At 40.0% G+C, this 57671-nt stretch carries 47 protein-coding genes and 1 tRNA gene (1 of these 48 running past the window's edge); 15 read left to right on the top strand and 33 right to left on the bottom strand.

Going from position 1 to position 57671, the window contains the following annotated elements; all coding sequences use genetic code 11:
* Nucleotides 1-175: 175 nt before the first annotated feature.
* The 7 genes from mutL (at nt 176) to lpdA (ending at nt 8116) form a co-directional block, all read left to right on the top strand.
* Complete coding sequence (gene mutL / locus RCZ04_RS09605; RefSeq protein WP_460485821.1) at nt 176-2014, top strand: DNA mismatch repair endonuclease MutL; 1839 nt, start codon at nt 176-178, stop codon at nt 2012-2014.
* Between the two features lie 26 nt (nt 2015-2040).
* A complete protein-coding gene (locus RCZ04_RS09610) occupies nt 2041-2811 on the top strand; it encodes a rhomboid family intramembrane serine protease (protein WP_460485822.1) in 771 nt (256 codons plus the stop codon).
* A gap of 47 nt (nt 2812-2858) precedes the next feature.
* Nucleotides 2859-3632: a DUF695 domain-containing protein gene (locus tag RCZ04_RS09615; protein WP_460485823.1), complete on the top strand. Its 774-nt coding sequence runs from the start codon at nt 2859-2861 to the stop codon at nt 3630-3632.
* A 41-nt stretch (nt 3633-3673) separates the two neighbouring features.
* Nucleotides 3674-4066: an SRPBCC family protein gene (locus RCZ04_RS09620; RefSeq protein WP_460485824.1), complete on the top strand. Its 393-nt coding sequence runs from the start codon at nt 3674-3676 to the stop codon at nt 4064-4066.
* Entirely contained in the window at nt 4066-5127 is a 1062-nt protein-coding gene (gene aroC / locus RCZ04_RS09625) for a chorismate synthase (RefSeq protein WP_460485825.1), read from the top strand. The genes RCZ04_RS09620 and aroC overlap by 1 nt, the downstream gene beginning before the upstream one ends.
* A 6-nt stretch (nt 5128-5133) precedes the next feature.
* The gene (locus RCZ04_RS09630; RefSeq protein WP_460485826.1) at nt 5134-6210 is read left to right on the top strand and encodes an AI-2E family transporter; all 1077 of its coding nucleotides are present in this window, start codon (nt 5134-5136) and stop codon (nt 6208-6210) included.
* A 508-nt stretch (nt 6211-6718) separates the two neighbouring features.
* Nucleotides 6719-8116: a dihydrolipoyl dehydrogenase gene (gene lpdA / locus RCZ04_RS09635; RefSeq protein ID WP_460485827.1), complete on the top strand. Its 1398-nt coding sequence runs from the start codon at nt 6719-6721 to the stop codon at nt 8114-8116.
* A gap of 189 nt (nt 8117-8305) precedes the next feature.
* Here lpdA and recO read toward each other — a convergent pair whose 3' ends face one another.
* A complete protein-coding gene (gene recO, locus RCZ04_RS09640; RefSeq protein WP_460485828.1) occupies nt 8306-9022 on the bottom strand; it encodes a DNA repair protein RecO in 717 nt (238 codons plus the stop codon).
* A 764-nt stretch (nt 9023-9786) separates the two neighbouring features.
* Between recO and ffh the strand changes: the two genes are divergently transcribed.
* Genes ffh through RCZ04_RS09665 form a run of 5 tightly spaced genes read left to right on the top strand, consistent with a single transcriptional unit; the run spans nt 9787 to nt 14722 of the window.
* A complete protein-coding gene (gene ffh, locus RCZ04_RS09645; protein ID WP_460485829.1) occupies nt 9787-11118 on the top strand; it encodes a signal recognition particle protein in 1332 nt (443 codons plus the stop codon).
* A gap of 23 nt (nt 11119-11141) precedes the next feature.
* Nucleotides 11142-11600, top strand: coding sequence for a DUF2750 domain-containing protein (locus RCZ04_RS09650; protein WP_460485830.1), 459 nt, complete (start codon nt 11142-11144; stop codon nt 11598-11600).
* A gap of 21 nt (nt 11601-11621) precedes the next feature.
* A complete protein-coding gene (folD, locus tag RCZ04_RS09655) occupies nt 11622-12497 on the top strand; it encodes a bifunctional 5,10-methylenetetrahydrofolate dehydrogenase/5,10-methenyltetrahydrofolate cyclohydrolase (RefSeq protein ID WP_460485831.1) in 876 nt (291 codons plus the stop codon).
* Complete coding sequence (locus RCZ04_RS09660; RefSeq protein WP_460485832.1) at nt 12494-13633, top strand: P-loop NTPase family protein; 1140 nt, start codon at nt 12494-12496, stop codon at nt 13631-13633. The genes folD and RCZ04_RS09660 overlap by 4 nt, the downstream gene beginning before the upstream one ends.
* Entirely contained in the window at nt 13634-14722 is a 1089-nt protein-coding gene (locus tag RCZ04_RS09665) for a CapA family protein (protein WP_460485833.1), read from the top strand.
* 32 nt (nt 14723-14754) lie between these two features.
* On the opposite strand, the gene prmC is transcribed toward RCZ04_RS09665, so the two are convergent.
* The 7 genes from prmC to rho form a co-directional block, all read right to left on the bottom strand.
* Nucleotides 14755-15627, bottom strand: coding sequence for a N5-glutamine methyltransferase family protein (prmC, locus tag RCZ04_RS09670; RefSeq protein WP_460485834.1), 873 nt, complete (start codon nt 15625-15627; stop codon nt 14755-14757).
* Nucleotides 15627-16682: a glucosaminidase domain-containing protein gene (locus RCZ04_RS09675; protein WP_460485835.1), complete on the bottom strand. Its 1056-nt coding sequence runs from the start codon at nt 16680-16682 to the stop codon at nt 15627-15629. The genes prmC and RCZ04_RS09675 overlap by 1 nt, the downstream gene beginning before the upstream one ends.
* Entirely contained in the window at nt 16666-17604 is a 939-nt protein-coding gene (locus tag RCZ04_RS09680) for a 1-aminocyclopropane-1-carboxylate deaminase/D-cysteine desulfhydrase (RefSeq protein WP_460485836.1), read from the bottom strand. Before RCZ04_RS09680 ends, RCZ04_RS09675 begins: the two co-directional genes overlap by 17 nt.
* 2 nt (nt 17605-17606) lie before the next feature.
* Complete coding sequence (locus RCZ04_RS09685; RefSeq protein WP_460485837.1) at nt 17607-18848, bottom strand: ABC transporter permease; 1242 nt, start codon at nt 18846-18848, stop codon at nt 17607-17609.
* A 3-nt stretch (nt 18849-18851) separates the two neighbouring features.
* Nucleotides 18852-19751: a lipoyl synthase gene (gene lipA, locus RCZ04_RS09690; RefSeq protein WP_460485838.1), complete on the bottom strand. Its 900-nt coding sequence runs from the start codon at nt 19749-19751 to the stop codon at nt 18852-18854.
* Nucleotides 19752-20008: 257 nt separating this feature from the next.
* A tRNA-Ser gene (locus RCZ04_RS09695) sits at nt 20009-20093 on the bottom strand.
* Nucleotides 20094-20251: 158 nt separating this feature from the next.
* Nucleotides 20252-21892: a transcription termination factor Rho gene (gene rho, locus RCZ04_RS09700; protein ID WP_460485839.1), complete on the bottom strand. Its 1641-nt coding sequence runs from the start codon at nt 21890-21892 to the stop codon at nt 20252-20254.
* A gap of 631 nt (nt 21893-22523) precedes the next feature.
* Between rho and RCZ04_RS09705 the strand changes: the two genes are divergently transcribed.
* Nucleotides 22524-23480 (top strand): acyltransferase family protein, encoded by a 957-nt coding sequence (locus tag RCZ04_RS09705; protein ID WP_460485840.1) that lies wholly within the window; start codon nt 22524-22526, stop codon nt 23478-23480.
* Nucleotides 23481-23554: 74 nt separating this feature from the next.
* On the opposite strand, the gene RCZ04_RS09710 is transcribed toward RCZ04_RS09705, so the two are convergent.
* The 7 genes from RCZ04_RS09710 to RCZ04_RS09740 all read right to left on the bottom strand — a co-directional run bounded on the left by RCZ04_RS09710 (nt 23555) and on the right by RCZ04_RS09740 (nt 30802).
* Nucleotides 23555-24292, bottom strand: coding sequence for a DUF4369 domain-containing protein (locus RCZ04_RS09710; protein ID WP_460485841.1), 738 nt, complete (start codon nt 24290-24292; stop codon nt 23555-23557).
* A gap of 576 nt (nt 24293-24868) precedes the next feature.
* Nucleotides 24869-25924, bottom strand: a complete 1056-nt coding sequence (locus RCZ04_RS09715; protein WP_460485842.1) for a chorismate-binding protein — start codon at nt 25922-25924, stop codon at nt 24869-24871.
* Nucleotides 25925-25934: 10 nt separating this feature from the next.
* Nucleotides 25935-27680, bottom strand: coding sequence for an ABC transporter ATP-binding protein (locus RCZ04_RS09720; protein WP_460485843.1), 1746 nt, complete (start codon nt 27678-27680; stop codon nt 25935-25937).
* 68 nt (nt 27681-27748) lie between these two features.
* Entirely contained in the window at nt 27749-28378 is a 630-nt protein-coding gene (locus RCZ04_RS09725; RefSeq protein WP_460485844.1) for a trimeric intracellular cation channel family protein, read from the bottom strand.
* Nucleotides 28379-28398: 20 nt separating this feature from the next.
* Nucleotides 28399-29052: a hypothetical protein gene (locus tag RCZ04_RS09730; RefSeq protein WP_460485845.1), complete on the bottom strand. Its 654-nt coding sequence runs from the start codon at nt 29050-29052 to the stop codon at nt 28399-28401.
* Between the two features lie 52 nt (nt 29053-29104).
* A complete protein-coding gene (mtaB, locus tag RCZ04_RS09735; RefSeq protein WP_460485846.1) occupies nt 29105-30412 on the bottom strand; it encodes a MiaB/RimO family radical SAM methylthiotransferase in 1308 nt (435 codons plus the stop codon).
* Between the two features lie 30 nt (nt 30413-30442).
* On the bottom strand, nt 30443-30802 hold the full coding sequence (locus RCZ04_RS09740; protein ID WP_460485847.1) for a hypothetical protein: 360 nt from the start codon (nt 30800-30802) through the stop codon (nt 30443-30445).
* A gap of 652 nt (nt 30803-31454) precedes the next feature.
* Here RCZ04_RS09740 and RCZ04_RS09745 point away from each other — a divergent pair.
* Both RCZ04_RS09745 and RCZ04_RS09750 read left to right on the top strand, forming a co-directional pair.
* A complete protein-coding gene (locus RCZ04_RS09745) occupies nt 31455-33590 on the top strand; it encodes a S46 family peptidase (protein WP_460485848.1) in 2136 nt (711 codons plus the stop codon).
* Between the two features lie 52 nt (nt 33591-33642).
* A complete protein-coding gene (locus RCZ04_RS09750) occupies nt 33643-35031 on the top strand; it encodes an MATE family efflux transporter (protein ID WP_460485849.1) in 1389 nt (462 codons plus the stop codon).
* 88 nt (nt 35032-35119) lie between these two features.
* Here the strand turns inward: RCZ04_RS09750 and RCZ04_RS09755 are convergent, their stop codons facing one another.
* From RCZ04_RS09755 to RCZ04_RS09840, 18 genes are all read right to left on the bottom strand, one after another.
* On the bottom strand, nt 35120-35728 hold the full coding sequence (locus tag RCZ04_RS09755) for a hypothetical protein (protein ID WP_460485850.1): 609 nt from the start codon (nt 35726-35728) through the stop codon (nt 35120-35122).
* 138 nt (nt 35729-35866) lie between these two features.
* Nucleotides 35867-36235, bottom strand: coding sequence for a 3-hydroxyacyl-ACP dehydratase (locus tag RCZ04_RS09760; protein WP_460485911.1), 369 nt, complete (start codon nt 36233-36235; stop codon nt 35867-35869).
* Nucleotides 36236-36251: 16 nt separating this feature from the next.
* The gene (locus RCZ04_RS09765) at nt 36252-36896 is read right to left on the bottom strand and encodes a hypothetical protein (protein WP_460485851.1); all 645 of its coding nucleotides are present in this window, start codon (nt 36894-36896) and stop codon (nt 36252-36254) included.
* A complete protein-coding gene (locus RCZ04_RS09770) occupies nt 36874-37488 on the bottom strand; it encodes a LolA family protein (protein ID WP_460485852.1) in 615 nt (204 codons plus the stop codon). The genes RCZ04_RS09765 and RCZ04_RS09770 overlap by 23 nt, the downstream gene beginning before the upstream one ends.
* Complete coding sequence (locus RCZ04_RS09775; RefSeq protein ID WP_460485853.1) at nt 37485-38216, bottom strand: polysaccharide deacetylase family protein; 732 nt, start codon at nt 38214-38216, stop codon at nt 37485-37487. Before RCZ04_RS09775 ends, RCZ04_RS09770 begins: the two co-directional genes overlap by 4 nt.
* A 482-nt stretch (nt 38217-38698) precedes the next feature.
* Nucleotides 38699-39661, bottom strand: coding sequence for a beta-ketoacyl synthase N-terminal-like domain-containing protein (locus RCZ04_RS09780; RefSeq protein ID WP_460485854.1), 963 nt, complete (start codon nt 39659-39661; stop codon nt 38699-38701).
* Nucleotides 39662-39812: 151 nt separating this feature from the next.
* Nucleotides 39813-42500 carry a cytochrome c biogenesis protein gene (locus RCZ04_RS09785; RefSeq protein ID WP_460485912.1) on the bottom strand — a complete coding sequence of 896 codons (2688 nt, stop codon included), beginning with the start codon at nt 42498-42500 and terminating at the stop codon, nt 39813-39815.
* A 562-nt stretch (nt 42501-43062) separates the two neighbouring features.
* Nucleotides 43063-43977 carry a UDP-3-O-(3-hydroxymyristoyl)glucosamine N-acyltransferase gene (locus tag RCZ04_RS09790; RefSeq protein WP_460485855.1) on the bottom strand — a complete coding sequence of 305 codons (915 nt, stop codon included), beginning with the start codon at nt 43975-43977 and terminating at the stop codon, nt 43063-43065.
* A 2-nt stretch (nt 43978-43979) separates the two neighbouring features.
* A complete protein-coding gene (efp, locus tag RCZ04_RS09795; protein ID WP_015782806.1) occupies nt 43980-44546 on the bottom strand; it encodes an elongation factor P in 567 nt (188 codons plus the stop codon).
* A 30-nt stretch (nt 44547-44576) separates the two neighbouring features.
* On the bottom strand, nt 44577-45371 hold the full coding sequence (lpxA, locus tag RCZ04_RS09800) for an acyl-ACP--UDP-N-acetylglucosamine O-acyltransferase (protein ID WP_460485856.1): 795 nt from the start codon (nt 45369-45371) through the stop codon (nt 44577-44579).
* Nucleotides 45372-45377: 6 nt separating this feature from the next.
* The gene (locus RCZ04_RS09805; RefSeq protein ID WP_460485857.1) at nt 45378-46766 is read right to left on the bottom strand and encodes a bifunctional UDP-3-O-[3-hydroxymyristoyl] N-acetylglucosamine deacetylase/3-hydroxyacyl-ACP dehydratase; all 1389 of its coding nucleotides are present in this window, start codon (nt 46764-46766) and stop codon (nt 45378-45380) included.
* Nucleotides 46767-46775: 9 nt separating this feature from the next.
* Entirely contained in the window at nt 46776-47795 is a 1020-nt protein-coding gene (gene lpxD / locus RCZ04_RS09810; protein WP_460485858.1) for a UDP-3-O-(3-hydroxymyristoyl)glucosamine N-acyltransferase, read from the bottom strand.
* A 159-nt stretch (nt 47796-47954) separates the two neighbouring features.
* Nucleotides 47955-49172: an HD domain-containing protein gene (locus RCZ04_RS09815; protein WP_460485859.1), complete on the bottom strand. Its 1218-nt coding sequence runs from the start codon at nt 49170-49172 to the stop codon at nt 47955-47957.
* Entirely contained in the window at nt 49156-51246 is a 2091-nt protein-coding gene (locus RCZ04_RS09820; protein WP_460485860.1) for an LTA synthase family protein, read from the bottom strand. The genes RCZ04_RS09815 and RCZ04_RS09820 overlap by 17 nt, the downstream gene beginning before the upstream one ends.
* An 85-nt stretch (nt 51247-51331) precedes the next feature.
* Complete coding sequence (gene dnaN / locus RCZ04_RS09825; RefSeq protein WP_460485861.1) at nt 51332-52456, bottom strand: DNA polymerase III subunit beta; 1125 nt, start codon at nt 52454-52456, stop codon at nt 51332-51334.
* A 308-nt stretch (nt 52457-52764) separates the two neighbouring features.
* A complete protein-coding gene (gene folE / locus RCZ04_RS09830; protein WP_460485862.1) occupies nt 52765-53436 on the bottom strand; it encodes a GTP cyclohydrolase I in 672 nt (223 codons plus the stop codon).
* Nucleotides 53437-53504: 68 nt separating this feature from the next.
* Nucleotides 53505-55958, bottom strand: a complete 2454-nt coding sequence (gene lon, locus RCZ04_RS09835) for an endopeptidase La (protein WP_460485863.1) — start codon at nt 55956-55958, stop codon at nt 53505-53507.
* A gap of 538 nt (nt 55959-56496) precedes the next feature.
* Nucleotides 56497-57671 carry the 3' portion of an acetyl-CoA hydrolase/transferase family protein gene (locus RCZ04_RS09840; protein WP_460485864.1) on the bottom strand. 91 nt of this gene lie beyond the right edge of the window, so the window shows 1175 of its 1266 coding nt (coding positions 92-1266); its start codon lies beyond the right edge, outside the window — the gene reads right to left on this strand; it ends in the stop codon at nt 56497-56499.

Below are 57671 nucleotides of genomic sequence, written 5' to 3' on the forward strand. Positions count from 1 at the left end.
CGTTCTTTGTTCGTTCTTTGTTTGTTCGTTCTTTGTTCGTTCTTTGTTCGTCTTATCTTTATTTAAACTTTATTATTTGCCTGTGCGGCTCGCACCTGCCCGTGCGACTCGCGCCTGCCTGTGTGGCTCACACTGCCTGTCGTGCTACGACTTACCTTTTACCTAAATAAATAGAATGTCAGATATTATAAGATTATTACCCGATCACGTAGCCAACCAAATAGCCGCTGGCGAAGTAATTCAGCGTCCCGCTTCAGCAGTAAAAGAGCTGATGGAGAACGCCATTGATGCTGGTGCTACCGAAATAAAACTGCTCATTAAGGACGCAGGCAAAACCCTCGTGCAGGTAATCGACAACGGTATCGGTATGAGTACTACCGATGCGCGTATGGCTTTTGAGCGCCACGCCACCTCCAAGATACAAAAGGCGGAAGACCTTTTTCACTTGCAAACCAAAGGTTTCCGTGGGGAAGCATTAGCGTCAATAGTAGCCATTGCGCACGTCGAGATGCAAACCAAACGCCCTGAAGACGAGTTGGGTACTGAAATACACATCGAAGGAAGCAAGATTACTAAACAAGAGCCCTGCGTATGCCCTACCGGTACGAGCATTGCAATGAAAAATTTGTTTTTCAACATTCCGGCACGTCGTAACTTCTTAAAATCGGATACGGTAGAATTCCGCCATATCCTCGATGAGTTTCATCGTGTAGCGTTGGCACACCCTGCTATTCATTTCTATTTATACAACAACGGCAATGAGCTGTTCAACCTACCAGCTACCAATTTCCGTCAGCGCATTGTGCATCTCTTTGGCGGCAAGACCAATGAGAAGTTGGTACCAATTATCGCCGAAGATACACCTGTAGTGCAAATCAGTGGTTTTATTGTAAAACCTGAGTATTTGGCAAAGACTAAAAACTTACAATTCTTGATGGTCAATCATAGGTTTGTGAAAAATCAATACTTGAACCACGCCATTACCGCCGCTTATGAAGGTCTCATTCACACCGACCAGAAGCCCGAGTATTTCATCAGTTTGGAGGTAGACCCCGCAACTATTGATATCAACATTCACCCTACGAAAACCGAGATTAAGTTTGAAGAAGAGCATAGTATTTACGCTTTGCTAAAATCAGCAGTAAAGCACAGTTTAGGTCAGTTTAACATTGCTCCCACCCTTGATTTTAGTAAAGACCCTACTTTCGATATTCCGTACGATTACAAAGATAAAACGCCAGAGTTTCCAAAAATTGAAATCGACTCTAATTTCAATCCGTTTAAAGAAGAGTATGTGAGCCGAAGCAGTAGCGGAAGTAGCCATAGTAATTTTGGCTCTTACACCAAAAAAGCTCCTTCTTGGGAAAGTTTGTACACCGGTATTGAATCAGCAATAAATACGCCCCCTGCTGAAACTATTGTAAGTTCCCTTTTTGAAGCTACACCGGAGCGCAGTCAAGGCAAGAAAATTATCGCTTTAGCTAAAAAGTACTTAGTCACTACCTTAGGCGGAGAGCTCATCATCATCAATATAAACAGGGCACACCAACGCGTGCTTTTTGAGGATTTAATGAAGAACCTCCAGTCCACCCACACGGCAAGTCAGCAACTGATGTTCCCCTATGAGTTGCCATTTGCACCTCACGAATTGGAAGTAATTGGTCAGTTGCGAGACCTCTTTGAGCACAGTGGTTTTATGTTTACTATAGAGAGTGACAAAATAGTGATAAGTGGTATACCTTTGCACCTTACCGATAGTGAGATACCCAATATTTTCAACGAGCTTTTGCAACAGCACATTGAAGCTTTACCTGCTACCGAAAATACTCAAAAAGAAGCATTTGCTAAAGCGTTATGCAAGAATTTAGCAGTAAAAACAGGGCAAGTGCTCAGCGAAGAAGAACAAGAAACTTTGATAAATAATTTGTTTAGTTGTCAAGAAGTATTAATTTCGCCTTTTGGAAAGCGTATTTACTACAGTCTTTCAGCAAGTGATATTGAAAACTTGTTCTAATAACAACTAATGACTAAAGACTAAAAATGGAAAGAATATCAAAAACAGTACTACATCTGATTATTATCAATACCATAGTATTGGCACTTACGGCATTGAATGAAAAAGGCTTATTTTTGCCTCAAGTAAATTTCAATGGTACTTTTGCCTTACATTATTTTGAAAATCCTAATTTCCGATGGTGGCAATACATCAGCTATATGTTTATGCACGCTGATTTTATACACCTGCTCTTTAATATGTACGCTCTGTGGGCTTTCGGAACTCCCTTAGAGAATATTTGGGGGCGCAACAAGTTTCTATTCTTCTATTTCTCTTGTGGCATAGGAGCTGCATTATTACATACGGGAGTGAATTACTATTATGTGCATCACACCCTTGAAGCACTTAGCGGTATGGGGGTTACTATGGAAGACCTAATGAATACTATTAGCACAGGAACTTACCCATCTGTTTGGACTAACTATGTTTCAGCCGATACTATTAATACTATGGCTTCTTCATTTGCAGGTATTACAGTAGGGGCTTCAGGAGCTATTTACGGTATTTTGGTAGCCTTTGGAATGTTCTTCCCCGATGCCAAATTAATGCTCTTCTTTATCCCCTACCCTGTCGCAGCACGCTATTTTATCCCTATACTCGTGGGCATCGACTTGCTTTCAGGCTTTACTGGTTTCTCTCTCTTTGGCGGTAATATCGCGCATTTTGCTCACGTGGGTGGAGCTCTCATCGGGTTTCTCATTATGCTGTATTGGAAAAAACACAGTTTTGATAAGAATAGATGGGACAGAAGGTAGATAATAAAGAGTCCCTATGGAAATTCTACTTTTAAATAACATATTATATGGAGAACAATCAAATCCCAGAGAACTGGGCGGTTTACATAGGAAGGGTGGAAGATAAGCCTGCTATGTTTCGGATTAATTTGGGGCTTGCGGACTTGGCACTTCCGCTGGAAGGGTACGCTCAGTGTGTGAGATTGAACCTTGAGCTTAAGCATCCTGACGAGCACGGTTTCTCATCGGACGCCGAACGTACGCGTTTGTACGACATTGAAGATGCGCACCTAATGCCTGCTCTAAAGCAAAGCGACCTTTTGGCAGGGGTGGTGACCTATCAAGGCAATGTTACGTGGTTTATCTATACGCAAGAGGCTACGGCATTGGTAAGCGCTATTGAGGCGTCGTTTGCTAAAGTGAGCGACTATAAGCCCGAGATACATATCGTAGATGATGCGGGTTGGGAGGTGTACACTGACTATCTTTACCCCAATATCTACGAGCATCAAGGCATTAAAAACGACAATGTGCGCAGGCATTGTATAGAATCGGGCGACCATACCGACCAAGAGCGACCTATTGATCATTGGTTGTACTTTGATACTGAAAAGGATATGAACGACGCTTTGGCGAAGGTGCAGGCGCTGGGTTACCAAGTGCAGGACAGTGGTAAAGTAGTACCCGATGGAGATGAGTCGGCACAAGAGGTTTATTACCATCTTATTCTCACTAAAGTGAATACGGTAGACGATATCAATGGAGATACGTGGGATTTGATAGACGTTGCCCTTGATACGAATGGTCAATACGATGGCTGGGAGACAGTTTTGGTTAAGTAATAATTGACGATTGACAATTGGCAATTTAAGAAGTAACAAATATGAACTTAGAAAGTAAAAAAACAATTGTAGCAAAGAGCGCTAAAGAGCTCTTTGCGCTGTTAGAAAACGTGGCTAATTTTGAGAGATTGATGCCAGAGAACATTAGTAAGTTTCAAATGCTTAGTAATGATTCCTTTGTATTTGCCCTAAAAGGAATGCCCGAAATATCCTTAGAGAAGAAAAGCAGTACGCCCGATAGACAGTTGGTTTTAGGGGAGGCTAATGGCAAAATACCTTTTCAACTCACTACTAATATAGCAGAAGTATCTGATAATGAAAGCGAAGTACAGCTATTGTTTGAGGGTAACTTCAACCCCGTAATGGCAATGATGGTCAAAACGCCTATCAGCAAATTTATGGAGACCTTAGTAACCAAAATGCAAGCATTGTAATGGCAGGGAATAGTATAGGAACGCTCTTTAGGCTTACTACCTTTGGAGAATCGCACGGCGAGGCTTTAGGCGGTGTAATTGACGGTTGTCCGCCCAATATAGCCCTTGATTTTGAGGTTATTCAGCAGGAATTAGACCGTCGTAAGCCAGGGCAATCGGCTATTGTTACCCAACGGAAAGAGGGGGATAAAGTGCGGTTTCTCTCGGGTATTTTTGAGGGGAAAACGACTGGTACGCCCATAGGGTTCGTAATAGAGAACGAGAACCAACACTCAGCCGACTATGCGCATATAGCAGAAGTGTATCGTCCCAGCCACGCCGATTATGTATATGAGCAAAAGTACGGTATTCGAGATTACCGTGGAGGAGGCAGGTCGTCAGCCCGTGAAACTGCTTGTAGAGTAGTAGCAGGAGCGATAGCTAAGCAAGTGCTCAAGGATGTGCAGATCACAGCTTATGTGTCGGGCGTGGGTGAACTGCAGCTCAATACACCTTATAGCGAGCTTAATTTGGCACTTGCTGAGAGTAATACCGTACGTTGTCCCGATCCTACTTTAGCAGCCAAAATGGAAACCTATATCAAAGCTATTCGCAAAGAAGGCGATACCGTGGGCGGTATCGTAAGTTGTGTTATTAAGGGAGTACCCGTAGGATTAGGAGAGCCAGTGTTTGACAAGCTCCACGCACAACTGGGAAAGGCAATGCTCTCTATCAACGCTGTAAAAGGCTTTGAATATGGTAGTGGCTTTGCAGGTACTGCTATGCGAGGCAGTGCACATAATGACCTTTACAACCCCGATGGCACTACCCAAACCAATCGCTCAGGAGGTATACAAGGGGGTATAAGCAATGGTATGGATATCTATTTTCGTTTAGCTTTTAAGCCCGTAGCTACCCTTATGCAAAAGCAACCCGCCCCTGACGCACACGGCAATATAGTAGAAATGCAAGGCAAAGGTAGGCACGACCCTTGTGTAGTGCCACGCGCAGTACCTATTGTAGAGGCAATGGCAGCGATAGTGTTATTGGATTTTTATCTATTAAATAATAGTTATCATTAGGAAAAAATGACCTCAAAAGAACTTACAAACGGCATTTTGCGCGCCGTAGGAATTATAGTCTTGGTAGTATTAGGGCTCTATACGCTCTACTTACTACAATCTATTATTATTTATATCATCGTGTCGTTAGTACTTACACTGATGGGCAAACCGCTTATACAGTTCTTTCACAAACGACTTAAAATTAAGAGTCAAACTCTCTGTGTAGTGCTTACGATGTTGCTGTTCGTGCTCTTGAGTGGAGGAGTGTTTAGCTTGTTTATACCACTGCTCATCTCACAGGGTAAGAACCTTTCGAGCTTAAACTTAGACCTGCTCAAAACGAACCTTGATGACTTATTACAACAAACGCTTTCTATGGTGGGAATGCAAAAAGAAGATTATTCCTTTGGGGTACAAGAGCTCTTGAACTTTATTGATATCCCTAACTTTTTGAACTCGTTTATCTCGTTTATCAGTAGTTTTGGTATAGGATTCTTTTCGGTACTCTTTATTACCTTCTTTTTTATGAAAGACGGCGACAGAATACTCATCGCGGTGCTCTCTATCTTCTCACCTAAACGCAAACGCAAACTAAAAACATCTATTTTTAAGATAAACGACCTATTGTCACGTTATTTTGTAGGGTTGATACTACAAATTACCATACTTTTTGTTATTTACACAGTAGTTTTACTCATTTTTGGAGTGGAAAATGCTTTTATCATAGCTCTTTTATGCGCTTTACTGAACCTGATCCCCTATATAGGTCCGATGATAGGCTTTGTGCTAATGGCATTACTCACAATGAGTAGCAACTTGCAAAACGACTTTATGACGGTAAGCCTGCCTACTACTATTTATGTGTTGATAGGGTTCATAATAGGCCAGTTTATTGATAATTTCTTTTCTCAACCGCTTATCTTTTCTAATTCAGTGAAATCTACACCATTAGAAATTTTCTTAATCACGCTTATTAGTGGCATGCTTTTCGGGATTGTAGGAATGGTAGTGGCTATTCCCGCTTATACTGTTTTGAAAGTTATCCTGAAAGAGTTTTTTCCTAATAATAAGGTAGTGGAACTTCTTACTAAAAATATATAAGTATGAATTTCCTTGCTCTCTTTGCTTTGAATTAGAATAAACGAACTCTAAGGACGAAGGAAACCTCCCCCTATTAGCTTACTACGCTATCGTAGACAACCTCCAAAGGGGGAAGTGTAGCAATGGAATGACGAACAAAAGACGAACAAAAGACGAACAAAAGACGAACAAAAGACGAACAAAAGACGAACAAAGAACGGTGCGAGCTACACAGGCAGATAGAGAAAAGACGAAGCTATGATGAAGTTATAATGATAGATAACTGAATATCAATTGCTTTTTTTAAGGTAATAAGACTTTGAGAAAATACAGTGATTCTACAATTTTTATGATTTTTAGACATAAATAATTTGATTATCTTATTTACTTCAAATAATCGTAAGTTAAATATTTATTATTCAAGTATATAAAATTACGTATAAATAAAAAAGTGAATAGAATAGCTTTTATTCAAAATATTATTCGTAACTTTGTAGCCTAATATCAAAATTGATAAATTTTAAAAGAAATGAGTAAATACGACGTTATTGTATTAGGAAGTGGTCCTGGTGGGTATGTTACCGCCATTCGCGCTTCTCAATTAGGTTTTAAGACCGCTGTTATCGAAAAAGAAAACCTCGGCGGTATCTGCCTTAACTGGGGTTGTATCCCTACTAAAGCCTTGCTAAAATCAGCACAAGTGTTTGAATACTTAAAGCACGCTGAGAACTATGGTATTACCTTAAAGAAAGACTCTTTTGACAAGGATTTTTACGCGGTTATCAAACGCAGTCGCGAGGTAGCTGCTACAATGAGCAAAGGGGTGCAGTTCTTGATGAAAAAGAACAAAATTGATGTGATAATGGGTTATGGTACCCTAAAACCTGGCAAAAAGGTAGATGTGAAAGACAAAGACGGCAAAGTAACTGAATACAGTGCTGACCACATCATTATTGCTACTGGGGCACGCTCACGTGAATTGCCTGCTTTACCACAAGATGGTAAAAAAATCATTGGTTACCGCCAAGCGCTTACACTGCCTGAGCAACCTAAGAAAATGATTGTAGTGGGTAGTGGCGCGATTGGTATTGAGTTTGCTTACTTCTACAACGCTATGGGTACTGAGGTAACCATCGTAGAGTTTATGCCTAATATCGTTCCGGTGGAAGATGAGGATATCTCTAAACAATTAGAAAAGAGCCTTACAAAATCAGGTATTAAGATTATGACTTCTGCCGAGGTTACTAAAGTGGATACTTCAGGCAAAGGTGTAAAAGCATTTGTGAAAACTGCTAAAGGTGAGGAAGTTTTGGAAGCAGACATTCTCCTTTCAGCTGTTGGTATCAAAACGAATATTGAAAACATCGGACTTGAAGCGGTAGGTATTAAAACAGAACGCGATAAAATTCAAGTAAACGAGTTTTACCAAACTAATGTTCCTGGTTATTACGCTATTGGTGACGTAGTTCCTGGTCAAGCCTTAGCGCACGTAGCTTCAGCGGAAGGTATTATTTGCGTTGAAAAGATTAAAGGAATGCACGTTGAACCACTTAACTACGGTAATATCCCAGGTTGTACTTACTGTACTCCTGAAATAGCTTCAGTAGGTTTGACAGAAAAGCAAGCCAAAGAGAAAGGCTATGAGATAAAGGTAGGTAAATTCCCATTCACTGCTTCAGGAAAAGCGAATGCAGCGGGAACTACTGAAGGCTTCATCAAAGTAATTTTTGATGCTAAATATGGTGAATGGTTAGGTTGCCATATGATTGGCGCAGGGGTTACCGATATGATTGCTGAAGCAGTGGTAGCTCGTAAGTTGGAAACTACTGGTCACGAAATCATCAAAGCAGTACACCCACACCCTACTATGAGTGAAGGTGTAAAAGAAGCGGTAGCGGCTGCTTACGGCGAAGCTATCGACATTTAATGTCACTATTTTTTTAATTAATATATACGAAAAACTCCAAGTAGAAAGATTTTACTTGGAGTTTTTTTATTAGTATAAGTTTGAGATAAGAAATCTAACAGGCTGTTTGCTATGATTAACTTTGAGAAAGTTTAAACCTTTCGCAAAGTGTGGGAGTAAAAAACAGCGATGCATTATGTTGGAATAGTACTAAAAGAGCGTTTGTAGCACCTCTAAGGATTTAATTTGTCGGAAGTTTGGGAAGTGCCATTCATAATATTTAAGTAGCTGATAGAGCAGGGTATTGCGTTCGTTTTTATTGCTTTTAATGCTTGATAACTGAGCGTAATCAGTATGTAGGAGGGTTTTAAACAATGAGAGAGTAGTGCCTGTAATGGCGTATTTATTTTCATCACTGCTACTGAAGATGCCGTCTTCCAGCAAAAAGAAGGGCAAATGCTCGTGAGTGATATCGGGGTAAAAACCGAGATGACGCGACATATCGAGCAGGAACTTTAAGTGAAAATTTGCGGAGAAATCGTTTCTATCAAAAAAGAGGAACTTCTGTTCTAAAAAGGAAAATAATTCTTCGTCGGGGGCTTCTGAACTACAAACAAAAGCACAGATTTCGGAAAGGAACATACTTACAGCACTCTTGTAGATATCGGTATGTAGGGAATGATAAGGAGTGGCTATTTTAGCTTCTTTTACACGTCCTAACGTACCGTTATTTTTATGAGTAGCCACAAGTTCTAACAACGTAAAGGGTTGGAAGAGGGCTATTTTCAAGCTACCTTTCTTCTGTGCTAAAATACCTTGTAACAGATAACTGCGAGTGCCCAGCGTTTGGGTAAAACACTTCACTATAAGACTGTTATCGCTATATTTGAGAGTTGAAATAACTATGGCTTGAACTTTATCGTACATACTTCCTCTATGAATAGGGTTGCAAAAATACAAAAAAGAGTTTAATAGGGCGCAATTGGTGATATAAATCAAGGATAATGGCAATATACTATAAATACGAATAATACCAGTTGGAGCACGACGGGCAGTGCGAGGTCGTAGCACGACGAGCGATTAAAAACTTTGGAAAAGTGTATACCGCTAAAAATGATATATCAGTGATTTCGGAAGGAAACGGAGGAATTCGGAAGAGAGTTTTGAGGTAAAAGATAAAAGGTAAAAGGTAAAATAGGTATGGTTAGCTTATACAAAGCTTATAGGATGCTTATACGAATCTTGGACGATTGATATACAAATGGCGTATAAGTAATTGATTAATACTGTAATACAATAATGCCAAAAATGGGGTTTTGAGACGAAAGAAAGAGAAGAGGCATTAGACCTTAGGCCATAGGCATTAGGGGGGAGATGCGATGGGAAAATGAGAGAAACCTCCCCCTAACCCCCTCCAAAGGGGGAATTGTAGTGACGGAAAAATGAAAGAAACCTCCTGCTATTCACTTACTCCACTATCGCGGACAACCTCCAAAGAGGGAATGTAGGGACGGAAAGGTGAGGGTAAATACTAAAAATCTTATCCGTAGCAGTTTTTAAAATTCTATAAAATAAGGAGTTATAGTATGTAAAAACACCTTATTGAACGTAGTAATATACTTTTTTAGCTGTTTAGTTTTTAGTTTTCACTTTTTTTCAGTACCTTTGCACAACTTTTAAAATGGACAAAAATGTTTGATAATTTAAGTGATAAATTAGAGAAAGCCCTACATAACCTAAAAGGGCACGGAAAAATTACCGAAATTAACGTAGCTGAAACGCTGAAAGAAGTGCGTCGTGCCTTGCTTGATGCCGACGTGAATTATAAAATAGCCAAAGATTTTACGAACAATGTAAAAGAAAAAGCTTTAGGGCAACAGGTGCTCACTACCTTGCAACCTGGGCAACTAATGGTAAAAATCGTAAAAGATGAACTTACCCAACTGATGGGAGGTGATGCTGCTGGAGTGAACTTATCAGGCAACCCTACTGTTATATTGATGTCGGGGCTACAAGGTTCTGGTAAGACTACTTTCTCTGGGAAATTGGCTAACTATCTTAAAAACAAAAGAAATAAAAAACCATTGCTCGTAGCGTGTGACGTGTATCGCCCTGCTGCGATAGACCAATTGCACATCGTAGGGGAACAAGTAGGCGTGCCTGTATTCTCCGATAAAGGTAACAATGACCCTGTGGATATTGCTAAAAAAGGGGTACAATACGCCAAGGACAACCACTTGAATGTGGTGATTGTGGATACCGCAGGTCGGTTGGCGGTCGATGAGCAAATGATGAACGAAATCTCAAACATCCACAAAGCGCTCAACCCGCAAGAAACCCTTTTTGTAGTAGATGCGATGACGGGGCAAGATGCGGTGAACACGGCTAAAGCCTTCAACGATGTGCTCAACTTCGATGGGGTAATCCTCACCAAACTTGACGGGGATACCCGTGGTGGGGCGGCAATCACTATCAAATCAGTAGTGAACAAGCCTATCAAATTTGTGGGTACAGGCGAGAAAATGGACGCCATTGATGTGTTCTACCCTGAACGTATGGCTGATCGTATCCTTGGGATGGGGGACGTGGTTTCATTGGTAGAACGCGCTCAGGAACAGTTTGACGAAGAGCAAGCACGCAAATTACAAAAGAAAATTGCTAAGAATCAATTTGGTTTTGACGACTTCCTCGAACAAATACAGCAAATCAAGCGTATGGGTAGTATGAAAGACCTATTGGGAATGCTCCCTGGTGTGGGCAAAGCCGTGAAAGATCTTGATATCAAAGATGATGCTTTCAAACATATAGAAGCCATTATCCACTCAATGACCCCAAAGGAACGCAGTACGCCTGCCATTATTGATTTGAGTCGCAAAAAACGCATTGCTAAAGGTAGCGGTCGGGACATTCAAGAGATAAATCAATTAATGAAACAGTTTGAACAAATGAGCAAAATGATGAAAATGATGCAAGGTGGTGGTGGTAGAAAAATGATGCAAATGATGCAGGGAATGAGAGGTTAAGTAAAAAAATAAATAATACAAATATGTTACAAAAATTCATAAAAACTGTAGTAAAGAACAAAGAAGTGTTCTACTTAGAGGTAGACGAAGCTTTTGCGATGTGTGGTTCGCAAGCCTTCTATATTGAAGAAACAAAAGAAGCGATTCCTGTAGCCCTCTTTTGGGATACTGAGGAAAAAGCTATAGCTTGCAAAGCCGACGAATGGGCTAAGGGAGTTGTGAAATCGGCTTCCTTAGAGGAGTTTATTGAGATTTGTTTCGGAATGCAAGTAGAAACAATGGCTGTAGGTATTGGTTTTAAAGCTGACTTATCAGGAGGCGAAGAAGTCGTACCCGTGGATATGATAAAAGGACTTGTAGAGGAAATTGACAGAACCAAAACAGCTGTTACTTTTAGTGATTCGTTTGAATCATTAGCACAAGTAAAACAACTTTTGAACCAAATAGAGCTTGACATCACCGATGAAGAGGCTGCTCACTAATCCCTAAATACCTAACAACAAATGACTATTTTAGACGGTAAAAAAACTTCGGAAGCGCTCAAACAAGAGATTGCTGAAGAGGTAAAGCAACTGAAAGCTCAGGGTAAAAAGGCTCCACACTTGGCGGCTGTACTCGTAGGCAATGATGGGGCAAGTCTCACCTATGTAGGTAGTAAAGTAAAGGCTTGTGAGCAAGTGGGCTTTGAGTCTACTTTGGTAAAACTGCCTGCCGATATTACTGAGGAAATGCTTTTGCAAGAAATTGAAAAGCTAAACACTAATCCTGACATTAACGGCTATATAGTGCAATTACCCCTGCCTAAACACATCGACGAACAGAAAATACTTTTAGCTATTGACCCTACCAAAGATGTAGATGGCTTTCACCCTGCTAACTTCGGACGAATGGCATTGGATATGGAGGCATTCATTCCTGCTACACCTTTTGGCATTATGGAATTGCTCAAACGCTACGAGGTGCCCACTAAAGGCAAACACGTGGTGGTGGTAGGTCGCTCACACATCGTAGGTCGCCCTATTAGTATATTGCTCAACCAGAAAGGAGCACAAGGCAACGCGACCGTTACCCTCACTCATAGTCATACCCCAAACCTCGCCGAGCTCACCCGTCAAGCCGATATTATTGTAATGGCATTAGGTATTCCTGAGTTTCTCAAAGGTGATATGGTAAAAGAGAGCGTAACCGTGATAGATGTAGGAATCACCCGCCTAAAAGACGTTTCAGCACCTAAAGGCTATCGCATTGTAGGCGATGTAGCTTTTGACGAGGTAAAACAAAAAGCGAGTTATATTACTCCCGTACCAGGAGGAGTGGGGCCTATGACTATAGCAATGCTATTGAAGAATACACTATTAGCTTATAAATGGTATCAATGAAAATAAAAGAATCTAAATATTATCACCCTGTAAACCTCTTACAGATAGACTCTGATGACCACGTAGAGGTTTACGACAAATACAAACTTCTCACATTTAGCAATCCGTATCGTTGTTTGTTGGACGACTTAATGGCACGTATCTATATAGGCGGAGAAGATTTGGTTATCCAACGAGACAAGCTGAAACATTTTGAGAAATGCACCGACTATTATACTATAGAATACGCTTCTAAGCAAAATGAATTATACGAATCAGAAGAGTGCTATTTTCACCCAGATTTAGAAACCTTTTTGGTGATAGACAAAAATCTCTCAAACGACTACGATAACCAGATTTTTGAAGACGGACTCTACAAAGTAAATTCAGTATACTATCAAAACGACAATCCTAAGGCTAAAGAACATCTCAACACCTTATTTTCAGAGTATATCGAAAAGTATATCTCTAAAGAATCTAAGGTTTCTATATTGCTGAAAACACAAATAGGATTGGAAATCAAAACTCATAGTATCAAGCCTTACCGCATTGACTTTGAAACGATGTATAACGATGATTTCTTTGAGGTACACAGCCGAGTGAAGAATGCCTTGACGAACGACAATAAAGGGGTAGTACTTTTTCACGGCATTGCAGGTTCAGGGAAGACGAACTACATCAAATGGCTTACGAGCCAAATTCCGAATAAGAAGTTTATTTTTGTGCCTACTACAATGATAGGTTCACTTACTGACCCTGCGTTTATCAGTTTGCTCATAGGTAATAAGAACTCTGTTTTGGTACTTGAAGATTGTGAGAATTATATTGCTGAGCGCACGGCTTTCAACAGTAATACTGATGTAGTATCGTCTATACTCAACATAGCTGACGGTATGCTCTCGGACGTCTTAGAATGTCAACTGATTTGTACTTTCAATTCGGATATTTCTAAGATAGACTCAGCACTATTGCGCAAAGGCAGATTGATAGCCGAGTATAAGTTTAAAGAACTGACGGTAGAGAAGTGCAATAAGTATTTACAATCTACCGATAGAGATATCACAGTTGATAAGCCTTACTCATTAGCAGAGCTTACCAATATAGATATAAAAGAACTTAAAGAACAAAACAAACATACTAAAATAGGTTTTAAATAAATGATACGTGTATTTCTCAGTTTTCTTATTTTCTCGGTAGCATTTGCTCAAGAAACAGGTAACCGAATGTCGTTACTGTTTATGGGTGATATAATGGGACACGTGCCACAAGTAGAAGGAGCTTATGATATAGAGACCCAACAGTACAATTATATGCCTGTATTCGAAAAAATCAAGCATAAGTTTGCACAAGTAGATTTTGCTATTGCCAATTTGGAAGTAACTTTGGCAGGGAAACCTTATACAGGTTATCCACAGTTTTCATCACCTGATGCTTTAGCATTAGCTTGCAGAGATAGCGGCATAGATGTGTTGGTAACCGCCAATAATCACACTTGTGATAGAGGAAAGAAAGGAATTATACGTACTTTAGATGTGCTCGACTCTCTAAAAATAGCTCATACGGGTAGCTTTCGGAACAAAGAAGAATTTGAGAAACGTAACTTATTAGTACTTTCTAAGAATGGAATTTCAGTAGGGATACTCAACTATACTTATGGTACTAATGGTTTACCTGTGCCAGAACCTACTATTGTAAATAAAATAAATCTCGACCTAATGAAACAGGATATTGAGAAGGCAAAGAAGGCAAATCTCGACAAGTTGATAGTAGTGATACACTGGGGCATAGAATACCAACAAAGACAAAACAAAAAGCAGGAAGAAGTAGCTCAATTTCTTTTCGACAACGGTGTAGATATTATCATAGGCGGTCACCCACACGTGCTACAACCTATGTATTACTATCCTCAAACAGGACTTCACAAAGAACAGTTTATTGTTTATTCTCTGGGTAACTTTGTTTCAAACCAACGCAAAAGTCCTTCGGACGGAGGTGCAATGGTAGAATTGACCCTTTTTAAAGATGCCTACGGTACTCGAATAACCGATAAAGGATATTATTTAGTTTGGGTAAATCGTACTCCTAAAGCAAACAAGAAATATCTTTTTGAAATTTTGCCCTGTAAAGAGTACGAGAAAAATCAATACAAAGATCTCAGCGAGAATGCTAAAGACAGTATGAATATTTTCATAAATAACTCTCGAAAACTCTTTAAATCTAATGTTTTAGTGAATGAGAAATTATAGCAGCTTATTAAAATACTTCTTTTATGTATCAGTTAAAAAATAAAAGAACTTTTACGCGGTTGCTTGGATTTTATCATTCTGTCATTACCAAAGAGGTCTTGGCGTAAGGTTATCTCAGTAAAATGCTTTTGCTTTAATAACGCTTGCATTTCCTTTCCTAAATACTGATTAATTTCAAAGAAAAGACTTCCATTAGGATTTAGGCTCTGTTGAGCAAGAGAAGCTATTTTATTGTAAAATAATAATGGATTATTATCAGGGACAAAGAGTGCTAAATGAGGTTCATATTCTAAGACGTTATCACGCATCTCTTTTTTCTCAAACTGACGTACGTAGGGCGGATTGGAAATAATAATATCATATTTATTAGGAAGAATGTCTATTTGTAAAATATCTTGTTGTAAAAAATGAACAGTCACAGCGTTTAATTCGGCATTGCGTTTAGCTACCTCCAAAGCCTCCTCTGATACATCTATAGCAGTTACTACGGCATTGGGGAGAGCCTTAGCAAGAGATACGGCAATACAACCACTACCCGTTCCTATATCTAATATCTTAATATTACCCTTATTAAATTTACTCTCTTCTATTACCCACTCCACTAATTCTTCTGTTTCAGGACGAGGTATCAATACATTTTCATTTACGAAAAAACGATTAGAGAAGAACTCTGTTTCGCCCAAAATATACTGTATAGGTTTCGCTGTTTGTAATTCTCTAATCGCTTGTAAAATAGGTTGTGCTATATTTTCGGAAAGTAGCTCGCTCGAATTTGCTAATACAGTGGCTTTACTATACTTTCCATAATACTCCAAAAGAATAAAGTAAAAAGCATTTATTTCACTTTTAGGATAAAGTACTTCTAATTTATGATGAATATGATCTCTTAGTTCACTAAAAGTCATTAGTTCACTCGTATTTGTTGCCCCACTTTTAGGTTGCTACTTGCTACATCATCAAAATTATTGAGCTTCATCAGCTGTTGTACAGACACTTGTTGCTCGCGTGCTATCTTATAAAGGGTATCACCTGTTTGTACTTGATAATATACTTCAGCAATCGCCTCTTTTTCAATAGCTGTAGTATCAATAGTATTAGTAGATTTCACTGTTGTAGTTTTAGTAACAGTAGGCTTAGTGATGGCAACTTGTTTAGGTGTTGTTCTTACAACAGTAGTTGGTTTAGAAATTTCTTTTTTAGGAGTAGAAACACTTGCAACCTGGGTGTTAGAAGAAGTTATATTTCCCCCTTTAGCTGCTATTACTTGATTGTCGTACTGATGTAATTCAAACTTCTTGATAAGCGCTATCAGCTTCCTCGCATAAGTAGGATCAGTGGCATAACCTGCCTTTTTAAGCCCGTGTGCCCAGCTTTCATAATCAGTAGGATTAAGGTCAAACAATGCTTTATAACGATTGCGATTCACAAGAAATTGTGAGTGATCTTCAAATGATTCGTATGCATATTTGTATTTGCGAAAACACTCACTCTTCTCATCGTCATCGTGAGTGATGGTTTTACCGTTCCAAGTTGCGTGACATTTAATACCAAAGTGGTTATTGCCGTAACGAGCCAAGCGTCCTTGCCCCGAACCACTTTCTAAAATACCTTGTGCCAAAGTTATGCTTGCAGGAATATTGTAACGTTGCATTTCTACCATTGCAATATCCTTATAATCTTGAATATACTTTTGAGTAACGGCTGCAGTAACCTGTACCGCAGGAACTATCTCGTGAAAGCTGTCCTCTGAGATATCTCTGCGATTATGCTTTGATTCCGCTAATGCCTTATTTCGTTGTGCTATCTCCGAATGGGTAGGTTTCTTCACCTCAACCCGTGGTGCCGGTTTTTGCCCACGATAGATTACCGAATGAGAATTTCTCCCTTTCTTGTAAGGTTGATCTGAGCACGATGATATTATAAAGAGAATTAGCAATAGCAAACTAAATCTTTTCATCATAATTCAATATACTTTTATGTTTTTTAATCCGTTCGTTGTTAAAACCCTTAATTCCTTGTAAACCACCAGTATGAATGGCTAATATACGGGTATTCGGCGCAAAATATCCTTGCTTCGTGAGGGCAAAGATAGCAAAAATCATCTTACCTACATATATCGGGTCTAATAAAATTTTCGTCTGACTGTTAAAATCATTTAAAAAGTCTACTAATTCATCGGTTACTTTGGCATAACCTCCGAAGTGATAATCGTGCACTAATTCCCAATTAGTCTTAGTCGTATACTGCTTGATTATTTCACTTAAAAACGCTCCTTTTAACGCAGGAAATCCAATGACTTTCTGATGATTAGCACTCGCATTGATAAGTCCTGAAATAGTACCTCCTGTACCCACAGCTGTACATATCACATCAAAAGCACTATCCTCAGGAGTAAGTATTTCCTCACAACCCTTCACTGCCAGTTCATTAGTACCTCCTTCAGGGGCTATATAGATGTTTTCTCCATAGCGCTTCCTAAGATTTTCCAGGAATTCAGGCGTGTGTTTTTGTCGGTAAGCCTCTCTTGTAACAAAGTAAAAATCCATACCACAAGATTTAACAAACTTTAACGTGGGATTAACATCTATTTTAGAACCTAATTCATCGCCTCTAATCACTCCTATGGTCTTCAAACCCATTATTTGCCCAGCCGCTGCTGTCGCAGCAATATGATTGGAGTAAGCCCCTCCAAAAGTGAGTAGCGTTTCCTTACCTTCTGCTTGTGCTTGCACAATGTTGTATTTGAGCTTTCTGAGCTTATTACCTGATACAAAAGGGTGATTCTTATCTTCCCGCTTTAATGTAAGTGTAATCCCATCGGGCAACGGGATATTTACAGGTTCGTTCTCTATATGGAGGTTGTTAAACAATAAAGGTTGCATAGTTATTCATATCTCAAGGCTTCTACAGGGTCTAACTTCGAGGCTTTTACTGCTGGATACAATCCTGATATCACCGCCACTACAAGGGCTATACAGATAGCAATTATTATAACTCCCCACGGAATGGTAAAATCAAACTTCACAGCTTTAGATATCACATATCCCAAACTGATACCTAATACAATGCCGGTAAGTGCTCCTAATTGAGCAATCATTAGGGTCTCAGTAAAAAACTGTAAGGTAATAGATTTGCGTTTAGCTCCCAACGCTTTGCGAATACCTATCTCTTTGGTGCGCTCGGTTACCGAAACAAGCATAATGTTCAGTAGAGCGATTGAGGAACCTAAAATGGTAATCAGCCCTATAACAAAACCTGCTACTGAGAGAGTTCCTGTAATACTGCCTATGCGTTGCAATAAGTCATCACTGCGTTCTATCCCAAAATTATTCTCTTGTAAAGGTGCTAAGCCTCGTAGATTGCGCATCACTATGGTAGCATCGTTTATAAGTCCTTCCAGCTGGTCTTTGCTTTGAACGCTAATCTTGAGTTGGAAATTAGGATTATCAATAGGGAAAACACTGCGAGCAATACCTAACGGAATGAACACTTGAAAGTTCTCGTAATTACCAAAAGAAGAACTCTGTTCTTTAAGTACACCAATAATCTTGAATTTATAACCGCGTACCGAAATGGTCTTCCCTAATGGATTCACGCCTTTGAGAAGAGTCTTCTTGAAATCAGGACCTATCACACATACATAACTGTTATTTTGTATGTCGAAATCACTGAAATTGCGCCCCTCTTCTATCTCTAAACCCGAATTACCAATGTAGTACTCATCTACACCTACTACCACCGCCAATGGGTCTGTTTTCTTGTTTTCGTATTTCACTTCAGCTGAAGAAGCAACATTCATAGAGATACTCGTTTTAGCAAACGGATTGTCTAACTGTTGTTTAAACGCTACTGCTTCTTGATAGCTAATCAAAGGGTGTGGCTTTTGGGTAGTACCACTGCCCTCTGCTCGCTGACTGTATTGATATCTTGTAATCGAAAATGTATTAGCTCCCATCGTAGAAAAATTGCCTTCCAAAGTATTGCGCAAGGCAGTAATCACACTCAAAATTCCTACCAATGCCGTAATGCCAATAGCAATAATAAGCACAGTGAGAATAGTGCGCAAGAGCTGCCCTCTGATACTGTCAAGAGCTATTTTTATATTTTCACGAATTACAATCCACACGGTTTATAACAAATGCTTATGAGCGCGGTAAGATGAACGTACTAAAGCTCCACTTTCCACGTGACGAAACCCTAATGCTAACCCTATTTCTTTGTATTTAGCAAACTGTTCAGGAGTAACAAAATTCTTTACAGGAAGATGCTGTTTCGAGGGTTGCAAATACTGCCCAATAGTTACAATATCCACTTTTGCCTCTTTTAGGTCGTGTAAGGTCTCTATCACTTCTTCCTCAGTTTCTCCAAGCCCTAACATAATCCCCGATTTAGTACGGTTTGCCCCATTTTCTTTTAAGTAACGTAATACACCTAAACTGCGGTCGTATTTAGCTTGTATACGCACTTCACGAGTCAATCGGCGCACCGTTTCCATATTGTGCGAAATGATTTCAGGAGCTGCTTTCAATATACGGTTTAAGTTGCGTTCCACTCCTTGAAAATCAGGAATCAAGGTCTCCATTGTGGTATTAGGGTTCATTCGGCGCACGGCTCTCACCGTTTCAGCCCATATAATACTCCCCATATCTTTTAAATCATCTCTATCTACCGAGGTAAGTACTGCGTGACTAATATTCATCAATTTGATAGAACGCGCCACCTTTTCGGGCTCTTCCCAATCTAAACTTTCAGGACGCCCCGTTTTTACCCCACAAAAACCACACGAACGCGTACAGATATTCCCCAATATCATAAATGTAGCTGTGCCTTCCCCCCAACATTCTCCCATATTAGGGCAACTGCCCGAAGTACAAATTGTGTGAAGGTTATATCTATCAACCACACTCCTCAGCTCAGTATACTTCTTCCCAGTCGGTAATTTTACCCTTATCCACTCTGGTTTATTGCTCTTTAAGGTAGTTGAGGTCGTATTTCCTATTTCGTTTACAGCAAGTGTTTCTGCATTCATTTTTCTTTAGTATTCTATATAATTTTTTACAAAGGTACTACAAAATTGACGAATACAAAAGTTTTTAAACCTAAAAAATATCTATCTCCTATCAGAAGTATTGATTATAAGTGAAACACAGAAAGTTATTTCCTACCTTCTAACTCAAGTTTCATCACTGCAGCCCCTTATTATTCCCTTATATGAAAAAAGGCTAAAACAGAAACAAAAGTTCTATTTTAGCCTAAAAAATAATTTTATTAACATTTTGACCTTAGCGGAGAGAGAGGGATTCGAACCCCCGGAGGTGTTACCCTCAACGGTTTTCAAGACCGCCGCATTCAACCGCTCTGCCATCTCTCCAAGTGCACAACCACAATTGTTTTTCCAATTATGCGGGTGCAAAGGTACAACTATTTTTATTATCTGCAAATTTTAAAACCGAAAAATTTATATAATTTTTCGCACCTCCTTATAATCTATTGTTTTACAGATATGAACTATATTACCTTTGTAAAAAACTAATTGTTCATCGTTGCCAAAAACTCTTCGTTATTGCGCGTTTGCTTGATTTGCTTTTCCATAAATTCCATCGCCTCTATCGGGTTCATTTCCGCCAAATATTTGCGTAATACCCACGTGCGATTAAGCGTGTTTTCATCAAGCAACAAGTCATCTCTACGAGTAGACGAAGCTATCAAGTCAATAGCTGGGAAAATACGGCGGTTCGAGATACGTCTGTCTAACTGCAACTCCATATTACCCGTTCCTTTAAATTCCTCAAAAATTACCTCGTCCATCTTTGAACCTGTCTCGGTAAGAGCCGTAGCGATGATAGAAAGAGACCCTCCGTTTTCAATATTACGAGCCGCCCCGAAAAAGCGCTTAGGCTTGTGTAAAGCATTAGCATCTACCCCACCAGTAAGTACTTTTCCCGAAGCCGGTTGCACTGTATTATATGCGCGAGCCAAACGGGTGATAGAGTCCAATAATATAACCACATCGTGACCACATTCTACCAATCGTTTTGCCTTTTCAAGTACAATATTAGCTATTTTCACGTGTTCCGCAGCTTCTTTGTCAAAGGTCGAAGAAATGATTTCTCCTCGCACACTGCGTTGCATATCAGTAACCTCCTCAGGTCGCTCATCAATGAGAAGTACCATTAGGTACACTTCGGGGTGATTTTTGCTAATCGCATTCGCAATATCTTTTAAAAGCATTGTTTTACCCGTTTTAGGTTGCGCTACTATCATACCGCGCTGCCCTTTCCCAATAGGAGCAAAAAGGTCTATCAAGCGTGTAGAAACTGTAGCTCCCTTACCAGCCAACTCAAACTTTACATCAGGAAAAAGTGGCGTAAGGTGTTCAAAGAGCACACGGTCACGCACCACTTGGGGGTCAAGTCCGTTTATCTTAATAACTTTTAGTAGCGGATAATACTTTTCGCCGTCTTTAGGCGGACGCACTTCTCCGTATACAGTATCTCCTGTTTGCAAACCAAAAAGTCGGATTTGTGAAGATGATACGTAAATATCATCTGGCGAAGCTAAATAGTTATAGTCCGAAGAACGCAAAAAACCATAGCCATCAGGAGTAATTTCTAAAACCCCTTCACAATCTACCACGCTGTCAAATTCAAAATCAGGAGCGCGATAGCGGTTTTTCTTTTCTTTATCAAAATTCTCATTATTAACAGCAGTACTTCCATTGCTCACACTTTGGTTGTAATTACCATTATTGCCATTCCCATTTTGTACAGGTGAATTGTAATTTTTTGTAGGGGTAGTATTATTCTGGTGGGTATTAGAAGTTACAGGTGTATTGTTTTTCTTCTGATAAACACTTTTAGGTTCATCAACAGAAGCGGGAGTTTTAACAGCTGGCGCTTTGGTTAAGTTTTCTTGTTTAGAACTACCCACTTTTTGAGGTACTTCTATTTTCTTTTTACGCCCACGCTTTTTAGGTTCTGCTGCGTTCTCAAAAAAATTATCCTTCTGTGTTGCTTCTTTCTTGTTAGGAAGTTCTTCTTTTTGATGTTTTAAAATTAGGTCTATGAGTTCAGGCTTATTTACATACCGATATTTAGGTATATCCAAATGTTTTGCTATTTCCTGTAACTCAGATAGCTTTTTAGATTTTAACTCTACAATGTTAAGCATTTTAAATAGTTGTTATTAAAGTAAGTGATTTTTTTCAGTAGTCAAGATAAGTGAAATTCCTCTTTATTATATCGTTTAAGATGGGATATTGTTGAAAGTGTTTTTTAATCAGAGGTACTGAAATCGGGGGCAAAGATATAAAACATTTGGCAATTAGCAAACTATTTTCATTTTTTTATTGTCTTTCAGGTGAAAAACAATTCGCCCTACCTTCTTCTCATCTCCATTTTACCCCCATTCTAAATTGATTTCACTCTCATCTTATCCCCAACTCAACTTTCTTTTCCCTTCGTTTTAACCCCTGTTATTATTCACTCTTGATTATTAATTCTCAAGCACTTATACACCCCTTGTATAACAATCGTCCAAGATTCGTATAAGTATCCTATAAGCTTTGTATAAGCTAACACTATCTCAAACACACCCTCACTTTTCTTCGATATCTTCCGTTCCCCTCCGAAAACTCCAATATGTCGCTTTTGCGGTACACACTTTGCCAAAGTTCATTATTGGTTTTATTGGCATTATTTGGTATTATTGACATTATTCGGTATTATTGGCATTATCGGCATTATCAATTTATTTTGTAGTATCAAAAAAAGAATGTATTTTTGCCCTCAAAGCAGTAACTATGAAAGAACGCAACCCACTCATCGATGTGCTCAAAGGTTTTGCTATCATTTTGGTAGTAATAGGGCACGCCTCGCAATGGTTTTCAGGTGATGACCGCACCAACCCGCTGTATGTAACCATCTACGCCTTCCATATGCCCTTGTTTATGTTTCTTTCAGGCTATGTGAACTTCAACACTCGTGGCGAACTGAACCTCAGTAAACGCTTTCAAGTGTTAGTCATTCCTTTCTTCGTATGGTTCTTAATTTCGGCTACTTATCACGGTTATATCCTCGATGTACAAAAAGTGTGGGAACACTTGTGTATCCTGATTTATAAACCTACACAGGGAATGTGGTTCTTGTTGTTGCTCTTTTGGGAGTGTGCCCTCCTTTACCTCGCTTTGAAGATTAATAAACACCGCGAAATATGGGTAATGATAGGTCTCTGGAGCATTCTCATCTTCTTGCACCGCGTTACAGGAGCACAACCTATTTTCTACGGATTGCCCGAATTGTGTTGGTATTTCATCTATTTCTCATTGGGCTATGCCACACACAAATACCAACCGCAAGCGCTGAAAATACTACGCCCCTTCGGTTGGGCGAGCCTTATTGCTTTTCCGCTCTTATTGCTCTCCCCTGTTGATAAAGCTCATTACATACTCCACTCTCTCCGCTTGTACGCTTTGGCACTTACGGGTATTGCTGCTTCTTATGTGTTATGGGAATGGCTGTGTCGCTCAGAAAATAAAGTGACACAATGTTTGAAGTATTTAGGAGGTATTTCGTTAGAAATATATGTCACCCACTATTATATGCGCTTCTTAGTACCCTATATCAAAGAATATATAAGTGATAACTTCTATTTGAATGTAGCAATCTTTACCGTTTTAGCTGTCATCGCCTGCGATATAGTGCAACGCTTAGTTCAGCACATAAAATGGCTAAGAAGAATCCTCTATGGCAGGTTTTAGATAGGTAAAGGGTAAAAGATAAAAAGTAAAAAATAAGTCGCCAGCACTAATGTCTGACGACTTTTAACTTTTAACTATTCACTTTTCACTTCATTCATTTCTTTTTGCGCTTTTCTCGCTTCTTCTATATAGGTTTTGAACTCTTTGCCGTATTTTGAATTAGCAACCTCTTTGTTGAGCTTCCCATAAATAGAATCTAAGTATTTCACACGGGTGTTAGGCGCATCAACTAACACTATATAAGGCGTAATATACGAATCGGGGTGAGTGAGGGCGTAGTTCAGCACAAAAAGGTGACGGCGGAAGTTATTCTTCTCTGAAGCTGCATTCAGCGAATCGGCTAAGGTGGTGTTACCCGCCTTAAAAGCATTCACTTGTTGTTCGAGAAGTTCAGCATTACGCATTCCGAACTGTCGCATCGTGTGGGCATACTCGCCATACTCTTTTTGCGATTGTGAACCACTGATATTGGCTTTCACTTCAAACATATCATAAGAACTGTTGATAGTAATCTTCTTAGGCTCACCAAAGAACATCAATCGGTCACCGAGGTCGGTACCTGCTTGCTTTTTTAAATCAAGGTAAATAAAAAAAACTTCAGGACTCTCTAAGTGTCGTTTGAAGGTAAACTTTCCATCGCCTTTTGCCACTACCGAATCGATATTAGTGAGCTTATCGTTTACAAACTGTTGCAAATAGATAGTTCCTACCTTCAACCCGTCGATATTGCCTTCTACAATCATTGTGTTCTTTTCGTCCTTGTTGCAAGCGAGCATCAATAATGCCGACATTGCTAATACTATTCTTTTCATTGTATTTTAGTTTTTAATCATTATTACATTTGTGTTTCTACCCTTCATCAATTGATAATTATGTGCCACACTTTGGTTTCTGCTTGCTATCAATTGCTCATTACTTGTCGCACTTTCGTTTCTACACATCATCAATTGATAATTCTTCGTTACATTTTGTTTCTGCTTGCTATCAACTGCTCATTGCTCGTCACACTTTCGTTTCTACACATCATCAATTGATAATTCTTCGTTACATTTTGTTTCTACCAATTATCAATTGCTCATTGCTCGTCACACTTTGTTTTCTACTTGCTATCAACTGATATCGGTCTGTTACACTGTTGGGGCTACTTGCTATCAACTGCTCATTGCTCATCACATTTTGTTTTCAATTCATCTTCTACAGAAAATTATCTCCCGCAGCTTGGGGAAGCTCGTGTTCTACAGAATTTTCTCTCCCGCAGCTTGGGGAAAGCCGTGTTCTGTAAAATTTTCTCTCCCACAGCTTGGGGAAAGCCGTGTTCTGTAAAATTTTCTCTCCCGCAGCTTGGGGAAGCTCGTGTTCTACAAAATTTTACTCAAAACAGTTTTTTACTATTTTTCAAAAATAATTACCGACTTCATTGTTTGTGCTTTGTTCTGTGTTTCCTCGTATTCTTTTTCAGGAACAGAATCTTTGGTAATGCCTCCGCCTACATATAAATAGGTTTCGGTATCGGTGATTTGCATACAGCGCAAATTCACATAAAGTGCTTGGCTGTTTGGAGAAACCCAACCACAATAACCTGTGTAATACTGTCTGTCATAAGGTTCATTCTTTAAAATAAAGGTACGCGCTTCCTCGGTAGGATAGCCACAAACCGCTGGTGTGGGGTGCAAGCGTTGTACTAAATCATCAGCTTTATCAAGGGCAATTTTACCTTTAATTTCAGTGCATAAATGCATTACACTACCTGCACGCACGGTGTGAGGTTCAGAAACTTCAAGACCTTCAACATATCCTTGCAACTGTTGTACAATAGTATCTGTAACAATTTGCTGTTCTTCGCATTCTTTCAATTCCCAGTGCACTTCTCCTTCTTTAAAAGGTTGCGTTCCTGCCAATGCCATTGTGCAAAAGTCTTCACCATTACTGCGGAAAAGCGTTTCGGGCGTAGCCGCTAACCAAGTCCCTACCTTAGGGTGATACCACAAATAGCAAAATGCCGAAGGATATCGCGTCACTATATTAGTAAAACTCTTAAACGGATTCACCTTTCCTTTGATAGTTATCTCACGCGAAAGTACCACTTTCTCAAAATGTCCTTGATGTATTTCATCAATCGCTTTGCTTACTAATTCAATGTGCTTTTGCTTTTCTTTAGGGCTATCGGCGATAGTTATCTTTTCAGCAATAGTAGTGTTTGCTTCTTTAGGCAGTTGTCCATATAGTACATCTCCCTTTAATAGGATACGCTTTTCAGCGGAAAAAGGAACAAACAGAAAACCTACTTTTTGCGAGTCGGTATCATAATCATAAATTGCTCTATCGTTTTGCCTGAGCAAAAGCACGCAATCGGTATTAGGTTCTTTAGCGAGCACCAAAGGCAACTGCTGTGTGTAATGCGTTTTGGCAATTGCTAACAGTTCTTCAAATGAAAAATCTTTCATCGTACTACGCTTATATGGTTTGTGAATCATAAAAGGCTTTGAACACGCCGTTTTGCGCCAACAGTTCTTCTTTGGTACCTTGTTCTACTACTTTACCGTCGCTGAGCATCAGTATTTTGTCGGCGTATTTGGTGATGGACACACGGTGACTCACAATGAGTACTGTTTTGCCTACCAAGCTATCGCGCAAGTTAGTGAGAATTTTCTCTTCGGTATCGGTATCCACGGCAGATAAACAGTCGTCCAATAGATATATTTCGGCTTCTTTGAGCAACGCTCTTGCGATAGCTACCCGCTGACGTTGTCCGCCACTGAGCGACACCCCACGTTCTCCTAATATCGAGTCGTATTGATGGGTAAACTCAATGATATTATTGTGCACTGCGGCTTTCTCGCAGGCTTCTATCATCTCCTCTTCAGTAGCGTGCTTGTTGCCAAAGCGCAGGTTGTTGCGAATGGTATCCGAAAATAAAAAGTTCTCTTGGGGCACTACCGAAATCCCTTTGCGCAAGCTGTGCAAGTTCAGTTCTCTCACGGGTTTCCCCCCGATGCGCACTTCGCCTTCTGTAGCGTCGTACATACGGGCTACAAGGTCTAAAATAGTAGTCTTCCCACTACCGGTTTTGCCGATAATCGCCACCGTTTGTCCCGCTTTAATCTCAAACGATACATTTTTAAGCGCCTCAATGCCCGTATCTTCATAGCGGAAAGAGACGTTGTTGAAACTGATATCACCTTTAATAGGCGTGAGCTCTCCTACCTGATTGCGTATCTGTGGTACTTCCGAAAGGAACTCGTTGATGCGCTTTTGTGAGGCTTCCGCTTGTTGCACAATTGAACTTACCCAACCTACCGTTGCCACAGGCCAAGTGAGCATCATCACGTAAATACTGAACTCTACAATCACCCCTATTGATTGTATTTCGCCGGTGTAGTAAAGTCGCCCCCCGATGAAAATCACAAAGATAAGGCTGAGTCCTATCATCAATATCATTGTAGGAATAAAGAAAGCTTGTATCTTAGCGAGTTTGATATTTTTCTGCCTGCCGTCTTCGGCTAACACTGCCAATTGTGCATCGGTAGCAGCTTCGTTATTATACGATTTTATCACCCCAATACCCGAAAAGGTTTCTTGTGAAAAAGTAGAAAGGTCTGATAAATACGCTTGCACCTTCATCGTTTCTATATTGATTTTCTTGCTCATTTTGTAAATAAGCAAAGAGAGAATAGGCAATGGGATAAGGGTGTAGAGCGTGAGTTTAGGAGAAATGATAAACATTAGCGGAATCACACAAGCGAAGAGCGTAATGGTTTGGACGCTGTACATAATGGCGGGACCTGCATACATACGCACTTTCGATACGTCCTCACTGATGCGGTTCATCAAATCGCCCACGCGATTGCGCTTGTAGAAATTGAGCGATAGTTGTTCGTATTTCTTAAAAATCTCGTTCTTCATATCGTATTCGATGTAACGAGATACATTGATAATCAGCTGACGCATAAAGAACATCAGCACTGCCGATATGATAGTCGTCCCGATGATAATCAGTGCGTACTCAACGAGAAGAGAAGTCATTTGTGAGGCATCTTTACTTGCAGATTTTGCAAAGTCCTCAATCGCTGCGATAGAGTTTTTCACGTATCGCGGCATAAAGAGCGAAAACACTCGCGACACTATAGTAATGAGTATCCCAAGTAGTAAGTGGTATTTATATTTATAAAAATATTTGCGTATATGTCTCAGATGTGCCATTGGCTTAAATTCTCAATCAGAGTGCAAAAGTAATAAATAATGGATAAATAACAATAGATACGTAAGTATTAAAACTTCGGCAATTCCCAATGGTATTTTACCGATAACAACCGTACGGCTATCACTACCATTATAGTGATGAAGACTACTAAATTGTGATTCATAAAGCCGTCGATAAGAAAATAAACCGTTCCCCCTGCAATACAAGCCGTTGCGTAAATCTCTTTATGGAAGACTGCCGGCAGTTTGTTTGCTAATATATCTCGGATTACCCCTCCAAAACTACCCGTCATCGTTCCCAAGATAATAGCAATAGTAGGCGACAAGCCAAAACGCAAAGCTTTTTCAATCCCAATAATCGTGAACACACCTAGACCAATGGTATCGAACACCATCAGCGATTTGCTCCAATGCTCAGAAAACTGCTTTTTGAAGATAAGAGTAATCACCACACTAATGACAATCATCAGTATATAAGTAAGATTGTTCATCCAGAACACAGGTACACTACCTATCATAATATCGCGGAGTGTCCCCCCTCCTACCCCTGTCACAAAGGCTAAGATAAGCATACCAAACACGTCCATACGGCGCTCTAAGCCTACTAATACGCCTGAAACACCAAACACAGCTGTCCCGATTAAATCCCAGAGGTAAATCTGGTCAATCTGCGATAATATTTTTACAAGTTCTTCCATTTTGTGTTCTGAGTTTTTAATTAATGCCAAATCTCCGAAAGTTTCCAAGTATCTCCTACAGGTATAAACACAAACGCAATTGCTTTTTCAGTGTTTTTACAACACACACTTTCGGGGTAATAACTGAATGTATAGGTTTGTAACGCATTAATATCATCGGTCAGCAGTTCTTCTTCGGTAAGGAGTACACTACCGTCTTTTTGTACCAACAAACGCACCAAAGGTTCAGCTAAGTGTTGTTGTCTAAACGCCATATCAGTAGTAAACTGCTTGAAGAAAGCGGGAAACTGCTTTTGCTGGGCTTTCACTGTCTTAGTTCGCTTCTCCATTTCGGTATAAGGCAATAAGCTACCGTCTTTTTGCTCCACAAACACTTGCTTACAGTCGCCTTTAACTACACAAAATGTGTACAAAAGCACATCAGTATAAGGCAATTTGCTCAGCAACTGATAGCGGTAATAGCTTTTGCTGTCTTTTTGCAGACTATCTTGTAGCCAATAGGTGCGGTTTTCACCTGCAACACTCTGTATTTGTTGTATTCTTCCTTTTACTTCTGCTAATTCAGTTACCGTTTGCTTTGCCGTCTCACCATTACACGGCTTTTTAAAGCTGATAACAGGGTTATCGCAAGCTAAAACCAGTAGTGAAAGGAGTATTGTTAAAAGAAATTTCATTTATAGTTTTTTATCTTCCACAGATTATACCTTTTACCTTTTATCTTTTACCTTAAACAAATTCAAATCTTACCATTCCGTCTACATCTATTTTGGTAAGCTTTACTTTGTGCAGGGTATTTACCAAAGCGGGATCCCACGGAGCTTTTACCTTTACGTAGTTTTCAGTAAAACCGTGTATGTATCCCAGCTTGTTGTCGCTCTCAAAAAGAACAATCTTCTCTTTCCCCAGCTGACTCGTATAGAAAGCGTGGCGTTTCTTTGCGGAGAGCCCACGTAACATCTTGCTGCGTTTAGCGCGTACCGCATCAGGCACTACCCCGTCCATAAGCACTGCTTCGGTATTGTCACGCTCCGAATAGGTAAATACGTGCAGGTACGAGATGTCTAAATCATTCAAAAAGTAATACGTTTCCAAAAAGTGCTCATCAGTCTCCCCAGGGAAGCCCACAATCACATCTACCCCTATGCAGGCATCAGGCATCACCTCGCGTATTTTAGCCACACGGCTCACATAGAGCTCACGCAGGTAACGACGCTTCATCTTCTTCAGTATCTCATTACTACCGCTTTGTAGCGGAATGTGAAAGTGAGGCACAAAGCTGTTAGATTGCGCTATAAAGTCAATAGTTTCGTCCTTAATCAAATTCGGCTCAATCGACGAGATGCGCAACCGTTCTATACCTTCTACCTTATCAAGAGCTTGCACCAATTCCAAAAAGGTATGCTCGTGCTTTTTGTTACCAAACTCCCCCTTGCCGTAATCGCCTATATTCACACCCGTAAGCACAATTTCTTTAATGCCCTTATCCGATATTTTCTTAGCGTTAGCAATAATATTTTCAATGGTATCACTGCGCGAAATACCACGAGCCATTGGTATGGTGCAGTAGGTACATTTATAGTCACAACCATCTTGCACCTTCAAAAAAGCGCGAGTACGGTCGCCAATAGAGTAGCTACCCACGTAAAAATCGGCTTCCGAAATCTCGCAGGAGTGCACAATACCCTCATTGTTCTTGGTAAGGTCGTCAATATATTGAGTAATGTTGAACTTCTCTTTTGCTCCCAATACCAAATCTACCCCGTCTACTGAGGCAAGTTCCTCAGGTTTCAGCTGGGCATAACAACCCACCGCCGCTAAGAACGCCTTAGGGTTTGTTTTCAATGCTTTGCGCACTATCTGTTTGAATTGCTTATCGGCGTTTTCAGTTACCGAACAAGTGTTAATAACGTATATATCAGCAGGGTCGTCAAAATCTACACGTTGGTAGTCCTCTTCTTCAAAGCTCCGCGCAATGGTCGAAGTTTCCGAAAAGTTTAGTTTGCAACCCAAAGTATAAAATGCTACTTTCTTCATTTAGTCTTTAGTTTTTTTACCTCTTACCTTTTACCTATCAAAAAACTCTCTATCCAGAAAGTATTGTACAATAGCTTTTTTCATCAATATCGTTTGTTCGCCAGGCTTTAGGTCAGGGAGGTTTTGCACCAAACGGTAATGAGGCCAGCCGTCAGAGTCTGTAAATTCGTATTGGTAATAGCCAAAGGGTTCTAAGAGCTTACAAATGCCAATGTGCATCAAGTCTACTTTCTCATCTTTGACGTAAGTGCGTCCCAATTGTCCTAATTCTTGTACTCCAATAAGGTAGATAATCCCATCTACACCCAAGGTTTCTCCTTCGGTAAAAGTATCGGAAAGGCGTTGTACCACCTCTTCCCAACGGGCTTTTAGCAGCTCGTGTTCCGTCATAATAAATTGAATTTGGGTGCAAAAGTACAAAAAAAAATCATATTCCAAATTTGTACTACATTTGCCTTACCTTCATCTTAACTCCTCTTTAGCTCCACCTTACCTTCGCTCTTTCTTCGTCTTTGCGTCGCTACAGTTCCCCCTTTGGAGGGGGTTAGGGGGAGGTTTTCACTATTTTTCCTTCATTTTTCCGTCGCAATTCTCTCCCTCTCCTTGGGAGAGGGCTGGGTGAGAATTCTTTTTTCTTTCGCCTCGAAACCCTGTTTTTACCATTTTTAGTATTATTGTATTATATTATTAATCAATCCCTTGCATAGCTCTTGTATAACAATCGTCCAAGATTCGTATAAGCTTCCTATAAGCTTTGTATAAGCTAACCATACCCATTTTACCTTTTACCTTTTATCTTTTACCTAAAAAACCTCTTCCGAATTTCTCCGATATCTTCTGATATCCACAAAACCTTTACAGCCCGTCGTGCTACGACCCCATACCTCAAAATTTCCAGAAAAATCCGACTTATCCGAAAAATCAGATTCCCCCTGATAAATCTAACTCCGTCCTATCAGTATTATCGGCATTATTGGCATTATTGGTATTAAAAAATCATTTCGTATCTTTGCACCCTAAATAAATCATTATATCATTTTTTATGAAGAAAATCAGTCTTATATTGTTGGCATTTTTATTGCTCACTCCCATAGCAAAAGCCGACGAAGGAATGTGGTTCTTGATGTTCATCGAACGTCTCAACCAAAGAGATATGCAGAAGTTAGGCTTACAACTCACTGCTCAAGAAATTTATAGCATCAATAATAACAGTCTCAAAGATGCTATCGTACAATTTAATGGAGGTTGTACTGCAAGTATCATCTCCAAAGATGGTTTGGTGCTCACTAACCACCACTGTGGATACGGCAATATCGCCCAGCTCTCTACGCCTGAAAATAACCACCTAAAGAACGGATTTTGGGCACGCTCTCACGCCGAAGAACTCTCCCCTAAACAATCGTTCGTGCGATTCTTTGTGCGTATGGACAATGTAACCGACCGTATGCTATCGGTAGTAAACTCTTCAATGAACGAAAAAGAACGCGAAGTGGCTCTCAACCAAGAAATGGCTAAAATACAAAAAGAGAACAGCGAGGGCGGTAAATATGTAGTTTCAGTACGTCCGTTCTTCCAAGGTAATGAATATTACTACTTCGTTTACCAAGATTTTAAAGATGTACGCCTCGTTGGTACGCCTCCTGAAAGTATCGGCAAATTCGGTGGTGATACCGATAACTGGGAATGGCCTCGCCAAACAGGTGATTTCTCCCTTTTCCGCGTATACACTGATAAAGACGGTAATGCCGCCGACTATTCTCCTAACAACATCCCTCTAAAAGCAAAACGCTATCTTAAAGTGAGCCTCAAAGGTGTGCAAGACAAAGATTTTGCAATGATTATGGGTTATCCAGGACGTACTAACCGCTGGGAAAGCTCTTATTGGGTAGACCAAAACGTAAAGTATGCTTATCCTGCGTGGGTCGAAGCCTCTAAAACAGCTATGGACGCGATGAAACGTTATATGGACAAAGACGATGCCGTACGCTTGCAATACGCTTCACAATATTCAAGCATTGCTAATTATTGGAAAAACCGTCAAGGTATGATTGATGCACTTACGGCTCATAAAACAGCAGCTACTAAACGTATAGCTGAAGCTAAATTTGGTAAATGGGCAAGCAAAGCTGAAAATAAAGCTGAATATGGCGATGTGCTGAACACTTTATCTAATTTCTTTGACAAAACCAATGCTAAATCAGCCGATGAGAATTATTTAGGTATGTTATGGCGTGCTTCTTTCTTTATAAAGATGCCTGCACGCTACATCAGTATTATAGATGGAGCTAAACGAGGAGGTATGCCCGCTGAAGAATTGCAAAAAAGAGTCGATGCCTTGTTAGCCGATTATGACAAAGTGAATTTAGACGTCGAAAAAGCTATCCTTGCCGATATGCTACAGCTCTATGTTAACAAAGGTAGCGAAGTATCTTCTCAGTTGAAAGATATCAAAGCAAAATACAATGGCGACTTCCATAAATATGTAGATGAACTTTTGGCTAATAGCATTTACCGAAGCAAAGAAACAGCCAAAACAGGTACTCAACAAGAGATTACACAGTTAGCACAAGACCCTGTCTTGCAACTCTCCGAAGTGCTTTTCAATAGTTACCGTAACCCTTCTCAAGAACTTATAAACTTAGAAGATAGTTATGCTAAAGCCTATCGTAAATTTGTAAAAGGTATGCGCGATTCTAAAATTAGCACTATCTTGTATCCCGATGCTAATTCTACCTTGCGCCTTACTTATGGTACCGTAATCCCATTGGCTACCGATAAACGCAACCCCGATGTAAAGAAGAATTATTACACCACCTTCAATACGCTAATGGCTAAATACAAAAAAGGCGACCCTGAGTTCGATATGCCACAACGTATGCTCGACCTTTATAAAAAGAAAGAGTTTGGTAGGTATATAGATAAAGATGGTTCTATGCACGTAAACTTCCTTACCAATAACGATATCACAGGTGGTAACTCAGGTTCGCCTGTAATGAATGGTAAAGGCGAACTCATAGGGCTTGCTTTCGATGGCAATATCGAAGCGATGGCAGGCGATGTAATCTTCGATAAGCAGCTACAACGCACCATCAACGTCGATATCCGCTACGTCCTTTGGGTAATCGATATTTATGCCGGAGCCAAGAACATTATAAATGAAATAGAAACAGTACAGTAGAAAAAGAAGTTAGGAGTTAGCTCATAAGCTAATTCCTAACTCCTAAAATATAATGAGCCTATCAAGTTATACAAAAGAATTTAAATACAACTTTAAAATTGCTTACCCCGTCATATTAGGAATGCTCGGGCATACCCTTGTTGGGTTTGTAGACAATGTAATGGTAGGCAAAGTAGGTATTACCGAACTCGGAGCAGCTGCTCTGGGAAATACCGCTATATTCATCGCAATGTCGTTTGCCATTGGTTTTTCTATTGCTAGTACTTCTTTAGTAGCAATGGCTGATGAAGCAGGTGATAAGCCAACTGCTCAGTCCATTCTCAATCACGGAATGGTGCTCAATGTAATATTGGGGGTCATCCTTTTCTTACTGCTCTTCTTCGTAGAACCTGTAATGCGTCTTACAGGGCAAAGTGAAAAAGTAATAGAATTAGCCGTTCCTTATACTCACTTAGTTGCCTTTTCATTAATTCCTTTGGGAGTGTTCACTACCTTCAAGCAATTCGCCGATGGTCTTTCAATGACCAAATACGCTATGTATGTTACTATATTAGCTAACTTGGTGAACATCTTTTTAAACTATCTGTTTATTTACGGGAATTGGGGCTGTCCTAAATTAGGCGTACTGGGGGCGGGGATAGGCACTTTAGTATCACGTATTGTAATGCCTATAATGCTCTTTTTTATGCTGAAAAACCTACAGAAATCACGGGAGTATGTAGTAAACATCAGCTTTAAGAATATGCAAAAATCAATGTATAAAAAGATAACCGCTCTGGGGCTTCCTACCGCTATGCAGATGATTTTTGAAACAGGCATCTTCACCGCTGCTATTTGGATTAGCGGAATGTTAGGTGAAAACCAACTCTCAGCAAACCAAATTGCACTCAACTTATCAAGTATGACTTTTATGGTCGCTAATGGCTTAGGAATTACCGCTATGATACGCGTAGGCAACCAGTTAGGAGCAAGAAACTATGCCAATTTGCGCAGAGTAGCTATTTCGGTATTTCTCTTAGTGCTTTGTACTCAGGTGTTCTTTGCGCTTATGTTGGCAGTATTGCGCTTTTGGCTACCTTCCTTGTATTTAGAGATGGACAATATCGAAAAATTAGCTAATAACACTTTGGTAATTAACGAAGCTGCCCAGCTCTTGCTCATTGCTGCTATTTTCCAAATATCCGATGGTTTACAGGTAACCGCACTCGGTGCTTTGCGTGGGGTACAAGATGCTAAAGTACCTATGTACATCACTTTTGTGGCTTATTGGCTGATCGCTTTCCCTATCCTTTGTCTACTCGGTATTTACACTTCTTTAGGCACTATAGGCATCTGGATAGGCTTGCTCACGGGACTCACCGCTGCGGCTGTATGCCTCTTGTATAGGTTCAACCGCATCAGCCTGCGGCTCATCACAAACCGACATAAACACATCTCATAGAAATAAATTATTTATAACTGATAGAAAAGAGGGCTATTTAGTAAAAACTAAATAGCCCTCTTTTTATTATATATTTACTACTATTAAATTAATTCTCTTCTTCCCCGTCCCAGTAGTCTATAAACTCTTTGATGAGCTTGGTAGGGTTGGCTTTTTTCGTCCAAAGGATAGGGGTATCTTCAAAATCTTGCTGGTGAATGATGATTGGGATATTGCGACCAAAGGCTTTTTCAACTTCTCCTTCATCGATCAAACGCTTAGCAAGAGCTATCCCTTCTTTGATAAATTCTTTGCCAAACTTATCACCTTTTTTAAGCAACTTATCATACAAATCTTCATCCTCCTCTATTGCACGGTCATTTTCTTCATCGGAATAAAAGTAAGGAGTTTTAGCAAACCATTGCTTGAGAAGTTTGTCTTTTTTACCTCCTATCGTTTCCATTTCAGTTTGTAGCCAATAATCAAAGTTCCACTTGGCATCTTCTTTAGAGGCTGCGTTGTAGCTTTCTTCTTTTACATTTGAAAGGGTGTTATAGCTCAGTGCAATTTTAGGAAATCGCAAATCGTCATCGTCACAGGTATAACAAAAAGACAGTACGTAGACATCTTTTTTATCCTCTTCATTTACAATCTCTTGAATTGCATTCTTCAGCTTCTCGTAACTTTTGTCGGTAAATTTTTTTAGTTCCTTTTCCACTATTATTGTTGTTTTAGTTTTATTTGCTTTTATTGATTTTTCAAAAATGTTTGCAAAAATAGACATTTTATTTTACATAGCGCAATTTTTTTTTAGCTATTTTTTTTATTTTATATAATGAGTAAGAAAACGAACTCTTTAAGATTGTATTTTATACAAATTCGTAAGTTTTAGCGCTACTGTATCGTTATAAGAAGTAGTGTTCTTCACTTGTATATCGGCACCTTTATGCTGGATAGTGAGTGTGAGTGTAAGCACAGGGTGCGTAATAGGATTGATGAGAGCCATAAATTTCACGTTGGTCGTTTTAACTAAGAACAGTTTGTGACCTGTGATTTCCTCGGTGAGATTTTTAATAATTTGCATCATACAAACTCCTGGAGTAATAGGGTTCTGAGGAAAGTGCCCGTCGAAAATAGGGTGGTGTGAGTTGAGGGTGAGGGTACAGAGGTAGTTCTCGGCATCTTGTTGTTCTAAACTATTGAGAGTATAAAAATCTTTTAATATCATATACTATTAACAATTAAATAGGGTTTAAACTAATTTCAATATTAAGGGTGTGATGAGTAATGGAAATATTTTTGGAGGTGTAGTCTATAGTGGTATATAGCTTTTTGCCTTTGGTATTGAGTTGCTTTTGTAGTTTTCCTTCTGTTGTAAAGAGATAAATATTATCACTATTGCTTTTGGTTTGCTGTACCTCAGCAGTACCATCGGTGTATTTTTGGGTAATCACAAAGTGCGTTTGCAACAGTTTTTCAAAGTCATCAGTAAGAGTACGGATTACGATTTTTCTATTGAGGTCAGGGATGGCATAGTTTACCTTTGACTTTCCATTTTGGCTTTCTAAATCTAAAAGGGTATTACCAAAATCGGTAGTGAGTGCTACGCGCCAAGTTTTTTGAGCAAAGATTTTAGTTGCTAAAAGTCCGCTGAAACTGTGCCCATAAGCAGTAATAGTCGCGCGATAGAGATACTCCTCCCCTACCCTTGCGTAGGGATTTTCAATTGCTTGGGGAGTTGTGGTTACTAATTGGTATTCAGGAGAAAGTTTATAAGAGGGGGAACAATTAGTTATAAAAAGAAAAAGAAAAAAAATCTTGCTCCATTTGAAGACCTCCCCCCAGCCCCCCCCAAGGAGGGAGTTAGATTTTAAAATTGCTCTCATCAACTTTTGCGTTTAGTTTTTTGTTAGTGAACAGAATTTCGGTGTAATCTTTGGAGGGTTCGATGAGTTTGACGCGTTCGACAACGTTATCGGCATCAAAATAGAGATAGATTTCGCTTACGTATTTCAAGAGAGTTTTGTCCTTAGGCAAAAGCTTGAGCAAAGTACTTTTGCCAGATTTTACAAAGCTCATCGCAAATTCTTTTTCGTTAAACATATTGCCACTGATAGAACTCACTATGAGGCTATTAATTTTCTTAAACACCTTATTATCGGCTTTCATTTGTGATACATTGCCTGCATCGTTCACCGTGATATTGTCTTTCTGAAAAATAATGCGATACTGGTAGGGTTTGGTGTATTGCCAATTCAGTTTATCAGGTTTAGCAAATGCCATTTTACCAAAGGTTTCGATGTCTTTACTCATAAAATCCAAATGCTTTTTCTGAATAAAATCGGATTGCATTGTTTGGATAGCCTTGTTTTTGGCTATCGTTTGGGTTTTGAAGTCGCGTATTTGGGCTTCGGAAAGGGTTTGGGCGCTCACCGCTATAGGAGAGCAAAGGCTGAGGAATATTAAAAGTTTTTTCATTCTAATTTGTTTGTAATTGTATAATTATTGTCTTTGAGGTACTGCAATAAGCGTTCCAAAACTTTGAGGGTGTGGGGTAGGCGGTCGTGCATCAAGATGATATTGCCATTGTTGAGTTTGCGAGTAATGCGACGGAAGAGCTTATTTTCGTCGTGAATCACGGTATCGAGCGAACGCACGTCCCAGCCTACTGCTTTTTTTCTATTGACACGAATGGCTTTCGCTACAAACGGTGAGGTAATTCCATAGGGCGGACGAAACAATGGGGTGGTAATTCCTAAACGTGCCAAAGCTTCATCAGTGCGACGAATTTCGTTAGCAAGGGCTTTGCTTTTAACAATGTTCTTAGGCTGATGCGTGAATGTGTGATTGCCAATAAGGTGACCCTCGGATTGTATACGCTTGATGACCTCGGGATATTTTTCTATCTGCTCACCTATACAAAAGAACACAGCCTTCGCGTTATAGCGTTGTAACAAATCTAAAAAAGCAGGTGTAAGTTCTGAGGGCCCATCATCAAAAGTTAGGGCGACCGTTTTCGTAGGACGACCTTTTAAAAAGTACTGCGTTTTGGTAAAATACGACAAGCGAATATCGAACACCCCCCAAGAAGTAATACCTAAATACAGGACTAACAACAGGATATATACCCACCAAGAGACACTTTGTGCAAATACCGTTGCAAGGGCAATGAGAAATAATACGGTAATATAGAAATTTTTGTTCAATGCTTAAAATAAAGAAAAATATTGAGGGTGCAAATATACAAAAAAAATGGAATTTAGATAAATGGTTTTTCAATCAATAGGTTGAAATACACAAATCTTCATTTAGATATAAATACGCCCAACGGTATAGAGATTACAATAAAAATGAATTAGCAAATTTGTCAATTAGTAAAACTGCCAAAATTTGTTAAATACCTGCATTTTCTTCAGTTTAAACACCTTGCTATCTTTAATTTTTTCAAAAACTATAAACACTTAATAATCAGTAATTCGTTTTACTTTTTAGCTTATGGTTTTTAGCGACTTTAACCGAAGGTAAGACGAACCTAAGGCGAAGCTAAACCGAAGCTAAGGCGAAGGAAAGGTATTAGAAAACTGAATATCAATTGACTAAAAAGGGTTGTAAAATTCTGAAGAAAAAATGTTAAAATTTAGTTTTTTGAACAAAAAAAGTGCAACACTTATGGAGGTGTTGCACCTTTTTATTTCTTCAATAGTACGAAACTAAAATCTTTGCCTCTGTACGAATTTACTAACAAGATATGTTGTATAGGGGTAGTAACTTCCAAGTCACAAATAGCAGGGAGGGTTTGTTTTTGTAATACTTGGCAAGCAAACCACAATCCAAAAGCTGAGGCAGTATAATACTCGCTACTCAAGGTTTTATAGTACAAGGTGGGACATTTAAAATTGCGGAAGTCAGTCTCTCCTGTAAGCACTAAATCTATATCGCTCAAGCTGAGCTGGTGACGACTGAGAAAATCATTGAGAGCAATAGTGTACTCGCTGGGAGTGAGCTCATTGTACAAGGCTACGTCAATAAGTTCTCCATAGGTATGAGGGGTGTGCTCTGACGAAAGAGCAAAGAAAGTAGCCCCTTCTCCCTTTTGGTCGAGCCCTACTAAATCATACAAAAACAAAGTATGCGGACTATGTTCGTCTACTCCTCCTACTAAGGCGGTGTGGAGTACTCCTTGCTCCATTTGCATTTTGGCATCTAATAATGCCGACTCAAATGATACAGCGCCATTCACGTAGGTAAAGTTTTCGCCTTTGCATTGCAACAATAGGGCTATTTGCCCCGCTACGGTGTTGTGAGTAGACTGTATAAAAGCAGTAGGCGTAAGGTGTTCCTCATTGTCGTTGATAAGTGCTGTGAGAAACTTCTCGGAGTCTTGCAAACAGCCCATACCCGTACCCACCAAAATTGCATCAAGGGTGGTGATATGAGCTTCTTTGAGGGCTTCGGTAGCAGTGGCAATTCCCATTTTTACACCTTTAGCCATACGCCTACTCGCATTAGGAGCGATATATTGTTTATACGAAGGTTCAGTAGCATAACACACTTCTTCAGGAGAGACTTTTAGAGCTTCCTCAAAGAAATTAGGGTTTAAAAAAGTAGGTTGGGGGGAGATACAGGATATTCCGTTGATGTATGTATTCATTAGGTATTATATGTTAGTTCTTTTTCTCGGTTTTCATTGAGCAAAGGTAATTATATTTTTTGAATCCACAAAAATTACTCTACTTCATTTATAAACGCATTAATCTTTCGTTGTATCTGGACTTCTATAGTGAATAGACTTTGTTAAAGTCTTAGGACTTTGACAAAGTTTGTGTTACCTTCCTACCTCTCAAATAGGATATTAAACCTAATAGCAACACCACTCCCAGTGCGTAATACACAAAAGTAGGCGTAATAATTTTTTCTCCCGTAGCATAACTGTGCATACCGGTAAGGTAGAAATTCACCCCGAAATAGGTCATCAGTATACTGCCAAAAGCAATGATACTCATAAAGTTGAACGCCCAGCGTCCGCGCCAATGGGGCACTAAGCGCAGGTGGATTACCAAGGCGTAGACCATTATGCTAATCAGTGCCCAGGTTTCTTTGGGATCCCACCCCCAATAGCGCCCCCAGCTTTCATTTGCCCACATTCCGCCCAAAAAGTTGCCTATAGTGAGCATCACAAGTCCTACGGTGAGGGCTAATTCGTTTACGATGGTGAGTTCTTGCTGTATAAGGTTGAGTTTTTTAGCATTCTTTCGAGTGGTGCAAATCATCAGTAGGAGGTTAAGCGCCCCTAAGAGCATTCCTAAGGCAAAAGGTCCATAACTGCCTACAATCACCGCCACGTGTAGCATCAGCCAATAACTGTTGAGCACGGGTTGCAGGGTGCCTATAGCGGGATCCATCCAGTTCCAATGGGCTATCATCAAGATCATTGAGGTAACAAAAGCTGTCGCCGCAAGGGTAAGAGGCGAACGCCGCGAAAAGAACAACCCTGTCCCTATCGCCGACCATCCCACGTATATCATACTCTCATAAGCATCGCTAAAAGGCGCGTGTCCTGATAGATACCAGCGCACGATAAGCCCTGCTGTGTGTAATACAAAACACACCCACAACAAGACAATACCTATTTTAGTAAGCACTCTAAAGATGCGTTTCGGCCAAAAGATATGGCACAACAGCACTACAAAGAGTGCTGTACCTATGTACAAATACACTTGAAAGAGTTGTTCAAAGATGTTGATGCGATTGTACCACAGTTCGGTTTGCACTTTAGCAGGCGATGGCAACACTTCTGCCGAGTAAAACTCTTGTTGCAGTTTGATTTGTGCTAACACTTTTTCTGCCTGACTATAATCGCCTGTTTGGGTAGCTTGTTGTACTAAAAGCAGGTAAGCAGGCAGTGCGTTTTTCACAAACTGCTGGTATTGTCTATCAGTGATTTGCAGGGTATCATTCACATAATCGCGTTGGGATATCCACTTGTGGTTTGCATTGTGAGGCAAGGGAAAAACCTTAAAAATATCACCGCTGAGCGCTCTGTTGAGCAACCCAATACGCTGGTCTACTTCCTTAAAATCTTTCTGAAACTGGTTGGGGGTGTTCGTGTGGTAAATATCTGCTAAGAGCGGCGTGAGTTTGTACTGCCCACGAGTGTCAAAAAAATCTTTGGGCTTTACCCACTTTACACCTTCGGGGACTCCCAAAAAGCGATGGAGACTGTCGTTTGCTTTCTTTACATACACTATATCAGCCTCGTACCACGCTTCAGGACTGAGGAGCATCGAGAGTAAGACTTGATCGGAAGTGAGCCCTTTATAGGTGTCGTGTTTGCTGAGTTTGCGCAACAATTCCGAGGAGAAAGTATTCACGGGTTTGAAACGACCGTCATCTTGAATGAGCATTGCGCCAAACTTTTCGGCGTGAGCTTTATCGGGCACTACCATAGCGTTTTGAGCTGTCGCCAAAGTACTGACACATAACGCTAAAACCGCAGCAATCCTTTTGGCATTTAGTTCTTTAAGTTGCTGGTTGAGCTTCCTGAAACGCGATTTTCCCACAAGCATAAACGCCAGCAAACCTCCGAAGAGTAGCACATAACCTATATAGGTGAGCAGTGTACCCCAAAAATCGCGGTTTACTGAGAGTACTGTACCCTGTTCGTCGGGGAAGAACGATGATTGGAACAAGCGATAGCCTTTATAATTGAGAATGTGATTCATATAAATCTCGTAATCAAACCGTTCTCCTCCCCCACTCACGGCTACTTTGCTTTTGAACGAGGCATAACTATTGTCGGTACCAGGGTATTTTTCAGCGATAAAATCGTTGAGGGTAAGGCTAAAAGGCAAGGTTTCTTCGCGGGCTCCATAGCTCAGGTGAAAATCTAAATCGTTCAAACGCACTGTAACAGGCGGATGTAACAAACCGCGTTTGCCCATTAGGGGTACTTCTTTTTGTTCATTGCCCGAAGCTATTAGCAATGTCAGGGCATTCATACCCTCTTTTATTTGCTTAAACGACTGATAAGTAACGCTAAAAGGCACACCTTTAAAATCGGATTTCCATTGGTAATGATTAGATGTATAAGGTGAGAAGAGCACCTCTTTTTGTTTCTTTTTGCGCAGTGGTTGGCCGTTGTAAGTGCCGTCTACCATTACCGTGATGTAAGTGCGGTCGGATAGGTACACATTAGTAGTTTCGCCTTCGCGCATTGAGAGTGTGCCCTCATTGCCAAAGTAGCGCGTAACGCCCGCTCCTACAATGATAAACACCCACGAGAGGTGCAACACAAGCACTGCCCAATTTTCTTTTTTGAGCAATCGGTAGCGGGAAATGTTGCCTATAAAGTTCACGACAAACAATAGCATCATCACCTCAAACCACCAAGTGTTGTACACCCAAATACGAGCGGTATCAGTATCGTAGCTACTTTCTACAAAAGTTCCTACCCCCATAGCCACAGCAAAAGCGACAAACAGCACCGCCATTAGCTTGGTAGAGTAGAGAAAAGAAGTAAATTTATGTATTCTCATAATCGGCGACAAAGATAGCAATAATTTACTAATTAGGCAATCTGTTAATTAACAAATGAAGACGGCTGAGAATTCGAAAAATAACAAAGGAGTCCGGAAGTAGCAATTTGAATTAAAAGTTAAAATTTAAATGTAAGGAGGATATGCTAAGCTTATACAAAGCATATACGAATCTTATACGAATCTTATATGATTGTTATACAAAGAGTGTATAAGTTGTTGATAATAAATAGTTAATAATGAAGAAAAAAATGCTAAAAACAGAGTTTTGAGGCGAAAGAAAAAGAAGATTGGAGAATTAATTGGAGATGCTCAGATAGCTCTCTCCTTATTCACTTCTGCCATCGTGAACAACCTCTAAATAGGGAATTTTAACACCTCAAAATAATCGAAAATGGTAATTAATTATATTAAACTGATGTTAAATGAGTTCTATATAATTGAAATGTATTTAAATAAAAAGGAACTATCTCAAAAGATAGTTCCTTTTATTGTATAATTATAAAATTCTACTTATTTACTTACTAATAAGTTGTTTAAGAGCGCTCATTTCCTTATATTTTTCGCGAGCTTCACCTGCAGGATAACCAAAATAGGTTTGGTGTCCTTCCAAGGACTTAGAAATACCACTTTGGGCTAAGATAACTGCTTTTTCACCTATGGTAATACCGCTGGTCATCCCTACTTGTCCCCAGATAGTTACTTCATTTTCAATCACCACACAACCCGCGATGCCTGTTTGCGAAGCTATCAAGCACTTCTCGCCTACTACCGTATCGTGGCCTATGTGCACTTGGTTATCAATCTTTGTGCCTTTTTTGATAGTAGTATCGCCAGTTACGCCTCTATCAATGGTACAAAGAGCACCTAAATCCACATTATCTTCAATCACCACACGACCACCCGATTTGAGTTTATCAAAGCCTTCAGGGCGTTTCTTGTAGTAAAAAGCATCGGCGCCGAGAACAGTGCCTGCGTGGATAGTTACATTGTTGCCAATCACACAATTGTCGTAAATAGTTACATTGGGGTGAATGAGGCAGTTGTTACCTATCACCACATTGTTACCTACAAAAGCACCAGGTTGTACGATTGTATTTTCGCCTATACGGGCAGAGGGAGCCACCAAAGCTGTAGCTTTCTCAAAAGGTTTAAAGAACTCGGTGAGCTTATTGAAATCGCGAAAGGGGTCATCAGAAATGAGGAGAGCTTTGCCTTCAGGGCATTCGACCTCCTTGTTAATCAAAACAATAGTAGCTTGAGAATGTAGTGCTTTCTCATAATACTTAGGGTGATCAACAAATACGATATCGCCAGGTTGTACTACGTGAATTTCGTTCATTCCAAGCACAGGAAAATCGCGAGTTCCTACGAATTTCGCATCAATAATAGTAGCTATTTGCTCGAGAGTATAAGGTTGAGGGAAGCGCATAATTAGTCTTTCATTCTTTCGACGTAAGTACCTTTTTCAGTTTCCACCTTGATGCGGTCGCCTTCGTTGATGAAAAGAGGCACATTCACAGTAGCCCCTGTTTCAACGGTAGCAGGTTTGGTAGCATTGGTAGCCGTATTGCCTTTTACGCCAGGTTCAACGTGAGTAACCGTAAGGATTACATTGGCAGGCATTTCAACAGAGAGAGGAGTTTCGTCTTCAGCGTTAAAGATCACCATTACGGTTTCGCCTTCTTTGAGCAAATCAGGATAGTCAAGCATATCTTTGCGGATATGAACTTGGTTAAAATCGTCGTTGTTCATAAATACAAACTCATCGCCTTCAGCATAGAGGTATTGGAAAGAGCGAGTTTCTACACGTACATCTTCGATTTTATGACCTGCGGAAAAAGTGTTGTCGAGGATTTTACCGGTAGTAACACTTTTGAGTTTGGTACGCACGAAAGCAGGGCCTTTGCCAGGTTTCACGTGAAGGAATTCAATGATTTTGTAGATATCGTGATTGAAGCGAATGCACAATCCTTTTTTAATGTCTGCGGTTGTTGCCATTTATTATATTCAGTTATTAGTTTTTAAGTTTTAATCTTTTATTAAATCGCCGTGGTAGCCTTTCATAATGCCGTGTTGGGAACGGCGTACAAATTGCAATATTTCATCGCGTTCAATAGTAGCTTCCATTTCAGCTTCGATATAGTCTAAAGCGTGACTTGTACTGAGTTTCTTTTGGAAGAGCACGCGGTAGATATCTTGAATTTCGCGTATTTTCTCGGTAGTAAAGCCACGGCGGTGTAGGCCGATAGAGTTCACACCCACGTAGGATAGCGGATTGCGAGCAGCTTTCACATAAGGAGGAACATCTTTTCCTACGAGTGATCCACCAGTTACAAAAGCGTAACTTCCAATAGAGCAGAACTGGTAAACTGCAGTCATTCCTGCCATTACAGCACAATCACCCACAGTTACGTGACCTGCGAGGGTAGTGCCATTGGAGAAAATGCAGTTATCACCTACGATACAATCGTGAGCGATGTGAGAGTAAGCCATTATGAGACAATTGTTACCCACGATCGTGCGCATACGGTCGACAGTGCCTTTATTGATGGTTACACATTCACGGATAGTAGTATTATCGCCGATGTGAGTAGTTGTATCTTCACCTTTATATTTGAGGTCTTGCGGGATAGCTGAAATCACAGCACCTGGGAAAATTTTGCAATTTTTCCCGATGCGAGCCCCTTCCATAATGGTTACGTTAGGTCCTATCCAAGTGCCTTCGCCAATTTCTACATTTTTGCTGATAGTAGTAAAAGGCTCAATCACTACATTTTTAGCAATTTTAGCATCGGGGTGGACATAAGCCAAAGGTTGAATCATATACGTTTATTTTACTTTAACAATTTGAGCCATCAGCTCAGCTTCGGTAGCCAATTTGCCATTCACATAGGCATAAGCCTGCATGTGGCAAATACCGCGGCGAATAGGTGATAGCAACTCTAATTTAAATATAAGTGTATCCCCAGGTACCACTTGAACTTTGAACTTCACATTATCGATTTTCATAAAGTAAGTGAGGTAGTTTTCGGGGTCAGGAACAGTACTGAGGATCAACACGCCTCCTGTTTGAGCCATTGCTTCGATTTGGAGTACCCCAGGCATTACGGGAGCACCTGGGAAGTGACCTACGAAGAACGGTTCGTCCATTGTTACATTTTTAAGGCCAACCACATGCTTATCGGAGAGTTCAAAAATTTTATCGACCAAGAGGAATGGAGGGCGGTGAGGTAACAATTTCATTATATCGGTAGTGCCGAGCAATGGCGACTGGTTGATATCAATAGAAGGAACGTTGTTGCGACGTTCGTTTTTTATAATTTTAGAGAGTTTTTTAGCAAACTGAGTATTGGTAAAGTGACCAGGTTTGGTAGCGATTACTTTACCACGGATGCGAGTACCTACGAGCGCTAAATCGCCGATTACATCGAGGAGTTTGTGACGCGCTGCCTCATTAGGGTAATGCAGGGTGAGGTTATCAAGCACCCCGTTAGGTTTCACAGAAATATTATCCTTGTTAAAAACTTTTTTGAGTTTTTGCATTGTGCTGTCGGAGATTTCTTTATCAACATACACAATAGCATTATTGAGGTCGCCGCCTTTGATAAGGCCGTGGTCAAGCAACGCTTCTAATTCGTGCAAGAAACTAAAAGTGCGCGCATCGGCGATTTCAGTTTTAAATTCAGAAAGTTTGTTCAAATAAGCGTTTTGGGTCCCCAAAATTTTAGTACCAAAGTCGACCATCGTAGTTACTTGGTATTCATCGGCAGGAATGAGAGTAATTTCGCTACCAGTTTCCTCATTCACATAAGTAATTACCTGTTTCACTACATACTCGTAGCGATCGGCATCTTGAGGCTGGATACCCACTTTCTCAATTGCTTCAACAAAGTATTTAGAGGAACCATCCATAATAGGAGGTTCGGAGGAGTTGAGTTCAATAATGACGTTATCCAAATCCATACCCACGAGAGCTGCCAAGACGTGCTCACAAGTTTGGATTTTGACCCCTTTCTTTTCTAAAACGGTACCGCGTTCAGTACTAGAAACATAAGTAGCATCAGCTTCTACTACGGGACTTCCTTCCAAATCGGTACGTACAAAGGTAAAACCATTGTCAATTGGCGCGGGTTTGAGTACCATTTTCACTTGTTTACCGGTATGTAGCCCGATACCTTCTAAGGTAATTTCTTTGGATAAAGTATTTTGCTTAACCATAGTATATATTTATTTTAATTTTTTCTCTAATTCTTCTAAACGTTTGAGCATATTAGGTAGTTTTCTAAACACCACATACGCTTTGTTATATTCGGCGTGGCCTAAAGCAGGAGAGCCTTGAATGGCCTCGTCATCTTTGAGGTTTCGGCCTACGCCAGTTTGAGCTTGTATTTTCACGCGGTTGCCTATTTGCAAATGCCCCACAATGCCCACTTGGCCACCAATCATACAACTTTCGCCAACTTTGGTAGATCCTGCGATACCCGTTTGGGCAGCAATGACTGTGTTTTTACCTATTTCCACATTGTGAGCGATGTGGATTTGGTTGTCCAACTTCACGCCACGGCGGATAATAGTAGAGCCCAATGTAGCGCGGTCAATAGCTGTACCAGCTCCTATATCTACAAAATCTTCAATAACCACATTGCCTATTTGTGGCACTCGGTCGTATTCTCCTTTTTCATTAGGCTGGAAGCCAAAACCATCAGCACCTAAGACAACGCCACTGTGAAGCATACAGTCCTTACCTATGACCGTTTCGGAATATATTTTACAGCCAGCAAAGATAGTAGTACGGTCGCCTACTGAGGAGTTATCACCTATATAAGTATTAGGATATATTTTTACATTGTCGCCGATTACTACATTCTCGCCTATATAGGCAAAGGCACCTATATACACATTTTGGCCTATTTTGGCAGTAGGAGCTATGAATGAAGGTTGTTCTATACCTACTTTATTCATTTTCACCTCATTGTAGAACTCTAAGAGTTTTGTAAAAGCAGCATAAGCATCGGGAACTCTCACTAAGGTAGCTGATATTTTATCTTCTGCTTCAAAATCTTTGTTGACGATCACGATGGATGCGTGGGTGGTATAGATAAAATGTTTGTATTTGGGATTAGCTAAAAATGATATACTCCCCTCACTCCCCTCTTCAATTTTTGAAAGTTTATAGACTTCAATTTGGGGATTCCCTTCTACTTCACCACCGAGTACATTGGCTATTTGTAATGCTGTAAATTTCATCTAATTAGTTTATAATCAAAACGATATAAAGCTACTTTTATATGTTTTTACCTTTAAAAAAGCTATTTTTCGCAACAAAAGTATAAAAATTATTTTATATAGCAGTGTTTTTGCTACTTTTTTTCTCTATAAGGCTATTTTTCATCTTCCTTTTCTCACTTATTTAGGGTAGCAGATGTAGTACCTTTCATTTACTTGATAAAGGGGTTCTAAGTTCAATCCTTCGGAAGTTTTGCTGATATCCACTACCCTACCATTTTTAGTGAGAATCTTAATTACTTCTTTCTCGGGATTATAAGCCCTATTGCTCATTACGCCTGTAAATACGAAGTACTTCATATCACTTTCCTCTACTCCTTTGGTTAATGATATTTTTTGCAGTCGCTTGATTTTCTGTTCTTCAAAATCGTTCAATCGGACTTTTATCTTAAGCAAATCGCGGTTGAGCAACATTCGGCTGAGCTTTGAGAGCACTACATCGGGGTGGAATTGCCATTCTTTCATCGCTGAAATGATATCGGTATCATCTAAGAGAGCGAACATATCCAAGACTTCTTGAGTAAAATTATCTTTAGAAATCTTGTTTTTAACAAAGAAAGCCAAAGCGGTGGACATTGTAAGGGCTTTGTCTTGCTGCACTAATTCTTTGGCACGAATGAGCAAACGGATGAGAATTTGCTCGGCAGCGACACTGGTTTTGTGCAAGTACACCTGCCAGTACATCAATCGGCGGGCAATCAAGAACTTTTCAACTGAGTACAAGCCTTTTTCTTCGACTACTAACTCGTCATTACGCACATTGAGCATTGAGATAAGGCGTTCGGAATTGATATTACCTTCGGCTACTCCTGTGTAAAAACTGTCGCGTTTGAGATAATCGGCTCTGTCTATATCCAATTGGCTAGAGATGAGTTGGTGCATAAACTTACGAGGGTAAGTACCTTGAAAGATAGCAATGGCCGTGTCCAACTTACCGTGGAACACCTTATTGAGTTCCTGCATAAACTGCAGAGAAATTTCCTCGTGAGGGATGCCTTCCACAATACTATGTTCCATAGCGTGAGAGAAAGGGCCGTGACCTATATCGTGCAATAAAATTGCAATATAAAGGCCTTCGGCTTCCTTATCGGATATTTGTACTCCTTTAAAGCGCAACATCTCTACCGTTTTTTGCATCAGGAAGACACAGCCCAGCACGTGCTCAAAGCGCGTGTGCTTGGCACCAGGGAAGACTAAATACGAGAGTCCCATCTGGCTAATGCGCCTGAGACGCTGAAAATAAGGGTGTTCAATAATATCAAACACCAAAGAGCTGGGGATATGGATAAACCCATAAATAGGGTCGTTGATAATTTTTAGCTTATTTCTTTGCCGCATTAAACTGTTTATTTTTTAACCATTCGGCTGTAGCCTGATAAGCCCCTATACAAGCATCGGCCTGCTCTTTGTTCAGATCGTTTTCTTTTATCTGCTCATAGAACAGCGGGTACTCTTGAGAAGGCTGCTCGGCCTCTTTGCGCAAACTGTATTGAGTAGTTTTTCGCAACGGAGAGATGATTGTGAGTTTATCAGGAGTTAAGTAGCCGAGATCTTGATAAGTAGCGATATAGGCACGAGGCTGATAGTTAGGTTTGAACACATCTTGCCCGATAAACTTAGAAGTGTAATTAAAGTTGAGCAATCCCATAACGGTAGGCATCACATCAATTTGCGAGATCATAGTATCCACCTTTTTAGGTGTAATGAAATCACCTACGATAAAGCAAGGGATGCGATAGCCATCCAAAGGCAATTCGGTACTACCAGCACTTGACGCACAATGGTCGGCCACGATTACGAATAGTGTATTTTTATACCACTCTTGTTGTTTAGCCATTTCAAAGAAGCGTTTCAAGGCATAATCGGTGTATTTCACCCCCCCTGCCCTACTTTTTTGATCAGAAGGGATATCAATTTTCCCTTCAGGATAAGTAAACGGACGGTGGTTGCTCACAGTCATCCAGTGATTAAAGAACGGTTTACCCGCTTTAGCTTGTTCGTTCATCACTTTTATCGCTTTATGAGCCATATCCTCATCGCAAACGCCCCAAATATTTGAAAAAGTAACCTCACTGGGTGAAAAACTATGGCTATCTACAATATCGTAGCCATTGCCCCCGAAGAAATCCTTCATATTGTCAAAATAACTATCACCCCCATAGAGGTATTTCACATCGTAACCTTTGCTCTTGAACACACTACCCGTGGTAAACTTATCCTTGTTGTCCTTGCGCTTTACCACACTTTCACCAGGAGTAGGCGGAATGCAAAGTGTAAGCGCTTCCAAACCACGGACGGTACGGTTGCCTGTAGCGTATAAATTAGTAAAGAAAAGGCTGTTATTCGCCAAGCTATCCAAAAAAGGCGTACGATTATCGGTATTGCCGTACATTGTAAGGTATTCGGCTGAAAGGCTTTCGATTGAGATGAGTACTACATTGCGATGTACCTCGGTGGTATCGCCCACAATTTGGCGTTCCAGAGTAGGAGACTTGAGTTGCTGAAGCAGTATCGCCTCAGCCTCTTTCTCAGGCAAGGTAGGATAAAACTGGAAGAAATCTAATTCACTGTGTGTAAAAGCATAATAGAACTTATACACCCCATTGCTCTGTATTTCTTGAGCAAAAGTATTCTCGGCAGTCATAGCATCAAGCTGAGGTAAGCGCCAAATACCTATAAGAGCTAAGAGTAAATAAGGAATTAGTATCACCGTTTTTTCAAAGAGAGAAGGTATCGTTTTGAAGACGCTTTTAGTTTTTATAAACAAATAAATTGTGATAGCTAATACCACTACGAATACCCCCGTAAACAAAGGGACTACAGGGTAACTTTCCATTATATTACCTATCACCTCATTCGTATAAATAAGATAATCAACCGCTATAAAATTGTAGCGAATACCAAATTCATTCCAGAAAAAATACTCACTCACTGCATTCATCACAATAGTAAATACATAAATAGCTAAAGTGATAAAATACAAGGTATTGCGCAGTTGTGCTCTGTACTTAGGCAAGAAGAGCAACAAGGCAAAACACAAAGTTTTGAAGCCGAAGAAAGCTAAAGCAATTTCGGGAATCACTCCTCCGTACTGAGCAAATATATTATTAGGGTAAAACTGAATATAGAGCAACATTAGGATAAAAGCTCCTAAAATGATGCCCCCATAAGGTTTTTTGTATTTTACATTGGCGATAAAGAGAAAATAAATCAGCAAGATGCTACTCGCCAAAAGTATCACAAAAGCATCGGAGATTAACCCTACAAAAAGCTTTTTGATCACACTCCACACCGAGAAATCAGTGGTAGTAATAGGATGTACCATAAAAACTACACGCATCACCAGTGAAACGATGAGGTAGAAGGCGGCTATATAAGTAAACGGCTTTATTCTTTCTAAAATAGACTTCATATATTGATTTTAACTAAAAAGAAACGCCTTAAAAAGACACTTCATAAGGCGTTTCTTTTCATTTTTAAAATGAATTATTTTTTATTTATTGATTATTATTGAGCATAATAGGCATTGCCAGCATCAATACTTTTTCTCCTTCATCAAGCCCATCAACAGGAGTGATAAGCCCAGCGCGGTTAGGCAAGGACATTTCAATCAAGATTTCATCGGAATCTAAGTTGTTAATCATCTCTTTTAAGAATTTAGAGTTGAAACCGATTTCCAAATCATCACCTTGATAGTTACAAGTGAAGCGTTCCTCCCCTTTGTTGCTGTAATCTACATCTTCTGCTGAAATTACCAAACTTGAGCCGGCTACTTTCAAGCGCACTTGGTGAGTAGTTTTGTTAGAGAACAAAGACAGACGATTGATAGAGCTATAGAACTGAGCGCGGTTCAAGATGAGCTTATTAGGGTTTTCTTTAGGGATTACCGCATCGTAGTTAGGGTATTTACCATCGATAAGGCGGCAGATGAATTCCATATCGTCAAATGAGAATTTAGCATTGCTCTCATTGTACTCAATTGTTACTTCGGTTTCGCTACCTGCCAAAATACCTTTGAGGATATTCAATGGTTTTTTAGGCATAATAAAATCGGTAGCTTCGTTAGCTTTGATATCCAATCGCTCGTACTTTACCAATTTATGAGCGTCAGTACCTACAAAGGTCAATCCGTTTTCGCTGAATTGGAACAAAATACCGCTCATAGTAGGGCGCAAGTCATCGTTACCAGCAGCGAAGATAGTTTTTTGTACAGCTGTTGCCAACACATCGCCTATCAAGGTTACTTTGCTTGCTTCGGGCAAAGCCACAGGGCGAGGGAATTCGGCGCCATCTAAATAGGCTAAGGTATAATTACCTGTAGTAGAGCTAATTTCTATTACGTTATTCTCTTTTACTAAGAAAGTAAGGGGTTGTTCAGAAAAGGTTTTGAGAATATCTATCAACAATTTAGCTGAAACAGCGATACTTCCTTCTGAATCGGATTCTACTTCCAAGGTACCTCTTACAGTAGTTTCCAAATCGGAAGCCGAGATTGTTAAAGAATTGGTAGATAGTTCAAACAAAAAGTTGTCGAGTATTGGCATTGTGTTGTTGTTATTGATAACACCGCCAAATACTTGTAACTTCTTTAATAAGTAGGAACTGGATACTATAAACTTCATATTTTATGTATTTTAAATAACAAATTATACCCCATTGTGGGGGTAATAATGGCAAAAGTAGTAAGAATATTTATTACTGCCAAATATTTTTTGATTTTTTTTTGCTTGAGTAATATTCAAAACAAATATTGCAAAGAAGTTTTGAGGATTGAACTGAGAGGGTTATGAGTTTTGGCAGTAAAGAAGAGATAAGAAAAAAACAAGTTAAGTGTGTCACGTCCTAAAACCTCTACACACAAAAAATACCCCTAAAAGTATCTAACCCTTTAGGAGTATTTTTCGTTTTTTTGATTATATATTTATCTATTTTAATGGAATCTCGTCTCTAATTTAATGTATTCTAAGAACTCTTTTCTCACTTCAGGATCTTTGAATTTACCGCCAAACTCAGCTGTAACTGTACTACTGTCGATGTCTTCTATACCACGTGAGTTCACACATAGGTGTTTAGCATCTATAATACAAGCCACATCTTCAGTGCCCAAAGCGCGTTGCATCTCTTGTACGATTTGCATAGTGAGGCGCTCTTGTACTTGCGGACGTTTGGCGTAATACTCTACAATACGATTCATCTTCGAGAGCCCCAACACTTTACCGTTAGAAATATACCCCACGTGGGCACGTCCTACTATAGGCAACAAGTGGTGTTCGCAAGTAGAATACACCACAATGTTCTTCTCTACCAACATCTCACCGTAATGATAAGAGTTGTCAAAAGTAGACATCGAAGGTTTACGCTCTGGCAATAAGCCTCCAAAAATCTCTTTTACAAACATTTTAGCCACGCGTCTGGGAGTGCCTTTCAAACTGTCATCGGCTAAGTCCATTCCTAAAGTGTGCAAAATAGCGCGTACGTGTGTTTCTATTTCGTCTATTTTTTCGGTTTCACTCAGCTTAAACGCATCTGCTCTAAGTGGGGTAACAGCCGAAGTAGCAATGTGGTTATCCCCTAATATATCTTCTTCTTGATTTTTGTTCATCTTTATTTTTATTATGTAGCCTCTCCAACTCCTTGCAAGAGAGAAAGAGGGTGCAAAGATACTAATTATTACTCAAAGGCTAAAACTTTTTTGTGTTTTACATCTTGACCAGTAATAGCCAAGTGTATCACTTCCTCCATATCAGTTACATAGTGAAAAGTCAACCCTTTAAGGTATTCTTGCTTAATTTCCAAAATATCTTTCTCGTTATCTTTACACAAAATATACTCTTTAATACCAGCGCGTTTGCCTGCCAAAATCTTCTCTTTGAGTCCGCCTACAGGAAGTACTTTCCCACGCAAGGTAATTTCTCCTGTCATCGCCAAGTGCTTTTTCACTCGTTTTTGAGTGAAGAGCGACATTAACGAAGTGAGCATCGCAATACCCGCACTTGGACCATCTTTAGGCGTAGCTCCTTCAGGCACGTGTATGTGCACATCGTAAGTGTCAAAGAGTTTAGGGTTGAGATTGTAACGCTCTGCATTGGCTTTTAGGTATTCTAAAGCAATTGTAGCCGATTCCTTCATCACCTGTCCTAAATTACCTGTGATATTCAGTACGCCTTTACCTTTCGACAAGGCAGACTCTATAAACAAAATATCACCTCCAACGCTCGTCCACGCAAGTCCAGTAACTACTCCTGCCACCTCGTTATCTTCGTATTTATCGCGTTCTAATCGAGCAGGACCTAATATTTTCTCAATGGTTTCCACCGTAAGTTTAGGGTCGTAGGTTTCTTCCATCGCAAGGTTTTTAGCCCCGTAACGCACCACTTTGGCAATTTCTTTTTCCAACGCTCGTACCCCTGATTCGCGAGTATAACCTTCTACTATACGCTCTATTTCCTTTTTGCCCAATTGCAAATCAGTAGTTTTCATACCGTGCTCTTCCAATTGTTTAGGCAATAGGTGACGCTTAGCAATTTCAGTTTTCTCTTCTATAGTATAACCCGTTACATTGATAAGTTCCATACGGTCGAGCAAAGCGGGCTGTATGGTCGATAGGTCGTTAGCAGTAGCGATAAACATCACTTTTGAAAGGTCGTAACCCATCTCAAGGAAGTTGTCGTAAAACTCTTTATTTTGTTCTGGGTCAAGCACTTCCAGCATCGCTGAAGAAGGATCGCCTTGGTAACTATTGCTCCCTAACTTGTCTATCTCATCTAATACAAATACAGGATTAGAGGTCTTAGCTTTTTTGAGCTGTTGCAAAATACGCCCAGGCATCGCACCTATGTACGTTTTCCGGTGTCCGCGTATTTCAGCCTCATCGTGTAAACCTCCTAACGACATACGCACATATTCGCGATTCAACGCTTTAGCGATAGAGCGACCTAAGGAGGTCTTTCCTACCCCAGGAGGTCCGTAGAAGCACAAAATAGGCGATTTCATATCGTTGCGCAGTTTGAGCACTGCTAAATACTCTATGATACGGCGTTTCACCTCTTCTAAACCGTAGTGGTCTTTGTCAAGAATCTTCTGAGCGCGTTTCAAGTCAAAATTGTCTTTAGAATACTCATTCCAAGGCAATTCCAAGAGCACTTCTAAGTAATTGCGCTGAATACCGTAATCAGGACTATTAGGATTGGTACGCTGTAATTTGCTGAGTTCCTTATCAAAAACCTCTTCAATCTTTTTATCCCATTTCTTAGTTTTTGCCTTCTTTTTCAGCTCTTCCAACTCTTGCTCATACGATACACCCCCCAATTCTTCCTGAATGGTGCGCATTTGTTGGTGCAAGAAATATTCACGCTGCTGCTGGTCAATATCAAAACGCGTTTTTGATTGTACTTCATTGCGCAAAGTAAGGCGTTGCAAGTCGATGTTCAAATACTTAAGAATAGCCGTAGCGCGCTCTTTCAGCTCATCAATTTCCAATACCCCTTGCTTTTCGAGCACAGTAGCGTTCATATTTGAGGATATGAAGTTAATGAGAAACGAGTTGCTTTCTATATTCCGAATAGCAAAAGCGGCTTCCGAAGGAATGTTTGGGTTCTCTTGTACAATCTTGATAGAAAGGTCCTTCACTGCCTCAATAGTCGCCTCAAACTCCTTGTCGTTCGCATCGGGTTTCACGTCCGACATCTCTTTTATTACCGCTTTAATATACGGTCTTTCTTCTACAAAACTCTCTATCTCGAAGCGCTTTTTACCTTGAATAATAATCGTCACATTGCCATCAGGCATTTTCAACACTCTCAGAATACGAGCTACTGTACCAAAGCGGAAGAGATCTTTGCCTTCCGGTATTTCAGTCTTCTCGTCCAATTGTGCTACCACTCCAATAGTCTTAGTAGTGGCATATGCCTCGTTAATAAGGTGAATAGAGGCATCTCGCCCCGCAGTAATAGGTACTACCACCCCAGGAAATAACACTGTGTTTTTCAAGGGAAGTATAGGTAATACGTGCGGTATACGCTCTCGCTCTATCTCTTCTTCGTCTTCCAAAGTAAGAAGCGGAATAAATTCTGTATCTTCGTCTATATGTTCAGCCATAAGGCTGTCAAAATTTCCTATATTCATATTTAGATGGTTTCTATATGCCATTTTGTCAGTACTTCTTATCGCCCTGCAAATACCCTATCCATATTTATACAGCTTGAAATCAATTTCTTACATACTGCAAAACGTACATTGCTCCCTATGTATTACAATAGGCGTGCCATAAATATTACCCCTCTCTTACCTTCAGTCCAAAAATAGTACTATTGGCATTTTTGGTATTATAACATTAAACTCAACTTCCCTTTTCATTCGTTTTATTTTCATAAAAACTACCATTTCCCTTCAATTCTTAACTACTAACTATCAACTCTTTATATACCCTTTATATACCCTTTGTATATCAATCGTCCAAGATTCGTATAAGTATCCTATAAGCTTTGTATAAGCTAACCATACCCATTTTACCTTTTACCTTTTATCTTTTACCTAAAAAATCCCTTTTGAATACCTCCGTTTTCTTCCGATATCTCCATCCCCTCCTACCTATCCGACTTGTCCAAACCGTCCAAGCCCCCCAATTCTCATCATTTACTCATTTTCTAATTACTTTCCATATTTAAAAATCTTCTGCAAAACTTCTTTCCAAACTTTCACGATGGTCAGGGTGTGCTATCGCTATCAATGCCTTAGCGCGTTCGTTTAAATTCTTACCAAACAGCTCAGCCACTCCATATTCTGTAACAATATACTGTACGTGAGCTCGAGAAGTAACTACACCTGCCCCTCTTTTGAGGAAAGGCACTATCTTGCTCTCACCTTTGTTGGTAGTCGAAGGAAACGCAATGATAGATTTCCCCCCTTCGCTCAGCATTGCCCCTCTTACAAAGTCTATCTGCCCTCCAACACCTGAATAGATAGTCGATCCAATAGAGTCAGCACACACCTGTCCTGTAAGGTCTACCTCTATTGCCGAATTGATAGATATCATTTTTGGGTTCTGACGTATCACTGCCACTTCATTGGTATACGAAGCCTCTGCCACTTCCACCGATGGATTTTTGTCTATAAAATCATACAATTCTTGTGTGCCCATCACAAACGAAGCTATAATCTTGCCTTTGTCAATCTTCTTTGCATAACCGTTAATCACTCCTTTTTTCACCAAATCAAGTACTCCTTCTGTGAGCAGTTCAGTATGGATACCTAAGTTTTTCAAGTGCCCCATCTCTCCCAAAGTAGCGTTAGGAATATTACCAATACCCAGTTGAAGCGTACTGCCGTCCTCAATAAGAGGAACAATATGTCGGGCTATCTGTTTTTCAATAGTATCAGGTTCAGTGAGATGTAATGAGAAGATAGGTGCATCGTGCTCCACTAAGAAGTCAATCTCATCAATATGCACAAGAGCGTCACCATAAGTGCGAGGCATTTGCTTATTTACTTTGGCAATCACATATTTTGCATTGCGTATCGCCGATTTACAAGCCTCTACACTCACACCCATAGAGCAAAAACCAAACTTATCAGGAGGCGATACTTGTATAAGTACTACATCTACTTTGATGTGTTTTCTATCAAATAACAAGGGCATATCACTTAAAAAAATAGGAGTATAAGAACCATTCCCATTCTTCATAATATGTCGCACATTCCTCGATAGAAAAAACGAATCTATATAGAAACTATCCTTGTACTTGGGGTCGGCATAAGGTGCTTCCCCCTCAATGTGAATGTGCCCAATAGTCACATTCCGTAATTCTGATGCTCGCTCAACAAGAGCATCTACAAGTA

Source organism: Capnocytophaga sp. HP1101 (assembly GCF_054772415.1).

Coding starts and splice junctions, on each gene's coding strand:
- mutL (WP_460485821.1), top strand. CDS start 176: ATGTCAGATATTATAAGATTATTACCCGATCACGTAGCCAACCAAATA.
- RCZ04_RS09610 (WP_460485822.1), top strand. CDS start 2,041: ATGGAAAGAATATCAAAAACAGTACTACATCTGATTATTATCAATACC.
- RCZ04_RS09615 (WP_460485823.1), top strand. CDS start 2,859: ATGGAGAACAATCAAATCCCAGAGAACTGGGCGGTTTACATAGGAAGG.
- RCZ04_RS09620 (WP_460485824.1), top strand. CDS start 3,674: ATGAACTTAGAAAGTAAAAAAACAATTGTAGCAAAGAGCGCTAAAGAG.
- aroC (WP_460485825.1), top strand. CDS start 4,066: ATGGCAGGGAATAGTATAGGAACGCTCTTTAGGCTTACTACCTTTGGA.
- RCZ04_RS09630 (WP_460485826.1), top strand. CDS start 5,134: ATGACCTCAAAAGAACTTACAAACGGCATTTTGCGCGCCGTAGGAATT.
- lpdA (WP_460485827.1), top strand. CDS start 6,719: ATGAGTAAATACGACGTTATTGTATTAGGAAGTGGTCCTGGTGGGTAT.
- recO (WP_460485828.1), bottom strand. CDS start 9,022: ATGTACGATAAAGTTCAAGCCATAGTTATTTCAACTCTCAAATATAGC.
- ffh (WP_460485829.1), top strand. CDS start 9,787: ATGTTTGATAATTTAAGTGATAAATTAGAGAAAGCCCTACATAACCTA.
- RCZ04_RS09650 (WP_460485830.1), top strand. CDS start 11,142: ATGTTACAAAAATTCATAAAAACTGTAGTAAAGAACAAAGAAGTGTTC.
- folD (WP_460485831.1), top strand. CDS start 11,622: ATGACTATTTTAGACGGTAAAAAAACTTCGGAAGCGCTCAAACAAGAG.
- RCZ04_RS09660 (WP_460485832.1), top strand. CDS start 12,494: ATGAAAATAAAAGAATCTAAATATTATCACCCTGTAAACCTCTTACAG.
- RCZ04_RS09665 (WP_460485833.1), top strand. CDS start 13,634: ATGATACGTGTATTTCTCAGTTTTCTTATTTTCTCGGTAGCATTTGCT.
- prmC (WP_460485834.1), bottom strand. CDS start 15,627: ATGACTTTTAGTGAACTAAGAGATCATATTCATCATAAATTAGAAGTA.
- RCZ04_RS09675 (WP_460485835.1), bottom strand. CDS start 16,682: ATGATGAAAAGATTTAGTTTGCTATTGCTAATTCTCTTTATAATATCA.
- RCZ04_RS09680 (WP_460485836.1), bottom strand. CDS start 17,604: ATGCAACCTTTATTGTTTAACAACCTCCATATAGAGAACGAACCTGTA.
- lipA (WP_460485838.1), bottom strand. CDS start 19,751: ATGAATGCAGAAACACTTGCTGTAAACGAAATAGGAAATACGACCTCA.
- rho (WP_460485839.1), bottom strand. CDS start 21,892: ATGCTTAACATTGTAGAGTTAAAATCTAAAAAGCTATCTGAGTTACAG.
- RCZ04_RS09705 (WP_460485840.1), top strand. CDS start 22,524: ATGAAAGAACGCAACCCACTCATCGATGTGCTCAAAGGTTTTGCTATC.
- RCZ04_RS09710 (WP_460485841.1), bottom strand. CDS start 24,292: ATGAAAAGAATAGTATTAGCAATGTCGGCATTATTGATGCTCGCTTGC.
- RCZ04_RS09715 (WP_460485842.1), bottom strand. CDS start 25,924: ATGAAAGATTTTTCATTTGAAGAACTGTTAGCAATTGCCAAAACGCAT.
- RCZ04_RS09720 (WP_460485843.1), bottom strand. CDS start 27,680: ATGGCACATCTGAGACATATACGCAAATATTTTTATAAATATAAATAC.
- RCZ04_RS09725 (WP_460485844.1), bottom strand. CDS start 28,378: ATGGAAGAACTTGTAAAAATATTATCGCAGATTGACCAGATTTACCTC.
- RCZ04_RS09730 (WP_460485845.1), bottom strand. CDS start 29,052: ATGAAATTTCTTTTAACAATACTCCTTTCACTACTGGTTTTAGCTTGC.
- mtaB (WP_460485846.1), bottom strand. CDS start 30,412: ATGAAGAAAGTAGCATTTTATACTTTGGGTTGCAAACTAAACTTTTCG.
- RCZ04_RS09740 (WP_460485847.1), bottom strand. CDS start 30,802: ATGACGGAACACGAGCTGCTAAAAGCCCGTTGGGAAGAGGTGGTACAA.
- RCZ04_RS09745 (WP_460485848.1), top strand. CDS start 31,455: ATGAAGAAAATCAGTCTTATATTGTTGGCATTTTTATTGCTCACTCCC.
- RCZ04_RS09750 (WP_460485849.1), top strand. CDS start 33,643: ATGAGCCTATCAAGTTATACAAAAGAATTTAAATACAACTTTAAAATT.
- RCZ04_RS09765 (WP_460485851.1), bottom strand. CDS start 36,896: ATGAGAGCAATTTTAAAATCTAACTCCCTCCTTGGGGGGGGCTGGGGG.
- RCZ04_RS09770 (WP_460485852.1), bottom strand. CDS start 37,488: ATGAAAAAACTTTTAATATTCCTCAGCCTTTGCTCTCCTATAGCGGTG.
- RCZ04_RS09780 (WP_460485854.1), bottom strand. CDS start 39,661: ATGAATACATACATCAACGGAATATCCTGTATCTCCCCCCAACCTACT.
- RCZ04_RS09785 (WP_460485912.1), bottom strand. CDS start 42,500: ATGGCGGTGCTGTTTGTCGCTTTTGCTGTGGCTATGGGGGTAGGAACT.
- RCZ04_RS09790 (WP_460485855.1), bottom strand. CDS start 43,977: ATGCGCTTCCCTCAACCTTATACTCTCGAGCAAATAGCTACTATTATT.
- efp (WP_015782806.1), bottom strand. CDS start 44,546: ATGGCAACAACCGCAGACATTAAAAAAGGATTGTGCATTCGCTTCAAT.
- lpxA (WP_460485856.1), bottom strand. CDS start 45,371: ATGATTCAACCTTTGGCTTATGTCCACCCCGATGCTAAAATTGCTAAA.
- RCZ04_RS09805 (WP_460485857.1), bottom strand. CDS start 46,766: ATGGTTAAGCAAAATACTTTATCCAAAGAAATTACCTTAGAAGGTATC.
- lpxD (WP_460485858.1), bottom strand. CDS start 47,795: ATGAAATTTACAGCATTACAAATAGCCAATGTACTCGGTGGTGAAGTA.
- RCZ04_RS09815 (WP_460485859.1), bottom strand. CDS start 49,172: ATGCGGCAAAGAAATAAGCTAAAAATTATCAACGACCCTATTTATGGG.
- RCZ04_RS09820 (WP_460485860.1), bottom strand. CDS start 51,246: ATGAAGTCTATTTTAGAAAGAATAAAGCCGTTTACTTATATAGCCGCC.
- dnaN (WP_460485861.1), bottom strand. CDS start 52,456: ATGAAGTTTATAGTATCCAGTTCCTACTTATTAAAGAAGTTACAAGTA.
- folE (WP_460485862.1), bottom strand. CDS start 53,436: ATGAACAAAAATCAAGAAGAAGATATATTAGGGGATAACCACATTGCT.
- lon (WP_460485863.1), bottom strand. CDS start 55,958: ATGAATATAGGAAATTTTGACAGCCTTATGGCTGAACATATAGACGAA.